44 protein-coding genes and 3 pseudogenes are annotated in these 42,556 nt (G+C 58.2%); 31 read left to right on the forward strand and 16 right to left on the reverse strand.

Features of this window, described 5'->3' with window-relative positions; translation table 11 throughout:
- Positions 1 to 286: 286 nt before the first annotated feature.
- Entirely contained in the window at positions 287 to 1,774 is a 1,488-nt protein-coding gene (locus AWB67_RS26155; protein ID WP_374729849.1) for a DHA2 family efflux MFS transporter permease subunit, read from the reverse strand.
- A 139-nt stretch (positions 1,775 to 1,913) separates the two neighbouring features.
- On the opposite strand from AWB67_RS26155, the gene AWB67_RS26160 reads away from it, so the two are divergent.
- Positions 1,914 to 2,366 carry a MarR family winged helix-turn-helix transcriptional regulator gene (locus AWB67_RS26160; RefSeq protein ID WP_087659122.1) on the forward strand — a complete coding sequence of 151 codons (453 nt, stop codon included), beginning with the start codon at positions 1,914 to 1,916 and terminating at the stop codon, positions 2,364 to 2,366.
- A 6-nt stretch (positions 2,367 to 2,372) separates the two neighbouring features.
- On the opposite strand, the pseudogene AWB67_RS26165 reads toward AWB67_RS26160, so the two are convergent.
- Positions 2,373 to 2,534 (reverse strand): annotated as a pseudogene (locus AWB67_RS26165) (aspartate 1-decarboxylase); the annotation flags it as partial.
- Between the two features lie 479 nt (positions 2,535 to 3,013).
- Here AWB67_RS26165 and AWB67_RS26170 point away from each other — a divergent pair.
- Positions 3,014 to 3,292, forward strand: a complete 279-nt coding sequence (locus tag AWB67_RS26170; RefSeq protein ID WP_087659123.1) for an HU family DNA-binding protein — start codon at positions 3,014 to 3,016, stop codon at positions 3,290 to 3,292.
- A gap of 415 nt (positions 3,293 to 3,707) precedes the next feature.
- On the opposite strand, the gene AWB67_RS26175 is transcribed toward AWB67_RS26170, so the two are convergent.
- From AWB67_RS26175 to AWB67_RS26185, 3 genes are read right to left on the reverse strand one after another with little or no spacing between them, the layout of a single operon-like run.
- A complete protein-coding gene (locus AWB67_RS26175; RefSeq protein WP_125477675.1) occupies positions 3,708 to 4,031 on the reverse strand; it encodes a hypothetical protein in 324 nt (107 codons plus the stop codon).
- 7 nt (positions 4,032 to 4,038) lie between these two features.
- Positions 4,039 to 4,437, reverse strand: coding sequence for a hypothetical protein (locus AWB67_RS26180; RefSeq protein WP_125477676.1), 399 nt, complete (start codon positions 4,435 to 4,437; stop codon positions 4,039 to 4,041).
- A 14-nt stretch (positions 4,438 to 4,451) separates the two neighbouring features.
- Positions 4,452 to 4,694 carry an H-NS histone family protein gene (locus tag AWB67_RS26185; RefSeq protein ID WP_235025320.1) on the reverse strand — a complete coding sequence of 81 codons (243 nt, stop codon included), beginning with the start codon at positions 4,692 to 4,694 and terminating at the stop codon, positions 4,452 to 4,454.
- A gap of 39 nt (positions 4,695 to 4,733) precedes the next feature.
- Here AWB67_RS26185 and AWB67_RS26190 point away from each other — a divergent pair, with 39 nt between their 5' ends.
- The 14 genes from AWB67_RS26190 to AWB67_RS26255 all read left to right on the forward strand — a co-directional run bounded on the left by AWB67_RS26190 (position 4,734) and on the right by AWB67_RS26255 (position 16,496).
- Complete coding sequence (locus tag AWB67_RS26190; RefSeq protein ID WP_159964939.1) at positions 4,734 to 5,468, forward strand: lytic transglycosylase domain-containing protein; 735 nt, start codon at positions 4,734 to 4,736, stop codon at positions 5,466 to 5,468.
- A 3-nt stretch (positions 5,469 to 5,471) separates the two neighbouring features.
- Positions 5,472 to 5,759 carry a KorA family transcriptional regulator gene (korA, locus tag AWB67_RS26195; protein WP_087659128.1) on the forward strand — a complete coding sequence of 96 codons (288 nt, stop codon included), beginning with the start codon at positions 5,472 to 5,474 and terminating at the stop codon, positions 5,757 to 5,759.
- Complete coding sequence (locus AWB67_RS26200) at positions 5,759 to 6,094, forward strand: TrbC/VirB2 family protein (protein ID WP_087659129.1); 336 nt, start codon at positions 5,759 to 5,761, stop codon at positions 6,092 to 6,094. The genes korA and AWB67_RS26200 overlap by 1 nt, the downstream gene beginning before the upstream one ends.
- Before the next feature lie 118 nt (positions 6,095 to 6,212).
- Positions 6,213 to 6,524, forward strand: coding sequence for a VirB3 family type IV secretion system protein (locus AWB67_RS26205; RefSeq protein ID WP_087659130.1), 312 nt, complete (start codon positions 6,213 to 6,215; stop codon positions 6,522 to 6,524).
- Positions 6,476 to 9,163: a VirB4 family type IV secretion/conjugal transfer ATPase gene (locus AWB67_RS26210; protein WP_235025321.1), complete on the forward strand. Its 2,688-nt coding sequence runs from the start codon at positions 6,476 to 6,478 to the stop codon at positions 9,161 to 9,163. The genes AWB67_RS26205 and AWB67_RS26210 overlap by 49 nt, the downstream gene beginning before the upstream one ends.
- Positions 9,164 to 9,184: 21 nt before the next feature.
- On the forward strand, positions 9,185 to 9,910 hold the full coding sequence (locus AWB67_RS26215) for a TrbJ/VirB5 family protein (protein WP_087659132.1): 726 nt from the start codon (positions 9,185 to 9,187) through the stop codon (positions 9,908 to 9,910).
- Positions 9,911 to 9,951: 41 nt separating this feature from the next.
- Positions 9,952 to 10,152, forward strand: coding sequence for an EexN family lipoprotein (locus AWB67_RS43415; protein ID WP_235025324.1), 201 nt, complete (start codon positions 9,952 to 9,954; stop codon positions 10,150 to 10,152).
- 11 nt (positions 10,153 to 10,163) lie between these two features.
- Positions 10,164 to 11,273, forward strand: coding sequence for a TrbL/VirB6 family protein (locus AWB67_RS26225; RefSeq protein WP_087659134.1), 1,110 nt, complete (start codon positions 10,164 to 10,166; stop codon positions 11,271 to 11,273).
- Between the two features lie 105 nt (positions 11,274 to 11,378).
- On the forward strand, positions 11,379 to 11,558 hold the full coding sequence (locus AWB67_RS43420; RefSeq protein WP_374729850.1) for a hypothetical protein: 180 nt from the start codon (positions 11,379 to 11,381) through the stop codon (positions 11,556 to 11,558).
- Positions 11,559 to 11,614: 56 nt separating this feature from the next.
- On the forward strand, positions 11,615 to 12,298 hold the full coding sequence (locus tag AWB67_RS26235; RefSeq protein WP_374729851.1) for a VirB8 family type IV secretion system protein: 684 nt from the start codon (positions 11,615 to 11,617) through the stop codon (positions 12,296 to 12,298).
- A 2-nt stretch (positions 12,299 to 12,300) separates the two neighbouring features.
- Positions 12,301 to 13,251 carry a TrbG/VirB9 family P-type conjugative transfer protein gene (locus tag AWB67_RS26240; protein ID WP_200822307.1) on the forward strand — a complete coding sequence of 317 codons (951 nt, stop codon included), beginning with the start codon at positions 12,301 to 12,303 and terminating at the stop codon, positions 13,249 to 13,251.
- Between the two features lie 128 nt (positions 13,252 to 13,379).
- Positions 13,380 to 14,426 carry a type IV secretion system protein VirB10 gene (virB10, locus tag AWB67_RS26245; protein ID WP_159964941.1) on the forward strand — a complete coding sequence of 349 codons (1,047 nt, stop codon included), beginning with the start codon at positions 13,380 to 13,382 and terminating at the stop codon, positions 14,424 to 14,426.
- Between the two features lie 37 nt (positions 14,427 to 14,463).
- Positions 14,464 to 15,432: a P-type DNA transfer ATPase VirB11 gene (virB11, locus tag AWB67_RS26250; protein WP_268808104.1), complete on the forward strand. Its 969-nt coding sequence runs from the start codon at positions 14,464 to 14,466 to the stop codon at positions 15,430 to 15,432.
- Between the two features lie 137 nt (positions 15,433 to 15,569).
- The gene (locus AWB67_RS26255; protein WP_087659139.1) at positions 15,570 to 16,496 is read left to right on the forward strand and encodes an HNH endonuclease; all 927 of its coding nucleotides are present in this window, start codon (positions 15,570 to 15,572) and stop codon (positions 16,494 to 16,496) included.
- Between the two features lie 303 nt (positions 16,497 to 16,799).
- Here AWB67_RS26255 and AWB67_RS26260 read toward each other — a convergent pair whose 3' ends face one another.
- Together AWB67_RS26260 and AWB67_RS26265 are read right to left on the reverse strand one after the other, a co-directional pair.
- The gene (locus tag AWB67_RS26260) at positions 16,800 to 17,006 is read right to left on the reverse strand and encodes a hypothetical protein (RefSeq protein ID WP_125477678.1); all 207 of its coding nucleotides are present in this window, start codon (positions 17,004 to 17,006) and stop codon (positions 16,800 to 16,802) included.
- An 11-nt stretch (positions 17,007 to 17,017) separates the two neighbouring features.
- Positions 17,018 to 17,617: a DUF29 domain-containing protein gene (locus AWB67_RS26265; protein ID WP_087659141.1), complete on the reverse strand. Its 600-nt coding sequence runs from the start codon at positions 17,615 to 17,617 to the stop codon at positions 17,018 to 17,020.
- Between the two features lie 192 nt (positions 17,618 to 17,809).
- Between AWB67_RS26265 and AWB67_RS26270 the strand changes: the two genes are divergently transcribed.
- The 6 genes and pseudogenes from AWB67_RS26270 to AWB67_RS26295 all read left to right on the forward strand — a co-directional run bounded on the left by AWB67_RS26270 (position 17,810) and on the right by AWB67_RS26295 (position 20,899).
- On the forward strand, positions 17,810 to 18,004 hold the full coding sequence (locus tag AWB67_RS26270) for a hypothetical protein (protein ID WP_087659142.1): 195 nt from the start codon (positions 17,810 to 17,812) through the stop codon (positions 18,002 to 18,004).
- 21 nt (positions 18,005 to 18,025) lie between these two features.
- The gene (locus AWB67_RS26275) at positions 18,026 to 18,304 is read left to right on the forward strand and encodes a hypothetical protein (protein ID WP_087659143.1); all 279 of its coding nucleotides are present in this window, start codon (positions 18,026 to 18,028) and stop codon (positions 18,302 to 18,304) included.
- Between the two features lie 27 nt (positions 18,305 to 18,331).
- Entirely contained in the window at positions 18,332 to 18,640 is a 309-nt protein-coding gene (locus AWB67_RS26280) for a hypothetical protein (protein ID WP_087659144.1), read from the forward strand.
- 46 nt (positions 18,641 to 18,686) lie between these two features.
- Positions 18,687 to 19,208 (forward strand): hypothetical protein, encoded by a 522-nt coding sequence (locus AWB67_RS26285; protein ID WP_087659145.1) that lies wholly within the window; start codon positions 18,687 to 18,689, stop codon positions 19,206 to 19,208.
- Positions 19,209 to 19,289: 81 nt separating this feature from the next.
- Positions 19,290 to 19,612: pseudogene (locus AWB67_RS26290) on the forward strand (transposase); the annotation flags it as partial.
- Between the two features lie 222 nt (positions 19,613 to 19,834).
- Positions 19,835 to 20,899: pseudogene (locus tag AWB67_RS26295) on the forward strand (IS630 family transposase).
- Positions 20,900 to 21,273: 374 nt separating this feature from the next.
- Here the strand turns inward: AWB67_RS26295 and AWB67_RS26300 are convergent.
- Together AWB67_RS26300 and AWB67_RS40895 are read right to left on the reverse strand one after the other, a co-directional pair.
- A complete protein-coding gene (locus tag AWB67_RS26300; RefSeq protein WP_087659146.1) occupies positions 21,274 to 23,364 on the reverse strand; it encodes a hypothetical protein in 2,091 nt (696 codons plus the stop codon).
- 60 nt (positions 23,365 to 23,424) lie between these two features.
- Positions 23,425 to 23,589, reverse strand: coding sequence for a hypothetical protein (locus AWB67_RS40895; RefSeq protein WP_159964943.1), 165 nt, complete (start codon positions 23,587 to 23,589; stop codon positions 23,425 to 23,427).
- Positions 23,590 to 24,300: 711 nt separating this feature from the next.
- Here AWB67_RS40895 and AWB67_RS26310 point away from each other — a divergent pair.
- Positions 24,301 to 27,045, forward strand: a complete 2,745-nt coding sequence (locus AWB67_RS26310; protein WP_087659148.1) for an ATP-dependent helicase — start codon at positions 24,301 to 24,303, stop codon at positions 27,043 to 27,045.
- 145 nt (positions 27,046 to 27,190) lie between these two features.
- A complete protein-coding gene (locus AWB67_RS26315; protein ID WP_087659149.1) occupies positions 27,191 to 27,397 on the forward strand; it encodes a hypothetical protein in 207 nt (68 codons plus the stop codon).
- Positions 27,398 to 27,687: 290 nt separating this feature from the next.
- Here AWB67_RS26315 and mobF read toward each other — a convergent pair whose 3' ends face one another.
- Genes mobF through AWB67_RS26330 form a run of 3 tightly spaced genes read right to left on the reverse strand, consistent with a single transcriptional unit; the run spans position 27,688 to position 32,541 of the window.
- Complete coding sequence (gene mobF, locus AWB67_RS26320) at positions 27,688 to 30,642, reverse strand: MobF family relaxase (protein ID WP_087659150.1); 2,955 nt, start codon at positions 30,640 to 30,642, stop codon at positions 27,688 to 27,690.
- The gene (locus AWB67_RS26325) at positions 30,642 to 32,198 is read right to left on the reverse strand and encodes a type IV secretion system DNA-binding domain-containing protein (RefSeq protein WP_087659151.1); all 1,557 of its coding nucleotides are present in this window, start codon (positions 32,196 to 32,198) and stop codon (positions 30,642 to 30,644) included. Before AWB67_RS26325 ends, mobF begins: the two co-directional genes overlap by 1 nt.
- Positions 32,191 to 32,541, reverse strand: a complete 351-nt coding sequence (locus AWB67_RS26330) for a hypothetical protein (protein WP_087659152.1) — start codon at positions 32,539 to 32,541, stop codon at positions 32,191 to 32,193. Before AWB67_RS26330 ends, AWB67_RS26325 begins: the two co-directional genes overlap by 8 nt.
- Before the next feature lie 453 nt (positions 32,542 to 32,994).
- On the opposite strand from AWB67_RS26330, the gene AWB67_RS26335 reads away from it, so the two are divergent.
- The 3 genes from AWB67_RS26335 to stbC are packed head-to-tail and all read left to right on the forward strand — an operon-like array spanning position 32,995 to position 34,527.
- Positions 32,995 to 33,435, forward strand: coding sequence for a hypothetical protein (locus AWB67_RS26335; RefSeq protein ID WP_125477679.1), 441 nt, complete (start codon positions 32,995 to 32,997; stop codon positions 33,433 to 33,435).
- A gap of 7 nt (positions 33,436 to 33,442) precedes the next feature.
- Positions 33,443 to 34,147, forward strand: coding sequence for a StbB family protein (gene stbB / locus AWB67_RS26340; RefSeq protein ID WP_087659154.1), 705 nt, complete (start codon positions 33,443 to 33,445; stop codon positions 34,145 to 34,147).
- A gap of 2 nt (positions 34,148 to 34,149) precedes the next feature.
- Positions 34,150 to 34,527 (forward strand): plasmid stabilization protein StbC, encoded by a 378-nt coding sequence (gene stbC, locus AWB67_RS26345; RefSeq protein ID WP_087659155.1) that lies wholly within the window; start codon positions 34,150 to 34,152, stop codon positions 34,525 to 34,527.
- A gap of 173 nt (positions 34,528 to 34,700) precedes the next feature.
- Here stbC and AWB67_RS26350 read toward each other — a convergent pair whose 3' ends face one another.
- On the reverse strand, positions 34,701 to 35,870 hold the full coding sequence (locus AWB67_RS26350) for an ArdC family protein (RefSeq protein WP_235025323.1): 1,170 nt from the start codon (positions 35,868 to 35,870) through the stop codon (positions 34,701 to 34,703).
- A gap of 1,109 nt (positions 35,871 to 36,979) precedes the next feature.
- On the opposite strand from AWB67_RS26350, the gene AWB67_RS40900 reads away from it, so the two are divergent.
- From AWB67_RS40900 to AWB67_RS26360, 4 genes are all read left to right on the forward strand, one after another.
- Positions 36,980 to 37,141 carry a hypothetical protein gene (locus AWB67_RS40900; protein ID WP_159964945.1) on the forward strand — a complete coding sequence of 54 codons (162 nt, stop codon included), beginning with the start codon at positions 36,980 to 36,982 and terminating at the stop codon, positions 37,139 to 37,141.
- Positions 37,142 to 37,492: 351 nt separating this feature from the next.
- Positions 37,493 to 37,645 carry a hypothetical protein gene (locus AWB67_RS40905; RefSeq protein ID WP_159964947.1) on the forward strand — a complete coding sequence of 51 codons (153 nt, stop codon included), beginning with the start codon at positions 37,493 to 37,495 and terminating at the stop codon, positions 37,643 to 37,645.
- Between the two features lie 474 nt (positions 37,646 to 38,119).
- Positions 38,120 to 38,854, forward strand: a complete 735-nt coding sequence (locus tag AWB67_RS26355) for a Crp/Fnr family transcriptional regulator (RefSeq protein ID WP_087659157.1) — start codon at positions 38,120 to 38,122, stop codon at positions 38,852 to 38,854.
- 390 nt (positions 38,855 to 39,244) lie between these two features.
- Positions 39,245 to 39,520, forward strand: coding sequence for a DUF1488 family protein (locus AWB67_RS26360; RefSeq protein ID WP_087659158.1), 276 nt, complete (start codon positions 39,245 to 39,247; stop codon positions 39,518 to 39,520).
- Positions 39,521 to 39,812: 292 nt separating this feature from the next.
- Here the strand turns inward: AWB67_RS26360 and AWB67_RS26365 are convergent, their stop codons facing one another.
- From AWB67_RS26365 to AWB67_RS26375, 3 genes are all read right to left on the reverse strand, one after another.
- Positions 39,813 to 40,868, reverse strand: coding sequence for an H-NS histone family protein (locus tag AWB67_RS26365; RefSeq protein WP_087659162.1), 1,056 nt, complete (start codon positions 40,866 to 40,868; stop codon positions 39,813 to 39,815).
- 101 nt (positions 40,869 to 40,969) lie between these two features.
- Complete coding sequence (locus tag AWB67_RS26370) at positions 40,970 to 42,010, reverse strand: DUF1839 family protein (RefSeq protein WP_087659159.1); 1,041 nt, start codon at positions 42,008 to 42,010, stop codon at positions 40,970 to 40,972.
- Positions 42,007 to 42,556: class-II aminoacyl-tRNA synthetase family protein (locus AWB67_RS26375; protein ID WP_510183505.1), on the reverse strand; the 550-nt coding region annotated here is incomplete at its 5' end. The genes AWB67_RS26370 and AWB67_RS26375, both read right to left, overlap by 4 nt.

The following is a 42,556-nucleotide window of genomic DNA, read 5'->3' on the forward strand; positions in this document are numbered from 1 at the left end:
GTCAAGCTCGTGCGACAAATGAGGAGCGAGTCAGCGGATTTCATCGGGGCCCGCAGCGTATGAGGCTGCAAACAGGCCGGATATAAAGCTGCAACCTATCCTGTCAAATCAGAGCACAAGAAGACCTGGCGCATCGGGGGCGTTCATATAAACTACGTTGACAACCGCCGTGAGCGCCAGTAGCTTCGCACGTGTCGGCTTACAGCGATCGTTGTCGTTCGACACCTTGGAACCTGGCCAAGTGGCGCCATGCGTTCTCTGCGCCTGCCTCTCATGGGGTCCCAACTCAGTCCATCGCGGCATGAACGAGATTCTCGTCCGGCACCTTCTGCGCTGGGCGGATCAGCAGGACGAGCGGCACGACCAGCAGCGTCGCGATGAACATGAGCTTGAAGTCGTTCAGGTATGCGATCATCGCGGCCTGCTGGTTGATCGACTGGTTGAGCACCGCCAGGTCGTAAGTCGAGCCGGTGGCGAGCATCGGCTGCATTGCAGGATTGAAGACGTTCACGTTGGCCGCGAGATCGGCGTGGGCAACCTGAGTGTTGCGCGTCATCAGCGTCTGCACGATCGAGATGCCGATACTGCTGCCGATATTACGCATTAGGCTGTAGATCGCGGTGCCGTCGGCGCGCAGTTCGGGCGCGAGCGTCGAGAAAGAGAGCGCGGAGAGCGGCACGAAAACGAGCCCAAGGCCGAAGCCTTGGACCACGCCGAGCCAGACGATGTCAGATGCCGACAGCACGATCGTGTAGTGCATCATCTGCCACAGCGCGAGCGCCGAGATCAGAAAGCCCGCGAGCAGCATCAGCCGCGCGTCGAAGCGCTTGAGCAGCCGTCCGGCGAACATCATTGCGATCATCGTGCCCGCGCCGCTCGGCGCCGTGACGAGGCCGGTGGTCGCGACGGGGTAGTTCATCAGGTTCTGCAGCATCGGCGGCAATAGCGCGCGGGTCGCGTACATGACCGCGCCGATGATGAAAATGAAGCACACGCCGGTCGCGAAGTTGCGATCCTTCAGCAATTCGTAGCGGAAGAACGATTTCGCGCCGGCCGTCGCGGTATGCGCAAGAAATAGCGCGAAGCTGATCGCGGCAAGCAGCGCCTCGATGCGGATCTCGAGCGAGCCGAACCAGTCGAGTTGTTCGCCGCGATCGAGCATCGCCTGGAACGCGCCGATCGCGAGACTCAAGGTGGCGAAGCCGAACCCGTCGAACTTTACGCCGTGCTTTGGCTCCGTCGCGGGCAGGAACGTCAACACACCGAAGAGCGCGAACGCGCCGATGGGCACGTTGATGAAGAACACCCAGCGCCAGTTGTAGCTGTCGGTGAGCCAGCCACCGAGCGTCGGTCCGAGGATCGGCCCGACCATCACGCCCATGCCCCACACGGCCATCGCCTGGCCCTGCTTTTCGCGCGGATTGATATCGAGCAGGATCGATTGCGAGAGCGGCACGAGCGATGCCCCGAAGATGCCTTGCAAAAGTCGCGAGCCAACGATCTGCCCGAGCGTCTCTGAAAGCCCGCAAAACGCCGACGCCACCGTGAATCCGGCAATCGATAACGCGAGCAGGCGTTTGACGCTCAGGCGGTCGGAGAGCCAGCCGGTGAGCGGCGTCGCGATCGCGGCCGCGACGATGTAGGAAGTCAGCACCCACGTGATCTCGTCCTGCGATGCCGAGAGCGTCCCCTGCATGTGCGGAAGCGCAACGTTGGCGATGGTGCTGTCGAGGGTCTGGATCAGCGTCGCGAGCATGATCGAGACGGTGAGCATGGGCCGGTTCAGCGGCGCGGCGCTCTTCGCCGTAACGGCTTCGGAAGACATGTGAAAGTGATTCGCCGGGTAGATGATAAGCATGCTTATTATAGTGCCGATAGCGGCGCTTACAGCGCGGGCTTTCTATAATCACGCGATGCAAACATCACTCGACAAACGTTTCGGCTTCCTCGTGTCCGACGTCGGCCGTCTGTGCGGCAAGCGGTTCGACGATCTCGCGAAGTCGTCTCTGGATCTCACGCGCGCGCAGTGCCGCGCGCTTGCTTACCTGTCGCACTACGGCGAAGTGAATCAGGCGCGACTCGCGGACCTGCTGGAGGTCGCGCCGATCTCGGCCGGGCGGCTGCTCGACCGCATGGAAGAGGGCGGCTGGATAGAGCGGTTTCAGAACGAGGATGACCGGCGCGTGCGGCAGGTGCGCATGACCGCGAAGGCGCACAAGGCTTTGGACAAGGCAAGGCGTGTCGGCGACAAGATCGCTTTAGAGGCGCTCGCTGGATTCAGTGCGGAGGAAAGCGAGCAGTTGATCGCGCTCCTTGCGCGCATCCGCTCGAATCTGGGACCGATCGTGGACCGATCGAACGAATAAGATCGCTTAGTTCCGTTGTGTGGGTGGCACGTGGTCGCGGCTGCCTTTAATGCGGTTCTTCTCATCGACGCGGTCCGGTTTCCACACCGTCTTCAATTCCGCTTCGCCTACCTGCGCGAACGCCGCGATGATCACCGGGTCTGCCAGTCGCACCCGGGGGGCTCCGCTTCACGCGCGTTCCCGGTAGGGCTGCCGCGGCGCCAGCGGCGACGCCGCAAGTCGGAGAGATGGATCAGAACCGCCTCGTAGCCCTCCCGACTGCAACGGAAAAGGCGCTCACCGACACGGCCAAATGGCCGCGACCTCGCCCACCGCCTTTTCTTGAGACGCTGCAGCAACTCGGCCATGCTCGCACTGGAGCGGCGTGCTGCAGGGCAAGATCCCTGCGCTTGAAACCGCGTACAGCACGCCGGCGCGACGAACTTAATGCGCTGCGGGAGGCGCAGTCAAGCCGCCGCAAGCCGCGTCGAAGGCACCGGGCTCACCGCTGCACAGCGCACGCCGAGCAGCACGGCAGTCAAAGCGGTGAGAGGAAGCCGGAGCGGGGCGGCCTAAGAAGGGCGCAATGCTTGCGCACGCTGGCTCAGGTAACATCTTGCCCTTTGCGACGTGCTCGATCGCTTATTAGAGGAAGAGGAGAAACCCGCATGAACAAGCAGGAATTGATCGATACGGTCGCCGCCGAAGCGGGCGTCGGCAAGCTCGCGGCCCAGGAACTGGTCGACGCGGTGATCCAGACCGTGACCGAGACCGTCGTCAACGACGAGACGGTTCAGTTGATCGGATTTGGAACCTTTGGCACCGGCAAGCGTGCGGCCCGCGCCGGACGCAATCCACAAACGGGCGAGACGCTGCAGATCGCCGCCGCGAAAACGGTGAAGTTCACTGCCGGTAAGGCGTTCAAAGACTCCGTCAACAAAGCGTAGGTCGCGGCTCGCCGCAGCTGGACGCGCATGCGTCGCGGGACTGGATCACAAGAGCTCGCCGTCAAGCCGTTCAAGGTTGACCTATTTCACCGCGGTTCGACGTTCGCGGCCGTCCGGATGGATGGAACGGATCATGACGGGTTGCCCGCGGGCCTCGCTCAGCACTCCAACGATTCTCTTGGCCGAAGCGCACGAGCGGCCCGCGCATCAGTTTGCGCTTGCGGTCGGTTGATGTTGAGCGAGGGTGGCAAGGTGGGGCCGTCCCGTGCCATCGACCCTTCTCTACACAAAGCTCGCCGCCTGCTACGAGTAGTGCGAGATCGACTTATTCAAACACTCAACTCCGCCAATCGGCGCGATCAAGTGGGAAGCCTACTTATTCGGAGGCGGCCGCTAGAGCTAGACGGCTAGACGCTCACAAAGTCGAATTTCCAAACTTCGAAATAACTGAGTCGACTGCTGACGCGTCGGCGGCCGCGCCAGGGCAGGAATTCAGATAGTCCCGGCGCGCCTTCGGTGTCGCGGTCAGATCCATATGGCCGTTGTGCGTTTCAATGATCGATAAGAAGTCGCCGATGCCTTGCGAGCAGCCGTCCTGACTGTTGCCGTTGCCATGAATGCCGCCTTGAACCTTGCCTGCCATGCAAATCAACGACTGGCATGGATCTTTTGCAAGTGCTGCAAAAGGCGCACATAGGGCAACCAACGCCGCAATATTTACAGTTAAATAACGGGTCATATCGTCCCTACCAGTATTTATTCCGTCGAATCGTAAGACAATTTATCAAGCTCTCGTAAAATCCCAGCGCCAGTATCAATATGATGATTGTGCCACCTGCAATCATCGAGAGATGCCGGTCGCGCCAGTGGTTCATCCCTTCCATCACCAAGACGAGAAGAAGTCCGATGATGCCGAGCTTGAATACCAATCTCGCGGGCCGTGCGAGAACGAGCAGCAGGGACAGCAGTAGGTCCACCAATCCATTCCACAACGCGCGCACCGAAACCAGCGCGACGTTCTTCATTGCGCGCGCCACGCGCCGAGAGACGGGCGTGCCCTGTCGTGCGGCCGCCTCCTGAGCCGCCGACCCCGAAGCTTGAGGACCGCGTTTTCGTCCGGCTGAAAGGGGAACGACTTTACCCATTGCTCAACCTCCTTTCAGATTACGAAGTCCGAGAGCTGCGCACCTTGTTCCAAATAGGCTCTTAACCAGTCCGGCCGCTTGCCGCGACCGCTCCAGGTGTTGAACGGATTAGCCGGATCACGATAGCGCGGTTCTCCCTTAGGGGGCTTTTCCGCCTGCGGGACGAATTGAACCTGATTCACCGCCCGCACTGTTTTTTTCTGCTGCCCGGGCTTTTTCGCGCCCTGCGTTGACACCGCTCGTTTTTTGTCTATCATAAGCATTAATCGTTATAGATGCAATTTCAAGGATTAACGATGCGAAGCTTGCTCGTTTGCTCGATCCTGCTTGCGGCGTCCCTGACGGGTGCGCCAGCGATCGCCGCGGCAGTCATGCCGGCAGAGATTGCGGCGCTCGCGAACGCGTGCTATCCGAACGTTCATCCAGTGACGATGGGCTCGATCGTGGCCCATGAATCGACCAACCGGCAATTCGCCATCAACGTCAACGGCAATTATCGCCTGCCTCGGCAGCCTGTTGATGCTGACGAGGCAGCAGCCACCATCGATTGGCTGCAGGCGAAGGGCATGAACTTCGACGTCGGCTTGGGCCAAGTGAACTCAGCCAACATTGCAGCACTCGGATTGACTGGCCGACAGTTGCTTGACCCCTGCACGAATCTGCGGGCGGCGACAACCGTGCTGACGGCCTGCTACGTCCGGGCGGTAAAAGATCATGGGGAAGGGCAAAAAGCCCTGTTGCACGCCCTTTCCTGCTACAACACGGGTTCGCAAACGCGTGGGTTGTCGAACGGCTATGTGAAGGCCGTTGTCGCGCAGGCGCGAGTTCTACAAATCCCTGCCTTGTCGAGTGACGCGAGGGCGGTGAGTGGAGCGCAACCCATGTCTGCCGCTGCGATCAGCAGCGACAAATCAGGCGGCAAGCGGCTGATCAAAGCCGTCGCCGCGACCGCTGACAGGGACGACGAAAGTCAAGGCGCGTTCGCTCACGGCGACCCCGGTGCATTCGGCTCGGAGAAGCCGGAGCCATGACGAATGCAGATTTTCTTGATCCCTCAGCGACAGCTGGAGGACGAAGCTAAACGCGGTCGCGTACAGGCGGTTTCGATTCAACGAGTCGCGATCAAGCAGTGGTTTCCGCTCTTTGAAATCGGCGACGACCGCGCAAACGTTGTCGTGTGTTCGATCCGCGTACAGGCAACCGAAGAGGTGCGCTACTGGGCCGACCTGAGATTGTTGATTGAATGGCTTCGCGAGAAATGCGGAGTTGAAAGCTGTTCGTTGTTGCTGTCGGATTGGAATCCCAAACCCGGAGAGCCTTGATGAACGTCGCAACAGTTCGCACCATTGCCCGTCCGGTCGCTAGCCTCGCCGCGACCCTCAATCGAGCCCTGCTGGTGACAGGGGCCTTCGTCCTTACCTTCCTCGCCTCGTCGAACGCATTTGCGGCTGGCATTGATACCGGCTCATCGTCCATGGCCTCATTGCAGGCCTGGATGATGGAGTGGATTCCGATCGGTGCGGCGCTCCTCATCATCGCCTGCGCTCTCGGTTGGATTGCACACTTGGTTCGCGCGGATTTCGCAGTGCGCTGCGTGGTGGGCCTCATTGTTGTCGGTTCGGCCTCGTACCTCGTCGGCCTGTTCGGTATCGCCTAGCCGGCCGCCGGCACACCGACTGGCCACCGGTTGGGCAATCGTTGGGCCACCGATTGGAAAGCGATAACAAGGCTGGTCTCAGGCGGGCTCCCAGGTCGATTCTCTGAGAGGTGCGACCATGAAAGCAGGAGAATTTCCTCTCTTCAAAGGCGCGACGCGCTTGCCTACGTATGCGGGCATACCGCGTACCCCGTTTCTGCTCATCTTCATGGTGTGCGGCGCGCTGTTCATGCTGATTCACTTCTGGACGTTCCTGCTGTTCGTCTTGCTGTGGTTTGTCTGCTTCTGCATCACCAAGCACGACGATCGCATGTTCCGAATTATTGGCCTCGCGTTCAGAACAAAAGTGGTGAATCGCATCGACTCGCCATTCACCAAGCGGTGGGGCGGTTCAAGCCATTCCACGGTGAACTACCAGGTGAAGAAATAATGGCTATTTCCGTTCGCCACGCGACGGCCGACACGGGCTACCGGAAAGAGCCATCGGCGGTGAAGTTCTTGCCGTACTCCTACCACGTCACTGACCACATCGTGAGCACGGTCACTAACGAATACTTGATAACCTTCCGCGTTCGCGGCCGCTCGCACGAGAGCGCCTCGGACTGGGAACACATCAACTGGCGTCGCGATTTGAATCAACTGTTCAAGACGGTGGGCAACGAGCACGTCAAATTTTGGGTGCACTTGCACCATCATCAGACCGACCGCTACCCGGTAAGCGAATTCGCATCGACATTCGCTCGCGAGCTCGACCGCAAGTATCGCAAGCGCTTTGAAGATGTGCCTTTGATGACCAACGACTGGTATCTGAGTGTTGTGTACAACCCGGTCGGCGACTTTACGCAGAAATTCCTCGCGCGCTTCGAGCGCCCGTCGCGAGAGGATCTCCTGGACCTCCAGGCCGAAGCCATTGCGAGCCTCGAAGATATCGCATCGCAAGTTACCGGCTCGATGCGCGCCTACGGCATCGAAACACTTGGTGTGTACTACCGCGATGAGCGTGGCAACCGTATCGCTGCAACTGAAACCGAGGAATCTGACGACGAGCCGGACCTCGACGACATTCTGGCGGACGCTAACGCCGCTGCCGACACCGCTGCCGACACCGATACTGCGGATAGCGCGGGTCCTGCGCGTGCACGGCGCGCCGTGCCGCCCGGTCGCCAGTTCGCTTTTTCGAGCGCGCTCGAGTTCGTGAGCTTCCTGGCCAACGACGAGTGGCAACCCGTGCCGGTCACGCGCGATCGAGCGCGCGAAAGCATGTTGTACAACCGCACCGTCAGCTCGCTTTTTGGCGATGTGATGCAGAGTCGCCGCATCGATGCGGACAAGTACATCGCCGGCGTCGAGGTGGTGGACTTCCCGGAAACAACCGAACCCGGCCAGCTCAACATTCTGATGGAAGCGGAGTTCGAGTTCGTGCTGTCGCAGCAGTATTGCTGCATGTCGAGCATGGCCGCCGGCGTGTTCCTGTCCAATCAGGAAAAGGCGATGCTCGAAACGCAGGACAAAAGCCGTTCGCAAATTGCGCAGATGGCCGATGCAGCGGATGACGTGGTTTCGCGTCGCGTCACGATGGGCCTGTACTACGGTTGCCTGCACGTCACGGCGGATACGCCAAAGCAAGCACAGCGTCGTGCGCGAGCGGCGCGCGTGATGCTGAACGCGTGCTCGGTGGTGGCTGGATCGGTCGGCCTCGCCTCAGACGCGGCATGGTGGTCGCGTCTGCCGGGAAACCATGCGCTGGCACCCCGTCCGGTGCCGATCAACAGCATGAACTATCTGTCGTTCGCGCCGTTCCATAATTTTATGGTCGGCAAGCCCGATGGCAACCCGTGGGGGCCCGCTGTCGCGCTGCTCAAGACCGTCACGGGCACGCCGTTGTTTTTCAACTGGCATTCGTCGCCGATCAATGACAACTCGCTCGGCCACCGCCCGCCTGGGCACGCGATCTTGCTCGGCAAGACGGGCTCCGGCAAGACGACGCTGCTCAACGCCTTGATCTCCTTTTCTACCAAGTTCAGGCCTCGCCAGTTCATCTATGACGTGGGGCTTGGCATGTATCCGCTTGTCGCTGCGCTCGGTGGCTTGTACACGGTGTTGCGCGACGGCGAGCCGACTGGCTGGCAACCCGCGCAGCTCGCGCCGACGACAGCGAACATCCGAATGGTGAAGCGCCTGGTGCGGATCTGTGCCGAGACGTCACTCGAAGGCCCGCTCACTCATGACGAAGTCAAGCAGACCAACGATGCCGTCGAGGCGGTCATGGGTGAGGAGTCGCTCTTCAAGCAGATTGAGACGCGGACCTTCACGGCGATCGTGCAGAACGTTCCGCGTCCGTATCAGGTGGGCGCCGGCGAGCGTCCATCGCTCGCATCGCTGCTGGAGCCGTGGTGCCGGGGTGGCGAGCACGGCTGGCTGTTCGACAATGATTCCGATGAACTCGATCTGAGTCAGCGCGACGTGTTCGGATTCGATCTGACGGACTTTATCGTCGGTCCAGGTCAAAAGGCGCCGATCGCGCGTACGCCGCTACTCATGTATCTGCTGTATCGCGTGCGTTCGTCCATCGACGGCAAGCGGCGCGTCATCCAAACGTTTGACGAGTTCGCCCAATACCTGGACGACCCGACCATAACCCTCGAAGTGAAGCGCGGCCTGAAAACCGACCGGAAGAAGGACTGCATCTACGTTTTCGCGACGCAGGAAGCCAATGATGCGCTTGATAGCACGATCGGCAAAACGATTGTGCAGGCGTGCGTGACCAAAGTCATGCTCTACAACCCGGAAGCCACGCCCGCCGATTACCTCGACTATCTCAAGCTCACCCAGGCCGAGTTGGACGCGATGCTGTCGATTCCGGAAGACAGCCGCCAGTTCGTCGTCAAACAGGGTAATCAATCGGCTCTTGCAGTGATGGACCTGACGGGCATGGACGACGAGATCGCCATCCTTTCCGGCACGCCCGACAACGCCGAGCGGTTGGACAGCGTGATGCGGCGTCTTGGGACGGACGACCCCGATAAGTGGATGCCCGCGTACTTCGATGCTGTTCGCCGCAAGGCATAACCAGGAGACAGGAGCCACACCATGCAGAAATCACGCGTTGCCGTTTCTGTCGCGCTTGCTGTGGTGCTCGTGCCGCTTTCGCCCCTTGGGAGTCGTGCCCAGGTGGTGGTCACCGATCCTCTCGGTCAAGTCCAATGGGTTCAGCAGGTGACGACGCTGAGCCAACAGCTCACGACCTTGAAAAACCAACTTCAGACGCAAGAAGCTCAATATCGATCACTCACGGGCAGCACCGGCATTGGCGGCCTGATTCCCCGCGACGCCTCGATGCTGCGCACCAATCTGCCATCGAACTGGTCGCAAGTGTACGGCGACGTGCTCAACGGCGGCAGCTCCGGCTACAACACGCGCACCACGCAAATCGTCAACGCCATCAAGTCGAAGATCGACGGGATGGGTCGCGGCGAGGCGCTCGACTATGCCAACAGCCAGATCGAAGCGAAGGGCGCGACCGATCGGGCGATGGGCGAGCAAGCCTACAACAATGAAATGGCCGAGCTCAACACCATTCAGTCGCTGACGAGCCAAATCGACGCGACCAGCACGCCCAAAGAGATTGCGGACCTACAGGCGCGTATTTCGACGGCGCGCGGCGCCATCGAAGCCGAACAGACCAAGCTCAACCTCATGGCGTCGCTTCAGCAATCACAGGACAAGATTCTGCAACAGCAGCAAATCCAAGCGGTGCGCCGCTATGGCATCGGCACAGCCACGGACGACAACACAGCTCCGACAATCACTCCCTAAGCTCACTACTGGACCTGTCACCCATGCAAAAAGCAGCCTTAATGCTCTTATCGCTCTCGATCCTTTCCGCTTGTGGGAAGGATGCTGACCATCCAGCGCAAACTAAGGATTGGTACCTACAACATGATAAGGAGCGCCTAGCTCGTGTGTCTGAGTGCAATAACGACGCGGCACAGAAGGTAACACCGGACTGTCAAAACGCCTTGGACGCAGAAGCGCAGGTTTTTGCGTTTGGAAAATAGGTCTATTCCTTATGGCGACCTACAACGCAACGTCGCAGATTTTCACGTACATGGACACCGTCGTATCTGAGTTCGTGGCAACGAATCTGTCGAATGTCGTGAGCTTTGTCGCGCCGATGGTCGCGCTGGGTCTGACGATGGCGCTAATGATCGAGGGGTTATTTCTCATGGGCCGACCGAATGGCGAGCCGCTCAGCTCGCTCGTCAATCGGTTCGTGAGATACGCCATCATCGTCAGCATAGCGAGCGCAGGCGGGTGGTATCAGACGACACTCGCCAACACGGCGATGCACATTCCCGACGAGTTGGCTTCAGTGTTTATCGTCAACGGGCAGTCCGGCGCAAATGCGCAATCGACGATCTCCAACTCGATCGATCAGGCGATGGACAACGGGCTGACCGTAGCAAAAAAGGCGTTCGAGCACGCGGGCGTATTAAGCGGCCCGCATCTCGCGAGCCTTGTCCTCGGGATCACAGTTCTCTTCGTTACGGCGATCATGTGCGGCATCGGCGCAGGCTTGATCCTGATGTCAAAGGTCATGCTCGGCATAACCGTTTGCTTTGGCCCGATCTTCATCTTCTTGTTGGTGTTCGAAAGCACGAAGTCACTCTTCACCCGGTGGATGGGGTCGGTCATCAACTACGGCTTAGTAACCGTGCTGTTTTCCGCCGTATTCGGCTTGTTGTTGTACTTCTTCAAGGCCGCAGTTGGGGCAGCAGCTGTGGACAACCCAACCTCGCCGGTCATGGTCTCCATCGTCACCTGCGTATTGGTGCTCGTCATTACCTGGTTCGTGCTGAAGGAAATCCCGCATATGGCTTCGTCCTGGGGGCAGGGCGTGTCAGCCGATATCTTCCGGCACATGCGGCAAAACCGGGGCGGTGGAAGCAGCAACAGTGGTGGCGCCGACAAAGGCAGCGGCGGGGGCAACGCCGGTCAATCCGGCGGCGCTGGTTCGCGCGGTGCCGCCAATGCAGCGGGGTCCGCGGGCTCAGCGGGGTCGGCGAGATCGGCCGGGTCAGCAGGGTCAGCCGGGTCAGCAGCCAACTCAGCATCTTCCGGGCAGGCCGCGCAGGCACCTACAAACGGTCTTGCACGAGGCTCGCGCCGCTCCACGTGACTAACGTCGTCGAACATTAGTCATTGAAAGCGCGGTTTCAAGGACGTACCATGGTTTTGCGTGATCAAACCTGAGAGGGTCGCGAGCATGAGATTCCCTTTTGCAATGGCTTGTTGCACGGTGCTCGCGCTTGGCGGATGCACGAGCACGCCCAAGCCTCCGCCGGAGCCGGACATGAGCCGCATGAGTCCGGTGAACAAGACCCTGCCAAGCGAGCTTGTCGGCAAAGCGGTCCTTCCATTGAAAACGCCCGTCCAGCAATGGAAGGCTGGGGATGCGAAGTGAAAAGCGATCCGCAGAACATCGCGCGGGCCGAGCGCAAAGCCGTCACGCGGGCTGAAATGGACGTCTACCGAAAGGAGCGCGGCAGCGCCGAAATCGATTTGCTCGATGAGGTCTTGCTGTCGCGCAAGCGTGCGTGGCAAGTCGCCGCGGGCTTTGCGGCATTTGCGCTACTCGCGTGGGGCGTCGCGGGCGGCACGATGTTGCGTTACGCACAACCCTTGCCGCAATACCTGCTCACGCTCAACAAGTCCACCGGCGAACTATCGCAAGTGTCGATCGTCACGCAGAGCATGGGCATGGACGAAGCGACGGACCAGTATTGGGTGTCGCAGTTCGTCATCCACCGCGAAGCCTACGACTTCAATGCGGGACAGACGGATTATGATTTTCTGCGCCTGACTGCGGCGGGGCAGGTGGCCGACGACTACTTACAGCAGTATCGCGGCGCAAAGCCGAAGGACAAGGTGCTTGGCGACTCGGAAAGTACCTCGGTGCATATCAATTCGGTCATTGTCGATACCAAGCACCGCGTCGCAACGGTTCGCTACACGACCACGAAGCGCTATCGCGACCGGCCGAATGCCGATCCACCGCAGTATTGGATTGCCACGCTCGCCTATGACTACGTGCGCCGCCCAATGAACGCTGCCGAGCGGTTTATCAACCCGGCTGGCTTCCAGGTCACCAGTTTTAGGCCCAACCCGGAAAGTCCGGCGAACGTGGGCAGGGTAGGGGGCTGACCATGAAGCGCATGAGACCCTTCCGAGCCTTTGGACCTATCGGACCCATCCGACCCATCCAACTTCTCGCACCCATTGGACTTGCAGCACTGGCGGCTGCTGTGGTGTTCGCGTCGTCGCCGGCCACGGCCGTGTCGCCAAAGAAGAACTCACCCTACGACTATCGCATCAAGTCAGTAATCTACAACCCGCTCGATACGGTCGAACTGAATGCTGTGCTCGGCATCCAGATTCATATCACGGTCAGCAAGGATGAAAAGTACGTCACGCACGCCTTTGGCGACACCAAGGCATGGCAGTTCACGCATAGCGGCAACAATTTCTTCGTCCGCCCGACAGCCGATCTGAGCGATACCAACCTCACGATCGTGACTGACAAACACACGTACAACATCCTGCTTCACTTCATCGGCCATTACACGAAGCAGGGCGCGGACGGTCAGCCGGTGCGGGCGTTCATCAATAACCCGTGGTCGATGAAACAGGCGACGATCGAGCTGAATTATCAGTACCCGAGCGAGGAGTCCGCGAAGGCCAGGGCTGCGATCTCCAAAGCGCAGTTGAAGCAGGCGATGGCTCGGACCGACCCGAATGCAACCTTTAACGTCGACTATCAAATGTCGGCCGATCCAGCGTCGGCGTCCATCGCGCCGGTCAACGTGTGGGATGACTTCCGCTTCACATACTTCAAATTCGCAGCCAACGCCGAGCTGCCTGAGATTTTTGTCATCAGTTCCGATGGCAAGGAAAGCACGGTGAACACGCACGTGGAAGGCGCAGACCACAACATCATCGTCGCCGAAACGACCGCCACGGCGTGGCGCGTGCGCTACGGCCAGAAGAAGGTGATCGGCATTGTCAATGGCGCGTTCGACCCGTCGCGTGGTGCGACGCCGAGCGGTACGGTTGTCCCGGGCTTCAGGCGGGTCATGAAAAGCGAGAACGAGCAATGAGCCGGCGCGAACAGAACATCGATGACCTGGTCGACGAAAACCCACCGATCGACGGCGGGCGCGACTCATTTGCGAGCGTCGTCGCGTCCCGTCACCGAATCCAGGGCATGCGCGCGTTCGTTGCGCTGATGGTCATCCTCGGCATCGGCCTGATCGGCTGGATCATGTACCGGAAGCTGCACCCACCCGGCGGCCCTGAAGTCCAGGCTAAACAGCAGGTTCCAAACATGCTGCCTAAGTATGACTTCTCGACCGACCCGAACGGTGCTGCATCGCCCCCGACGCCGGCGAGTGTGGCGGCGGTGGCGGCCGCGGCGGCGGCACCGCAACAGCCGCAACCGACACGCGCGCAGGCCGGAGGAAAGCGCGAACTGACGCCAGAAGAAAAGGCCTATCAGCGCCGGCTCGATGCTGACAGCTCGACCGTGCAAGAGACGCCGCAGGGTGCGGGCAGTACGGTACAACGAGTCGCGGCGCAAGGCGCGGGCTCAGAATCCGCACCCGCCAGTGCTGACAGCGTGGCACTTGCCTCAAGGATGCACGGTGTCGGCATCGGCCGCGTCATGGCAAGCACCTTCAAGCAGCCGAGCCTGACGGTGCCCGCTGGCACGATGATTCAGTGTGGCACGGCAACCGAGCTGGATACCACCGTGCCGGGACAGATCAAGTGCCACGTAAGCCAGGACGTGTATTCGTTCAATCACAAGGTCCGGCTGATCGACAAGGGCGCAACGGTCGTCGGCGAAGCGAGCGGCGGCATCAAGGGCGGTCAGGCCCGCGTGTTCGCGTTGTGGACTCGGCTCGTCAATTCGGACGGCGCGACGATCAGCCTCAACAGCCCCGGCACGAACTCGCTTGGCAGCGCTGGGATTCCCGGACAGGTCGATTCACACTTTTGGGAACGGTTTGGCCCCGCCATTCTCATTTCGATCATTTCGGACTTTGGCGACGCGGGCGTCCAGTACGCGGCGAACAAAGCGAGCAACGGCGGAACGAACATCAATTTCGATAACACGTCGCAAACGTCTGATTCACTTGCTCGTGAAGCCCTTGCCGCGACGATCAACATTCCGCCGACGCTGTACGACCAGCAGGGCGATCACGTAGCGATTTTTGTGCGGCAAGACCTCGATTTCAGCAACGTCTATGAGTTGAATGCCGATGCCACTCCATAAAGTCCAGTCGTTCATTGCCTCGGACCATGCGGTCAATATGACGTTGGCTCCGTTGCTCCGCTACCTTGAAGATCCAGACGTGTTCGAGGTTCGCGTCAACAAGTTCGGGCAGGTCGTCACCGCCCGAACTGATGGGCGCGAGCGGCACGACGAACCGGCGATCACGCCCGCCTACGTCAACAATCTGACGAACACGCTTCTGTCGTATAACGGCCTGGGACCATCGCCGATCATAGACGTGAAGCTGCCAAACGGCACGCGCGGCGTGATTGTGCGGCCTCCGGCTGTGCTCGAAGGCACCGTGCTCATCTGTTTTCGAAAGCATCTGCAGGTAAGCAAGGGACTGGAGCAGTTGCGCGACGAAGGGCGCTTCGACAACGCGAAGCGCCGCACGATCGAGGACATGCTCAAGCTCGATCCAGTCGAAGAAAGGTTGCTCGGTCTGCTCGATCGCGGCGATGTGGTCGAGTTCATGCGAGAAGTGGTGCGCAGCAAGAAAAACATCTGCGTGTCCGGCAAGACGGGGTCGGGCAAATCGACGCTCACGCGCACGCTGCTGGCTGAAGTTCCGCCAACTGAGCGCGTACTGTTGTTGGAAGACGTACATGAGGTCGAAGCCGATAATCAGCACGAAGTCGGCTACATGATGTACGGGAAGCAAGAGGGCCGAATATCGGCGAAAGAATGCCTGACGGCCGCCATGCGGCTGTCGCCCGACCGTATTTTTCTCACTGAGCTGCGCGACGATGCTGCGTGGGACTATCTGACGGGAGCGAACACGGGGCATCCGGGCGGGATTTTTTCGACGCACGCGGACAACGCGGCGACGACCTTTGCGCGGATCGCGACGCTTGTTAAAGCCTCCGAAGTCGGCCGCACGGTGGACTACGACGTGATTCTGAAAACCGTCATCACGACGGTCGACGTGGTTATCTACATGGCCGAACGTGAAGTAAAGGAGATTTACTATGATCCGGCGTATCGGCGTCGCCAGCTCATGAGCTGATGCGCTTATCGTGGCCGCTGCGTTTGCATTGTGCGCGCCCGCGCGCCAAGTCATGCAGCGACGCACTTATACTTCCCTCGGAACGGCAAGCGTTCGAAGCGCGCCGAATCACACTGAGAAAAGGAAGGGGGCGGGACGTGAAATATTGGTGGGTCAATCAAAACCAGACCTATAAGCACGAGGTGAGCGGCGGTTACCTATGGTCGCCGAAGAAAAAGAAGGACGGCAGCCAAAACTATTTTTACGACACGATGACGCAAGTGAAGGTCGGTGATTTGGTTTTGTCGTTCAGCGACACCCGGATAAAAGCACTCGGAGTTGTGACGTCGCCCGCCGTATCCGCGCCCAAGCCGACGGAATTTGGAAATGCCGGCAAGCAATGGTCGGATGAAGGTTGGTTTGTTGAGGTTGAATATCGAGAGTTAGAGAAGACTATCCGGCCCGCAGACCACATGGGGATCTTGGGCGCGTTGTTGCCCCAGCGCTATTCTCCGTTGCAGGCTAATGGAAACGGCAATCAGGGCGTGTACCTGACAGAATTGCCCGAGGCGATGGCCCAAGCGCTGGGTGTCCTCATTGGCGCCGAATACGCTTCATTGAAACAGAATGCGAAGAACGCTCCCCTTGAGACTCTCAACGACGAGGCAGAAGCGGAGGTCAAGAGGCGCATGGACATCCCTGAAACAGAGAAGATTCAACTTATCAAAGCGCGTCGTGGGCAGGGACTTTTTCGTTCCCGTGTGGAATTATTGGAAAAAGGCTGTCGGCTCACTGACGTAGTAGAACGTCAACATCTCCGCGCCAGCCATATCAAGCCGTGGTGTAAGTCGACGGACGAGGAAAAGCTCGATGGCAACAACGGATTATTGTTGTCACCGCACGTCGATCACCTTTTTGACCGCGGCTTTGTCTCTTTTTCGAGCACTGGGACGTTGCTGGTGGCGAAGCAGCTGGCATCCGGTCTTCTTGCATCATGGCATTTGGACAACACGATTGCGAAAGCTCTTCGACCAGAGCAAGACGAATTCATGGGCTACCACCGCAATAATGTTTTTCTCGGATAAAGCCTGATAGCCCGGGATTCCCTGACAACACCGCCCGGGCGACCAAGAGGGGCCGACTCCACCTGCTGCGCCATCCGACACAACAGGCGCTGCTCGACCCACTGCCGAAGGACGGGTAGTCGCGGCTCTAATGGCAGGTACCAGAGTGAAACGGCCATGCTGCGCCTTCATTTATGGGCTCGTCGTCGGCCATAGCCGACGCTCGCGATGCTTCCACTGTGCGGCTGCAGTTCGTCGCTTCGCTGTCGTTCGACTTCCTGCATGAATTTCAAGTGTCAGTTGCGCATTGCCAATTCATGAGAGTTATTTGGGATGCCGGCGCATCTTCTGCCGACGCATCCCGATCGCGATCGGTAAGGGCATCGCTTCCAGCTCGTTCGGCATGACGCCGTCCACGCGCTCCACCGCGATGACGTAACCATCTTCGGCCGGAACGGAGCAGAGTCCAGTCAGCGGCGGTTGCCGGTCGCCCACGAGCTTCACTTCGATGCGCCCTTGCGCGATGTTCATCTCTTCGTCGTTCACGGCAGTTCCCTCCATCCTTTTTCGTCCGGTAGATAGTAGCCTTCGATCGACAGTATCTGCTCCACGGTCCACGGACAGGTCTTGGGCATCAGGTCGAAGTTGAGACCTAGTGACTTGTGGACATCGAGCGTTGCGCTCAGCCACGAGTGTTCAATCAGCTCGGGGATTTCCGCGATCAAACTGGAGCTATCCTCAATCACGCTCACGATCCACGTTCGGTGCTCGCCAATCTTTTCCTGCCACTGCTGGTTGCGCAACCCCTCGAAGCAATGCCATCTGAGCATTGTCGGCAGAAGTGACTCCATATGCCATTCCAGCTCGCGGCTCATATGGTGCGGGATATCGCCCACCTCTTCGATAAGATTCTCCAGGTCCAGTTCGTGAAAGCGCTTTTCGCGCAGCAGTTTGGCCTGATGTGTCGCCCACGCCGCGAAGTCTTGCTTGTAGCCGGTAGTCATTGCTCTCTCCTTCATCACTTCGGGAAAAGGTCGTAGTTGCGCGAAGCCTTCGGCGGTCCGCTCCGGGTTGTCCGGGTCGGCGGCAATACCGCGCTGGATAGCGGCCTCTTCTTCATCGGTCGGGCGCCGAATCTTCATAACTATGACTCCCCTAGCTTGGGCACTGAACCATTCTACTGGCGGCAGTTGCTCGGCAAAACCGCTGTCGCCACAAACAGCAGTTGCGATACCATTTACCTAGCGGCGGAACCCGGGAGTGAGCCGCGAGATGCTTCGACCCGGCTAAGGTCGTGGTACTGGCGGGGCCGCTCTTCGCACATTGATCACACGATGAACGCCGCCGAACACATCGCAACAACTGGGGAAGTGATGCGGGCAGAGCGCCACAGATTTAAAGCCGAACGTCTGAAGCTCGAAGCCGAACGGCAGAAGCGAGACCGTGAAGACCGCTGGATGAGCATGGCCGCGATCATCATCAGTATCGCGACAACTGCGGATATCGCGATGCATATCTTTCACCGCTAACGGGGCATCGGGAGTTCGGACATGGGCGCCACGACTGAAGAGTTCAAGGCTGAATTAAGAGCGCAAGAAGCAGAGCGAGAAGCGAAGTGGGAGCAGCGGGAACGCGAGAGGCAGGCAGAACGCGAGCGTACGGAAGCAGAGTATCAGCGCAAGAATCGTCGGAGCTGGCGAATTCTCTGGACAATGCTTGCCGTCGAGTGTTCGTTCATCCTTTATCTGGCTGGCCCGACCATCATTCGTGTGCTGATCCGAGCGACCCGAGACTGGCAAGCGCTCTTTCACTCGTTTCCGAATCCATAACCGACCACTTCGGCGAGGAGGGCGACCATGCCGACCGATGAAGAGCGCATGCAGCGATCAGGCGATACCGTGGACGAGATTCACGAGACCGTGCAGCGCATGATCGAGGACAACAAGCGCTGGAACAAAGCGCGGGAAGCCGAACGCGAGGCCGAGTTGGTCTACAGAGAGAAGCACGGCGGAAAATCGAAGGATGAGGTTTGGTTCAAATGGATTGTCGGCGTGCCTGTCGCTCTGTTCGTGCTTGCGTTCCTCGTGTTTATGTACGCGATCCTGCCCATAATCATCAACATACTCATCAAAGCGACCGCGGAATGGCGCGCCCTGTTTCACTGACCAATCTTATCCACAGTTTTTGTGCATAAACCTGTGAGTAACCGACATGGACACGCTCAAATTTGCGCTTGCGCTGGAAGCCGAAGGGATGGAGCCGAAGCACGCCAGCATCATCGCTCATGAAATGTACGCAATCTACGCGCACTCGGTGCTGGGCGGAAAGTACAGAGAGATAGACTACGGGGACTTCGACGAGCTGAGCGCAAGGGCGAAAGCCGTGAGAGATAAGAAGCAAGCGATGGAAGACGCGTTGCGCAAGATGAACGACGAAATGGAGCAAGAGCGAGAAGCCCGAGAAGCCGAACAAGCTAAGTGGCGGCAGGAGCAACAGGCCCGAGAGGCAGAGAGCGCGGCAGCGCAGGAAAGCATTCGCGAGACAACAGCTTACCTGAAGGTGCGGCTAGAGCTGAACCAGGAGCAGAAACGACTCGACTTCGTGCTGGAGCACGGCTCGCCGATGGAGCGCGATGGTCAGTTCCGCTATCACGGCTGGCCGCACCTTGGCTGGTTCAAGACTCAGCGCGCAGCGATCGACGCGGCAGTCAAATACCCACCCGAAGGAGAGTAGGTGTGAAGCCCCATATGTTCCGTATGTCGTCATCACTCGGATGAGGCTTCACGAACGTCGCTTGGGGACGACGCTGCCGCTCCAAAACTGCGGCGCCGCCGTTACCCTGGACGCAAGCCGCTCGACAATCGTGCAGTGCTGACGGGCATCCTCTTCATCTTGCAGACGGGCCTACGGTTGGACCGACTATCGAGTGAGATGGGCTACGGGAGCGGTATGAGTTGCTGGTGCCGCCTGGGTCGCTGGCAGCAGGCGGGCGTCTGGGACCAGTCGCACGAGTTGCTGCTTGCGCGGTTACGTGCCGCCGACCGAATCGACTGGTCCCGCGTCATCGTCGACTCCTCTTCAATCCGTGCTGTCGGCTCAGGTCAAAAGCGGGACCGAATCCCACAGACCGCGTGCGTTTTAGCAGAAACGAAACTGCGTGCGAAACAGTGCCCCTATGCACGTATGCCTATGAACGTGGTTTTTGCAAGCACTTTCGCTTAGGTCGATGCGCTCGAATTCTGCGAGCAAACGGAAAACCGAAAAAAACAGCGGCGGTCACACGATTGGCTGTCTGTTTCCGTGGCCTCATGCCCGCTAGTTGCCCTGCATCATTGAATTGGCACCCCGAGTATGTTTAGATGCAGGTCATGGGAAAGATGAATCTGACCGAGACCGAACGCGACCAACTGCTGTCCGCGGCGCTCAGCCGAACAGTGCGTGCGGCGGACGTACGACGCGCGAAGTTGATCCTGATGCTCGAGGACGGCGAATCGCGCGACAGCATCATGCGCACTCTGGGTTGCGACTCGCGTTTCATCGCGCGCTGGTCGGGGCGCTTTCTTAGCGAGCGACTCGCCGGCATGTATGCGCGGCACCCCGGGCGGGCTCCCAAGCAGCCGCCAGCCAAGCTTGAGGCGCGGGTGCTCAATCGCACTCTCAAGCACAAACCCGCCGACGGCTCGACACACTGGAGCAGCTACAAGCTCGCGGCAGAGCTGGGCGACGTGTCGGTCTCGGCCGTGCAGCGCATTTGGCGCAAGCACGGCATCAAGCCGCAACAACTCGAGCGGCACATGGTCTCCAACGACCCGGACTTTGAGACCAAAGCGGCCGATGTGATCGGGCTTTACCTGAACCCGCCGGCGCACGCAGCGGTGTTCTGCGTGGACGAGAAGACCGCGATTCGAGCACTCGACCGCAAAGACCGGATGCTGCCGCTGTCGCCGGGGCGCGCCGAGAGTCACGGCTTCGAGTACAAGCGCAACGGCACGCTCAGCCTGTTCGCGGCGTTCAATACTGCGACAGGCGAAGTGCTGGGCAAAACGGCGGCGAGCCACACCAGCGAACAGCGTTGTCGCAGATGACATGGATTTCTCTGCGTTTGGGCTGGCTGGCCACGACGTCGGTTAGGAACGCCACAAACCGTCAGCAGCCACAAGACGCGGCGGGTCACCGACTTTCTCAACGCGCATCGCAACGTTCGTCTGCATTTCACGCCGACGTACTCGTCGTGGCTCAACCAAGTCGAAAACTGGTTCTCGCGCATCCAGCGTGATGTGATCGCCCGCGGCATCTTCACTTCAGTAAAAGATCTGGATCGCAAACTCATGCACTACATCCGCGAGCACAACAAAAATCCGAAGCCGATCAAGTGGAAGTATGACGATCCTTCACGTCGAATCCGCCCAGTGCCAAATCAATGACGCAGTCGACTAGACGGCATCACCCTCTTTGCCTTTGCAGACGTTGAGCGCCCTTATTCAGGCGACCGTTTCTCGGTCAAGTCACGCCTTTTGTAGCTAATCTGGTCAGATCGGCAAGCGTGGATTTCATCTCGCACCGTCAGTGATATTCCTATGCTTCTCATAGAAGGCGGAAGCAACTCGCTGAAGCCCTGTGCTTGGTCGAAGGATCCGCGCTTCGTTCACGGCCGTCTTGACGCGTGGAGAGCCCTTTTTTGCGGGCTGCCGAGCTAGAGGGTATTGCGTGGAATGAAAACGGAAGGCCCACCGTACTCTTTCCGAAAGCAAGAAGAAAAAACGGCCGTGGTCTTCGGTCTCGATGCGCCCCGGCGGCATCATCTCCGCGGCTCGATAGACAGATGATCTCGTGATGCGTGGAAAATTGACTGGAACCGCCGCAATGCATTTTGCAATAGCTCCGCCGTGTTCGTATAGTCGCCGCTGTATCGCCCGGACTTGGAATTGATGATCCAGCCCGACGACGTCCGCTTCAACTCGCCCGCTATCCGAGCCGGTTTGAACCCAGTAAGACATGGATGCCCCATCTTATCAATTTCTTCCCCTATCAGCAGCGTACCATTACGATCGATGGTCCATATCAGATACGAATTTTCATCATCTAAGCTGATCTGTGGAAACTTTGCTTCCAGCGACTCGTCTATCGATTCATAGAAGCGCTCCGCAGAACCATTGTTGAGGATTTGACCGTCGCGAATCTCGGATTCCTTAAGATAACGCGGCGCTCTCGGTTCGCCGTATGTTCTGTTGAGGTGGTCGAGAACCCCATCGTCGGAAGGTCGGAGGCGCCTCAGGAAAGAGCTGAAGAACGATTGACTAACGGCCTCTATCGCTTGCAGCGCCTTTGGGGAAGCAGCGTATTTGAGAAGTTCTAGAATGGCGTCGGCCTCAATCTTGTTCCTGATAAGGACAGCGGAAACGGCATGTCCTTGGGGGATATCCGTGGCATCTATGAGTATTGTGAAGGCGGGTCGCGCTTTATATCGGAAGTCTGCAATCCATTGAAATCGTGCGTAGCTACCGGTCAGGAAGCGCAGCTTTTCGGCCTGTCGCTCCGCTAGTTCGCCGGCAGAAACATTGATTTCGTTACCGTCTGTATCGACGAACACGCGCTCTGGCTTGAAGCCCATCAGTGATCGTTTGAAGTCCGAGATCTCCGTTAAACGCACCTCATAGGACAGCTGGTTTTGGAGGGCGGAGAAATCACGCGACCCGCTTTCTAGCCCGAGCCGCACCACCTCTTTCTCGTACACGTCGACGATGGTATTACAGGTGTTGAGCGCATATGATGGCGGCAGTCGCACTTTCTGATGTGTAGCAGATATTAGGAAGTTGGGAACTAAGACCTCATGAGGCTGCTTCCATTTTCCCTCGTCGTCTTTCTCTTGGAGGACTAAGCCCCACTCGTGCGTCACACCGGCCGGACAGGCGAAATCACTCAACGCGGCGATACGCGCACGCGCAAATGGGCCAAGTCGATCATCGTGGACATATAAGGCCTGTTCCGCCACACCTATCTTATAGCCTAGGATGGAAACCGCATGTCCCGCTTTTAGCGTCAGCGTGTTGTCGTCACTAACTCCGAAGACATCAGCGCCTAGGATCAGGGGCAATCCGCTGTCGATATAGCATTTCACTGTCTCGAACAACTCATCTTGCCTGACACGATGAAGGGACTCCGTATGGTGACGCAGGCCTTCAACATCCAGTGCGCGGAGGATTTGCTTATTTGACAGCTCTTTGTTTGGGAAGCTATTACTTGAGCCTTCTATGAAATTGATGGCATTCGTCGTGATTTCACTGCAAGAAGGAATGCTACGAATCGGACGCCACGCCAATGCATTAAGCGCTGACCAAATTGAGGTCGTCGCGCAGGCGGAGACCACCTTGTCCTGCTCCTGAAAAGCGATAGAGTCAATGTAAAGATCAATGCCGAACAGATTGACTTGATAACGCCGCGTCAGAGCTTTCTTCGCTGCGTTCTCGTTGATGCTGTCGTAATGCCTTAGACATGTCTTGCCGATGAATGTCCTAGGCAACGGCTTCACAATCATGAAGCCTAGATAACCCTGCTGAAGGCTTGTCAGTGATTCAGAGTCTCCTTCTGCGAGTAGGTCATCTATTCGTCGGTGGTCGAGCTCCCAATAGAAGAAGTGCAAGCGGGCGCACTTATGACCGATACTGCTAAACCGCTTCACATAGTACCTTGAATAATCCTCAAGATAGTCCTTATCAACATACTCGAATTCGAGCAACACTGAGTTCGCATTCAAGTCCGAGAGGTAACGAAAGATATAATCGACTTGCTTTTTTTTGAAGATATCGGGGAAGTCCGAGCCGAAGCATTCTTTGACTAGGTTACTTAGTGTCGACTTGCCAAACTCGCAAACAAGGAAAGGGCTGGTCATTTCGGGAAGACAAAAAAATAGCAGCCTTGCGGCTGCTACTTGCTAGGTGCAGAGGTCGACTCAGAGACTGTAAGTGCGCGACAGTGCTTCACCACTGACGAATTTGCGGCTAGCTTGGTCTTCGAAACGCTTTTCCGCTTCGGACACACACTTTCGCAGGTCGGCGATCTTGGTATCGTTGACAGTTGACCTTCGAGCAGCGGCGATCAATTCGACGACGGTCATTCGGCGACCTCCCTGAAAATTTTGCTGGAAAATGATCTTAATGCAACCTTGAGCGTTCTGCAAGTACCGAACGCGCGTCTCGCTATTCATATCGGTTCGACACTACCATGATTTCGGCAACAATGCGTGAAACTTGAGTCCACCGCGGTCGAGCAGCAACAATCGGTAATTCTTGCCAGCGAAGACGCTTGTCGGTGCCCAAATAGGTATGCCCGCTTGCTGCCTGTCTTCCAACCCCACGCCCCTACGGCGCAAGATCAGACGGGAGACGCTGGGTCCCAGGGTGAACGACTTTCCGCGAGGGCGCGCAACGGAGCTAGCCGCTGCCTTTCAAGCCCCAATTTGACGTTGTGGTGAGAAAGTGCGGGCGAAGAGATCGTCGGTGCGCCGCGCGACACACGCCAGCCGTTTAACAAGAACGAGGGCTGGCAAGCCGCTAGGCTGAAACGGGCGAATGCGAGCGGCACAGCCCCAGCTTGTCTTCGCACCGTCCGGTACGTGGAACAGCTCCAGTGTGCAAACGCGAAAGCAAGTGACCCCAAAATCATGAAAACAGCGAGCGCTGTCGCACCAAGCGCATTTTACTCCTTGCGTATGCTTAGCTTGAAGCAGTCGTTCAGGCTTCTCTTTTTGTTCACGAGCGAACCGCACTGTCTTCCATGTCGCATTTGAGTTTTGAAGAGACTAAAAAAAGCAAAGGCTGGAGGCCGCATGAATTTTACAGACGATCAACGCAGAGCTATAAATCACTCTGATGGGAATCTGCAGTTGATTGCCTGCGCAGGCTCGGGGAAAACTGAAGTCGTTGCCCAAAGAGTCTTGCAGCTTTTGACGCCCGGCGAGAAGTTTTCAGTTTCTCCTAGAAATATCGTCGCGTTCACCTTTACAGATAAGGCGGCGGCTGAACTTAAGGAGCGAATCTTCCAACGGTGCCGCGAAACGCTTGGCGACCTTGTTGGACTGTCCGAAATGTACGTTGGCACGATCCACGGCTTTTGTCTTGATTTGCTCAAGACTGAGGTGTTGAAGTACCTCAAATTCGAAGTTCTCAGCGATGTTCAGCAAGTCCTCTTTGTAGACCGGAATTCGACCAAGAGTGGACTAACAGCATGTAAAGACCTGCAAGGAAACTTATTGCGGCGCTATGTAGATACGCGCAACTACATAGACGCACTCAGCATTCTCAGGGAGTCGTCTCTAAATCGCCCTGCGCTTGAGGGCTGCTCGATTGTTTCGGGAGTGGCTTCGTATAGCCATTTGTTGGATGACAAAAGCTACTTCGACTACTCGTCCATCCTTGATTGCGCAGCAAAGGCGTTGCGTCACGACGCCAAACTGCGGTCAAGGTTGGCGGATCGAATCAAGCACGTGATCGTTGATGAGTATCAAGACGTAAATCCGATTCAAGAACACGTAGTCAGAGAGCTACACAGCTTGGGAGCGGCGCTATGCGTCGTCGGGGACGATGATCAGGTGCTATATCAGTGGCGTGGCAGCGAGGTGCAAAACATCCTTTCGTTTAAGGAGCGCTACGCTCCGGCGACGCAGATCAAGCTTGAGGAGAATTTTCGGTCCAACGAGGGAATCGTTGAGACATCTAGATTATTCATTGAGCAAAATGCCGAACGCCTACCGAAGCACATGAAGCCGGTTGGCGGTCAAGAGTACGAACCGGGCGATTTGGTTGCCTTAAGCTTCGACGATCCCGAACAGGAAGCGGCTTACATAGTGAAAACGTGTCGTTCTCTCCTTGGCGTGGCAATCAAAGAAGCGGAGGGCGCGCGCCGCGGAATCGCATGGTCCGACATGGCGATCCTGCTGCGTAGCGTTTCCAAAAATGCTGAGCCAATCACGCGCGCACTTCGCGCCGCCGGCATTCCATATCTCGTTGTTGGCATGAACGACTTGTTTGCGACTCCTGAAGCGAATGCTGCACGCGACTTGTTCTACTTTATGGCAGGTCGGCTTGATGAGAAGTCAGTCCTTGAATCGTGGAAAGTTGCGGACACCGGAGCCACACTGTCCTCATTGAAGAAGGCGATTGCCAGTGCTAAGCAGAGCCGAAAAGACATGGTGGCGGGCGAGGAACGTCATGCGGTTTACTCGCCCCAGCGCGTCTTCAGAGATTTCCTAGAGAATGCAAATGTTCGCGAAGAAACTGTCCCCGGTGAGGGCGGGCGCGGTGAGATCCTGTTCTACAATCTCGGAAAGTTCAGCCAGTTGATCTCAGATTTTGAAGCGATTCACTTCCTCTCTGCGCCAAAGGAAAAATACGAAACATTCGCAAGCTTCCTTGAACACAGGGCTGCCGGGTCCTATCCAGAGGGGTGGCAAGCAAACCAATATGCGAATCCGAACGCTGTTCGCATCATGACCGTCCACCAAGCTAAAGGCATGCAGTGGCCGGCGGTCTTCGTTCCCGCACTTCTCAAGAACCGGTTCCCCTCAAAAAAACAGGGCGGTCGAAACGTATGGCATCTCATCCCGAAAAGTGCTGTCGAGGGGCAGGCCCGCTTCGAAGGTAGCCTCGAAGACGAGCGCCGGCTCTTTTACGTGGCAATGACGAGAGCGCAAAAATTTCTGCACATGACCTGGGCGCCGATACCGGGAAATCGCTTATACCAGCTTAAGTCCGAATTTTGGGACAACGTTCTTGCTTCAAAGTATGTAAAGCGTCAACAGCAGGACTATTCGATGCGCAAGCGCTTGCAGGCTACCCCAAAGGCTGGCATCGCGAATGTGACGTTGACCTTTTCGGACATGAAATATTTTTTCGAATGCCCTTATCAGTTCAAGCTGCGCATTCTTTATGGCTTCAATGCGTCAATCGACGAAGCACTCGGATACGGGAAGTCGCTTCACGACGCTTTGGCCGACGTTCATGCACGAGTAATTCGCGGCGAGCAAGTCAGCGAGAGTGACGTGCCGTCGTTGATTGACACGCACTTGCGTGCCCCCTTTGCGTACAAGGCACTCCGCGAAAAGCTTGAGGCGGCGGCAACCAAAGTGCTGACCGACTATATATCCGACAATAAACACGACTTTGGGAACATTGAGTACTCGGAGAAGCTTATCGAAGTGAATATGGGCGACGGCGTTTCGGTGGTTGGTCGAATAGATCTTGTCCGCCGGAAAGACACTGACGAGACGAGTATCGTAGATCTTAAGTCGACGAAGCGAGCGCAACAGGAAGACGTTACTGAAACACAGCTACATATATACGCTCTTGGATACAAGGAGCTGACCGGGCGGAATGCTGACTACGTCGAAACCTACAATCTTGATGAGCGCAAGCGGAATCCCCGTTCCGTTGACGAGGATTTCTTGCAATCGGTTAAGGCGAGAGTGACGCAAGCGGCGAGTGTGCTGCGCGGCGGAACACTTCTACCAACCCCGACAGCTAAGAAGTGTGGAACCTGTGACTACTTTAAAATGTGCGGATCCGCAAAAAAATAACGCAGGTGCTAAGGCGCCGACGTTTTGACGGGAGTTTCAAGCTGGAAAACGCGGGACAAAAAAAGCATCGGCCTTCGGCAGCGCTCGGGTTGCGGCAGCCACAGTACTAGACACCGTGGAAGAACTGTGCGGAAGCGTGCAGCGCATGATCAAGGTCAACAAGCGATTCGTCGAAGCACGCGGAGCCGAGCGTGCGGCCGACCGGGCCTATCGCAAGAAGCACGGCGACAAATCGAAGGACGACGTGATCATGAAGTGGGTCGTCGGCGTGCCCATCGTGCTGTCTGTTTTCACGTTCCTCGTGTTATGCACGCGATGCTGCCAGCCGCTCCAAATTGCACAATCACAGTGAACTATTCGAAACCCTTCTATGAAAATGTGTTGGACAGAAGCACCGGCCGAGCCGCGGGGCTTCTGAATTCAGCCGTCTTCATAGACGGTCGATGTAAGCCCGTGAGCAGACGTTCGAACGACGACGTTTCATTGTCCGCAAAGGCCGAGAAGGAGCGCTCGTCTTTGATGGACGGATGGCCGCTTACGGGGCTGAACTGACGCGTGAATGTCCGACCGACGTGGGAGGACCGTTTGTGGCCGCCGATGCTCGTAAGCTAGCTGCGCAGCATTTAGCACTTCGCGCGCCAGTTACCCTCCGATCGACATCTCCGCACCGCTTCGGCCTTTATCCTTCGATTGACCGCTGTCATGCGTCGGGCCGTCTTTGGCGCGTTCCTTTTCTGCGTGCCGCTGAAGCTGGCTAATTTCGAGAGCAGCTGTCTTGTCGGCCTCGCGGGATACTGCGGCCGGAAGGCGCTTTCCGTCGTCCGTAAAAATCTCCGCTTCATACCGGGCGCGCGACACGGCAACGTAGTACACGTCCTTGGCCGTCGTCAAAGAGCGGGTTTCAAGGTTGATGAGAACCTTGTCGCTCGTCAGTCCTTGCGCGCTGTGAACGGTCGATGCGTACGCGAGCGCGGCATACATCGCCTGTGCGGCATCGAGCGTGATTTGCCGCCCGCCGCCGCCTTCCGCGATGATTTCCTGCTCCCGGATTTCTTTCACAGTGAACCGGTCGCCGCTCGCCAAGTCGCGGTCCTTGTCGTTCCGCGTAATCTTGATCTGGTCGCCCACGGCCAGCTCCGTACGCTCAGGCGTGTACACGGAAAGCTGGGTCGTCTGTGCCGGGGAGAACGAGAGAACAGCGCCGTCCTCGCCACCTACGGTCAAGCGGTTGCCGGGCCCGGTATCGAGCACGGTGTACCGCTCGCCACGCCGTAGGCCGCTGCGGTAATCCCGCTCGGGAATGATGATCGCGCCCTTCTCGTAGTATTTGCTATGCCGCCGTTCAGCCTGCGTCGTATCGAGCCGATCCAACAGCGTGTATTGAAGGCCCGTGCCCTTCAAGCCTAGCGCCTGCTGTATGCCGTCATTGATTTCCTTTCGACTATGGTTCGTGCCAGTGATCACAAGCGTTTCGGCGCGCTGCGCCGGCGTCAGTGCCGCGTAAGCTCGCACAATCGCGCCGTATCGGTCCTTCGACGCTTTGACCTCGCGGACGTGCGTAATGTGCGCGAGCGAATCCGCGGCTTTGCCCGCTGCAGCGAGTTCGACTGCCTTCAAGAGCTCTGGGTCCTTCTGGCGCTGGATGGTGCGAATCTCAGTCGATTGCATGCCAGCATCGAGAAGCTGCTCAAAGGGCTTGCCCGCCTCAATGGCTTTGGTCTGCGCTGTGTCGCCGAGAAAAACCGCCCGAGCGCCGGTCGCCTCGATGATTTTCATCGTTTCGAGCATCTGACGCGCCGGGATGACGCCCGCCTCGTCGATGAAAACGACGGTGTTGCCGTCGAGCTTCTTGTTCTTCGCCTTCAAGAACGATTGCAGCGTGCGCGCCTCGATGCCAACACTCTCGAGCGCCTTTTTTTGACTGCCGTAGGGGGCGAGCGCGGTCACGCGATATCCGTGTTCCTCGAGCAGCTCCTTCGCGGAATGGGTCATGTAGCTCTTGCCCACGCCAGCGAAGCCCGGAACGGCCATGAACTGGTTGGTGGTGTCGGCGATGCGCGCGACCGCACGCGCCTGCTCGGCGTTGAGCCCTTGCCGCTCGGCGGTGCGGGTTCGGGTGGCCAGATAAGCTTCGATCTGCTGCGCGGTCATATGCGGCTCAATCTTGCTGCGTCCGGCGCGCTCGAGCGCGAGAATGTCACGCTCCCGGCGCTGCGCGATGTGGGTCGTGTACCGGGTGCCCGAATCCTGCAATCGCCCCTTGACAATGCCGCTGTCGACAATCGCCTTCGCCTGCTCGCGGGTGCGACTACCTGTCGCCAGCTCGGCAATCCATTGCTCGCGCGTGAGCGCCGGACCTTGCGGTGCGACATTGGCCTTGGCGTCCGTTGCCGGTTTTCGAGCCGGGTTCATGGACCGATACCGTGTGTTTTCTTTGATCAGGTGGCCGCCGGCCTTCGCGCGGTCGATCGCGGTGCGGATGTCGGCCGCCGACAAGCGCCCATAACCATGCTTCAAGGCAACGGCCAGCAACTCCTCGCCGGTCACGATCGCCTGCCGCTCGGTCAAGCGCTTGATGGCAAAGCGCACCGTTTGATCGGCGTGAAATTCGAGCGGTTTTTCGATCTGCGGGGTGCGAGTGCGCGTCCCCTTACCACCGTCCTTACCGAGACCATCCTTATTGAGACCGTCATTACCGACGCCGGCCCATTCGCGGCTATAGAAGTCGATGCCGAGCTCTTTCGCGCGTGCCTGCCATGCTGCGCGCACGTCATCGCGGTCGATTTCGGTCTTGCGCTCGCGCGTTTGCATCGCCGCGCGGTCGCGCTGCTCAGCGGTGGCCGTCTCCCGGTTGAGCCCCCACGCTGCCAGTTTGGCGTCGATCCGGTTTCGTCGTCCGCTAAATTCGTCGATCTGGTGCTCGGTGAAATGCGCGAGATCGAAGGTGCCGTTTCTGTCATAGCGCAGCGTGAAGCCCTGCCGCTCAAGCTCCTTTGCGAGCTCCGCCTTATAGACGTTGCCCAGGTGACTCAGCGAATTGACGATGCCGTCGTTGACGAGCGCCCGCCACTCGCCGTTGCGCTTCTGCGTCATGTTGAGCACGAATGCGTGCGTGTGCAGGTCGGGATCGACTTCGCGCGACGTTTCGTGCCGAAAGGTCGCGGCAACGATCTTGTCGGTGCGCTCGATGCTGGTCTTGCCATTCACCGTGGAACGCACGGCCGCGAGCATTTCGGCCTCGCGGAGAGCGGCGGCCACGGCCTTGTCATGAGCGGCGATGATTCTCTCGTCGCCGTGGACAAGCGCCTGCAACGACACGCCTTTGGGAGCCGAGAACGTGAGGTCGTAACCCAGACGCTCTTTGCGGGCCTCTGACGGCGTGGTACGGCGAAGTTGAGTATGTTCGTCGATCCGACCGTCGAGAAGCTCGGCAAAGCGGCGCTGGTCGACCGTGCCGGACAGGCCCAGCGCCTGCGCGCCCTGGCCGTGCCACTGCATGGCGCTGCCGTCCTTAGCGTAGTAGTCGTCTGCGCTGTCGGTGTAATAGTTCACCACCTTGCCGACGTTCTGGCGCTTGATCGTCGTGATATTCAGCATTAGGACGCCCCCATGATTTCACCATCGAGTGAGATCATTCCCGGCACGCGGTTCTTGCGGGTGTAAGTGACGGGCTCCGTCTTGAACTTCGCAATCGGCAGGTCGCCGGGAAAGGCAAGATAACCTTCGAGATTCGGCATGCGCATCAGCTCGGACGGAAGCACGACCAGCTCCGGCTTGATTTCGTCGTTCTGGCTGCTGGTGCCCGATCCGCCGAACGTCTTGCGACTGCGGCCCGAGCGATGCCGCATCACTTCGTGCTGGCCAAGCGCACGCGCCATCTTCTCGGCCGTCTTTTCACCCATGCGCCCGATGGGAAGCGCAACCATTGTCCGATGGTTGCCGAGCATGGTTTCAGCGAGATTCTCGCCATAGACATCGACTAACTGCGTGTATGTCTGATAGCCCGAGACAACGCGCAGCCCCTTCTTGCGCCCCTTCGTGAGCGCGTCGCCCAAGCTCGGCAGTCGCGCCAGCGATTCGAGCTCGTCCAGATAGACCCAAATGCGCCGGTTCGGATCGGTGCTCATGCCGAGCACGCTGCTGAAAAGGGTGTCCACAAAACAGGAAATCAGTGGGACCAAGGCGGCACGCGTATTCTCCGTCCAGGTGATATACAGATTCCCGCCGTTCGGGTCCGCGATCCAATCACGCAACGAGAAACTGCCTTGCGGCATTTCAAGATGCGGTGGGATTTTGTTACTGAGCACAAAACGCGCACTGCCTGACGCTCTGCTGTTTCCCGTGAAAAGCGCCTGCGCATTCGTCCCTTCAACGAATTCTTCGAGTTCTTCTAAAGTCTTGCGATTGGTCCAGTCGAAAACTTGATCCATGGTCGGATTGCGCTCGGTGGAATACACTTTCCGCGCAACCTCGGCGAATAGCAGTCTCCCGTAGTCGTTCCATTCTTCTGACTCTGCGCTGCCCGAGCGTTGGATAATCGACGCAGAATAACGCTTAAAATCGTAGTCGGCGCGGATTTCATTGAAAAACGACCAACCTTCCGAACGCGCATCATACGGATTTAAAATCTTGTCGCCTTTTCGATAGAAATTCGACAAAAACTCACCGTCTGGATCGAGCACAACCATCCGATCGCCGCGCGCGAGACAGCACACCATCATTTCTTTAAAAACTGTTGATTTCCCCGTCCCGGTCGATCCGCCAATGGAAACGTGGGTATTTTCCGCTTCAGTGGGAATAGGGACCCCGGCAATCGTAATCTGCTTTTTTCCTTTCTCGGCTGTTTTTCTGGCGAGATCGGAAGCCGAGACGATTTGCGTGCCTCGATAAAATTTTGAGAACGACGCGCCCTTGAAGGGTTTCTTATCAGCTTTGACCGCAAACACGATTCCGGCAATGGCAATCACTTCGCCCACAATCAACGCCGTCCACAAAGGCCAAAGCTTGAACGTGTTGTGGATTAAAAGTGGCATCACACTGCGAACCGTTTGAGGCGACAATCCATAAACCGTTTTAGCCGTGATAAACCAGGCGAAGAGCGGCAGAATGAGCAGGGCGGCGAGACCGGCTTGTCGCTTTTGAATGTCATCCACGACGATTCTCCTGGGGCGGCTCCCACGATTCGATTTTTAAACGATCGAGTTCTGCGCGGGCGGCTCGTAACTTCTCAGGCGAAAGAGACATGCGCAGCAGGATGAGCGCTTCGGCAAGCATGATCGTTGACGGCTCCGACTGAACCGGCTTGCCTCCGCTTTGCAGCCCGGCGACACTGGCGACCAGTTCATCCAATACGTCCAGGCGATCTAACACTTCACGGTTGCGTTTTCCGAAAAGGGAGTCTTTGATGTACTCGGAGACGTTGCCATCGAAGCGGGCCGAACGCTCTTCCAATTCGACTTTTTGAGGCTCCGTGACGCGGATGCAGATCGTGGGCACGTCTTGGCCTCCAAGGTATTACGCGTGTTTTACACAGTAGGTCGATCCTTCATACGTTTCAAGGCCTATCGTAAAACCTTGGTTTTACCGGCAACGGATGCGCATCATAAAATACGTAGCATTTTCAATGGTTTAGGCAGTGCGGAGCACTGCGTATGGTGTATGGCCTTTTAAGGGACCAAATCACCCGGCGCGATAAGCTCGACGCAGGCCTTTTCCTCCCGATTGACCGTCAAAAAAAAACGTTGCACATGCTCCCTCGCGCTGTGCGCGAGGGTCAACTGAGCAACGATCAGCGACGGGATCATTTCAGGATCATTTCGGGATCAAATTGGAATCTAAAAAGGTCGACGAACCTAGCAAAAACCTATTTGACTGATGAAAAGGGATCACCTAGAGTTCAGAAAAGGATCAACTAGGATCGATATCGCACAGTTGGCGGACTGCTCGCTCATGACGATTTTTGACTTCACGCCGCGAAGCGATGCGGCGCTTGTGCGTAACCTGTTGCGCGACATAGAGGCAGCTCAAGAAGCCGGTGCAAGTCGCCAGGCGCTCTGGCAAAACCTCCGTGACCATCACAACCTGAGCTTGTCGTTTGATGCCTTTTGCGTCGCACTCAAGCGCGCGAGGGCAAAGCACCGAAGTAAGGCGAACGCGACGGCGACAACGCCGGAAGCGGCGTCGACGTCGACGTCGACTTTAGAAATGCCTGGACCTGGGGCCGAGGGTAATCGATCGCGCGTCGTTCAGCAGCAGGAACACCAGCATCGCAAACACAAACCGGAAAAAAGTGAACCAAGCGTGCCGCGAAAAAATCGCATTAAGACGTCCAAGGATTTCGCAGACGTTCACAAAATAGATTTCAACGAGTTTGACGACAAATTCAAGTGAGGTGCACATGAAGATCGCCGTCCTCAACTATAGCGGAAGCGTCGGGAAAACCGTTGCGGCGCATCACTTGTTAAAACCACGCATGCCGGATGCAGCTTTCTTCTCTGTGGAAACGATCAACCAGTCAGCCAGCGATCTGGGCGCCTCAGAGGTTTCGCAATTACAAGGAAAAAAATTCGGCGAACTCCTCGAAGCTCTAGTGCTTGAGGATGATGCAATCATCGACGTCGGCGCCTCCAATATTGAGCCCTTCTTCGAGGCGATGTCGCGATTTTCCGACGCTGAACAGGAATTTGATCTGTACGTAATTCCGGTCACGCCGGATCAAAAAGCGTGGCAAGAAAGCTTAAAGACGGTCGAAGCACTCACCAACATCGGAGTCGCGTCAGAAAAAATCCGCTTGTTGCCCAATCGGATCGCTGCCAACCCCGTCGACGAGATTCCGGCGATATTCAACTACGCGAAGAAGACAAGAAAGGCATGGGTCAATGCAGACGCTTACCTTTTCGAGAGTGAAATCTACGCGTATCTTGCGGCAAAGCGTATCGGTTTTAATGAGCTTATCGACGATAGCGTCGATTATCGTGCGCTGGCAAAGGCGGAGACCGATCCAGGAAAGGCGAGGGATTACGCGCGCATGTATCGCTGGAAGAAACTAGCCATTCCCGTTCGCAATAATTTGGATGATGCTTTCACGGCGCTGGTGGGCTAGAAATGGAGCCGCCGCCGACCAAGGAGGAGGTACTTTTCGAGTGGTTCCTGGGCGACTCAAAAGAGATCGTTGCCGACTTGAAGTCAGCCCTCGCGGACGCGACGAGCGTTCGCGAGGGGATCATCAAAGCGAAAGGCGAGTTGGACGCAACGGTGCAGGCCGCGACGCGCGAGTTGATCACGGCGCATCGAGAGTTGACTCAGGCGATTCGAGATGCCAAGGCAGCGAACATCGATGCCGCGCAGAGGGTTGCGGCAACCAGCAAGCGAGCTGCCGCTGCGGGAGTGCACCAAGCACTTCCCGCGCTAGGAATCTGCTGTGGCATGAGCGCGCTCATAGGCGCGGCGATCGCTGTGGTTCTGGTCCGGCTGTTCGTGTAGTCACGATAGGCGACACTGCTGCGGGCACATGAGCGGACAGACATCTCGTGCAGGGCCGCAGCACAACTCCGAGTTCGCAGTGGGTGAGAAGGTTCGGGAAGCTGGCTGCGTGAATGCGTAGTCAGATGCGAAGCCCGGACGCTCGGGTCCGGGCTCGGCGGGGTGCGATGCCCTTAGTTCGTCACACGCTCAGCGACGAGAGTTTCGTCCGTCGGTTTCGCGTCCTGCAGCGCGAACAGATAGTCGCAGGCGCGCTGTGCGTGGCTCGCGGCCGTGAAAATTGCCTTCTTGTCGGCCTTCAGAATCTTGAGCCAGTGATCGAGATAGGAAGCGTGATCGGCGCGGGTCTCGGGGCTGATACCGAGCTGCGAGCACAGGAAGGCGGCGCCCATTTCGGCGATCAGTTCTTCGGCCGCGTACGCTTCGTCGCCGAAACGCTTCCCGAGCTGGCGGTTCAGGCGCGTGTAATTCGAAGTCCAGTGAACAATTTCATGGGCTTTGGTCGATTCGTATCCTTCTACATCGTGGAATGCTTCCGCGGGCGGCAGTTGCACAACGTCGAGCCCAGGCGCATAAAAAGCTTGATTGCCGCCGTGACAGATGGTCGCGCCTGTCTTCGCGAAAAAAGTCTCGGCGTATTCGATGAGTGGCAAGGGCGCGCCGCTCGGGTAGGCATCGGCTATCGGCTCGTGTCGGTACCCGTCTGGCAAATTGTCGATCTGCTCGACGTTGAAAACGGTGTAGCCCTTCATAAAAGCGATCTCGTGCTCGGTCACTTCGCCGCCGTCTTTCTCCTCTTCTTTCGTGATCTTGCTCGCGTACACGACCAGTGATCCGTGTTCACCTTTGCGGACGTTCGCACCCAGCTCGAGCGCTTGTTTGAACGTCATCCAGCGATTCGACTGATAGCCCTTCTCGAGTGCCTCGCCCCATAGCAGCAATATATTGATGCCGCGGTACGGGACGCCCTTGGCGCGCACCGGCAAAGTGATCCGTGTGCTCGCATGGCCGCCCCGCCAGGGCTTGGCCCAAGGCCGCGCGCCGTGTTCGAGGTCGGCGATGATTTTATCGGTCACGCGGGTGTAGATGTCGGCTTGGGTCTTCATGGTGTGCTCCTTGTAGGGCCGGGGGTGTTCGCGGGTTTGGTGCGCGAATACCCCTGCCCGTCGGGCGCAGACCGGGGAGGCAAGGTGCAAGGGCTGGACGGGGGGAGGGGGATCACCCACCCCGATGGGGCGGCCGCAGGCCGTCTTGCAGCTTGCGAAGGATGGGGAGACCGCCCGGCCAGGGCGAAGCCATTTCCCTTGCAGCGCGCCAGGGGCAGCGCCCCATAGCGCGTTCATCTGGATGAGCTTTGGAATCTGCGGAAGGGATCGTTACCGAATGGCCGGGACGTCAGGCCCGGTGAGCGCAGCGAGTAGAGCCCGGTCCGCCGACAGGCGGAATCGCCCTAAAGCTTCTGCTGGACATGGATTGGCGATGAGGGAAAGCGAATAAAAGCCGCCAGAACAATTTGTTTTTTGTAGCTCGGTTGGCAAAGCTGAATACGCGACTAACGGTCTCCTTCAAAATAAAACAGATAACCGCCGCTGCGCGCCGGGAAGCATCCAACCAACTTATAGAAAGCTTCGCTAAATCATCGACCGGTATGATCCGGAGCGCCGGACAGTTACTGGGAATGCCCCCGTTTCCCGACCGAGCAAGGCAAGGCAAGGCAAGGCTGCATAATCCCTCAGTAAATGGATTCGTCAAACAAGGGCAGCGTCAACCCTCGATTCGAGATTCTACAAAAGACGCTCATCTGCGAACCGGGCCTAAAAGCCAAAAATCGATGCGATTCAGGTGACCGCCAAGGCGGCGCAACACCGTCAGTTGATGCCCGCAATCAACAATGAGCTTGCTTAAGGCGCGCGCGGCACGCAGATCGTGGAGATCTTGAAGCAACGCGGGCTCGAGATCACGAGCAGGATGTTCAGAAACGGCAGTTTGCAAGTCGGCGGGGCTGAATTTTGAAACGGCAATCGACCGACGAGCACGGGCGCAAGCTCACCGACACCGGACAACATGCGGCCGCATCGATTGGCAATTTAGATCAATGCCTGTAAAGCGCGGTTCGTCGGCGCGAACACAGCTCGAGCGCAGTATTCGCCGGGTGGTTCTGCTGCTGATCAACTGCGCGTTGGTGGCGCGTGCCATCGGAGGCAGGATTGGCGTCCGATTGACTGGCGCATAACACGGGGCGCGTCGGCGAGGACGACGACGGCGCGCCCCATAGACCCTGACTTTTGGACATTCGAGGCGTCGCCCCCGTCTTTTCTCGAACTCGTCGCGCAAAAGCGCAAAAGCGCCTGGGCCGCCCGCCGGACGACAACCCGAAGGAGCAGGTGAACGTGCACTAAGACGCCGACATCCTTGCCGCATTTCGCGCGACAGGGAGGGCTGGCAGACCCGCATGAACGACGCGCTGCGCACCTATTTCGCCGAACATCCGCTCGAGGAAGCACAGGACGCTGACACTAATGCACACGCCGAGCGCCTTGCCGGCATGCAGCGTCTCATTGATCCTAAGCGCCAGGAGGCCGAGCGCTTGCAGAGCCCGCGGCGAGGGTGCTAGCGGTTGGCGCGCTCGCCACAATGGTTGTCGGCGGCCTGCTGGAGTTCGTCCGACGTCTAACTTAGCCCACTGCTCTCCTCGCGCCCCTTGGAGACGGCATCGCGCGGGCGCTCGTATGTTGGCGCAAACGTCCGCCTATCGCGCCAGCGCGTCGCCCAGCAAGGCGGCCGGCATTCACGAGAGCAAGCGCAGTGGGCGTCCTGTAGCGCGCGGCATCGGCATTCAGATAGAACGATAGAACCTCTTGCTCGATGTCCGACCGAACTCACCGAATTCGACCTCGCGACGATTGAATCCCTGCACTGCAGTTTTAAATAGCACCGGTTGCGGCCTAATCGTGAAGGAGCGACCGTGCTGGAAGTCACCGGCTGGGGCAAAGCACTGCGTTTCTCAAATGCAACGTTTTCTATTTCCGTTCCGAAGCGGTCTGGTCAATTGGCGCAGAGATATGAAAGCGCCCAATGCTCGTCGCAGTGGGCTTGGACAGATATCGACGACGGCTAAAGTTTCGCCGTGCCCGTTCGCACATCCGCCAGACCTTCGCATCTGCAACATTTTAAGTAGCTTGTTCATACGGTGGAAAAAATAGGGCGTTCGCGCGAATACAAGCCTGCATATAAAAGGCTCGCAAACGTTAAAGCCGATTTTCTGACGCAGCGATTAAACTAAAATCGGCAGACCGCAACATCATTTTGTCTGTTCAAATCTGAATCAGATCGATTCGACCCGCAGGCGTTCGTTTCGGCACATCCCGGCCCCTTTCTTACTGGTGGGCACTTTCGCTATCGCTGGCACGTCTTTCGCTTATGTCTGACAAAGCACAAACGATAGCCGCCAACCTATTCGAACAGACGGCAATAACGGTGCTACGGGGCTGGTCGCAAAAGTTTCGATGAACGCCACACAGATGCGCTCACGAATTCCGATGCAGGCCAGAGAAATACAGCGCAAAGCGCACAGACCAGACGAATAAAAATCATGTTGACTCTTCAATCCGACCTGCACGGCAATCATCTGTTGGGCGCACTTCCGGCGCATGAATGGCAATCCATCGCGCCTCATCTCGAACTCGTTCAGTTGCGCACCGAGCAGTTGCTGTGCGATTCGGGACAACGCATTCATCACGTGTATTTCCCGACGACCGCCATCATCACGCTGCTGCACACGATGGAAGACGGCGGTTCGGTTGAAGTGGCGGCGGTGGGCCGTGAAGGGATGACGGGCGTGCCGGTGCTGACTGGCGGCGACACGATGCCCACTCGCGTACAGGTGCAGGGCGCGGGCTTCGCGTATCGGATGAGCGCGAGCGCGCTGCGCGAACATTTCGGTCGCTCGGATTTTGTGCGTCGCCTGATGCTGCTGTATATGCAGGCTCTCCTCACGCAGGTGGCGCAGACGGCCGCATGCAATCGTCACCATTCGCTGAGCAAGCAGTTGTGTCGCTGGCTGCTGATCCAGGCGGATCGCTCTTCGTCGGACCAGATGCGCGTGACGCAGCAGATGATCGCCGACATGCTGGGCGTGCGTCGGGAAGGCGTGACGGAAGCGGCGGGCAAGCTGCATGACGCGGGACTCATCCATCACAGCCGCGGTTGCATCACGGTGCTCGATCGTGCAGGACTCGAAGCGCGTGCATGTGAATGCTACGGCATCGTCAAGCGCGAATTCGACCGGATGCTACCTCGCGCGCGTCAGGCTGAGGCCGTTGCTTAGAGATCAGGAAGCCGCCGGTGCCGCCGGCCAAGAGCGCGAACTGTGCGCGCGGGCATGGGGGCGCTAGGCCGGCTTGATTGGCTTGCAGCAATCTAGTGAACACGAACGGCGGCGCCGGTAAGCCGAGGTGTCGCCGACTGGTTTTGTCCATTGTCAGCGGCCTGAGTTCCAAAACGGCGCCCAGACAGTCCGACTCGGCACAAAAGGGCTTACTTCGTCTTCCTTTCTCGTCCGCATTTTTCGGAGCTTCGAGTATTGGAACTTGCACCGTTGACGCGCGGGCGAAGCCGGTCGGAGATCAATTTTTCTCGCCGTCTGCGCGCGTAGCCGTCGTAAAAACGCATGGCCTATGCCACAATCTTTACAGCGTCAGCAATGCATTGAGCCCACATGGAAACACTCGACCTTGAACCCAGGATAGCTGCGGATCATCGCAGCGTCGTGTTCGTCATAACGCACAAAACGCGCGCTATTGAATGCGTGGTTGCGCGCGCGGCGCTTGAGACGCATTTTTGGCTCACGCCAGATGCGAACGACACAAAGACGCTGAAAACCTTCCACGACGGATACCGCCGCATTCAGGCTGTCGCCCAACGAAAGCTACTTGCGCATCCGACCGCGCGCTTGGAACTAACGGCTGCCGATTTCGTTCGAAGCGAAAAATAAGATGAGTGGCGACGGGCAAAGCACTTAGGCTGGCAGGACGTGTGCGGTAGCTGTCGCTACAAGCCGACCAGATTGAGTCTGAGCTTTACAGCTTCGGCAAGGACCCATTCTGGCGAGGACAAGTGGATTCGCCGCCAAGTCCGCATCGGTGCGTATAGAAGCACGACCGCTGACGAAGTTGAAAGACGCGGCGCTATAACTCACACACCGGAAAGACAAAACGCCCCTTGCAACGATTCGGAGGGACGTTTTGCCATTGACGCCGGTACGGACGTCCGGTGACAGCGTCCGACTACACCGTTGCGGGTTCGCTCGGCGCGTCCGAGGCGGGAGATGACGCAGGGGCCGCCATCAGTTCACTCGGCGGGACGGTGGTTTCTACAGCTTCCGGTTTGCGACCCACCGCCTTACGGGGCGCGACTTTTTTGGCCGCTTTCGGTGCGGTTTTCTTCACTACCGGCGCCGCCGCTTTTGGGCTCGCCGCTCGCTTCTTCGCCGAAACGGCGAACTTGCTGGCTGTCCTTTTTGCAGTGGCTTTCTTCGCGCTCGCAGTGCCGGCCGTCGATGCAGCTTTCTTTGCAACGGGCTTGCGGGTTGCGGCTTTGGTCGTTGCGGTCTTTGTCGTTGCCGCCTTCTTTGTTGCTGTTTTCGTCGCAGCAGCGCTTTTCGTCGTCGTCTTTTTCGCCGAAGTATTCCTCGCCGCGGTCTCCTTTGTGGCCGCCGTCTTAGCGGCCTTTTTCGGCGGCGTCGTCGTCGCGGTGGCGGGCTGATCCGCTACCTCGGCACCGTCAATCAGGAACTTCGTTCGGTCGCGTGCTTTTGCGATCCACGCCGGGGTTCGTGCATGTCCGCTCCAGGTCGCGCCGGTTTTCGGATGGCGATACTTGGGGGGCAGTTTCGCCTGGCCCTGCGTCTTGCTTGCAGCGGCTCTTGCTATAGACGAGTTTTTCTTGATCGCGGTCTTTGACTTGGGCTGGCTTACACCATTCGTATCACTCTCAGCGCCCGCTCCATCGATCAAAAATTTCGTGCGGTCGCGTACCTTCGCAATCCAGGCGGGCGGTCGGGCATGTCCGCTCCAGGTCGCACCAGTCTTCGGGTGACGGTACTTGGGCGGCAGCTTTCCCTTCGTCGACGCTGGCGTAGTCGCCGAAGTTTGGGCGCCGGCAGGACGGCCAACGCGCCGCTTAGTGTCTGAGTGCGCGTCGATGTCGGCCGCGGTCAATCCGTGCTGCTCCATCAGCTTTCGAATGTCGGCAAGGACGGACTTCGACTGCTTGGCCACGAGCACATCGGCCTGTGCTTGAAGTTGTTTCATTTTTGTTTGAATTTGTTTGAGGGTTGCCATATTGACCTCCTTCACCCGCAAGACCTCGTCGTCTTCGTCAGCGGAACGAGCGCTGGGCTCAACCGGAAAGCATCCGGCTGGCAGCTGAAGGACCATGATGTTCACGAGAAGAAAGCGGCAAGCGGCGTCATCACGCGTTCATACGACACTTCGAGTCCATCGAGGCAATCGTCGCAGAAGTCGGGACGTCCTCGCACGCGGGCCCGTGCCAGCCTAAACTGCGTCACCATCGATTCACGCGCGATGTGCTGCGCGTCCTTTGCAACGCTTTCGGGCAAGTCATAGCCGTGTTCGCGCAGCCACAGCACATACTTCGAGAGCATCTCGAAGTTCGCGCCCAACTGGCGCATGACGTTGAACGAATACTGATGAAAGTAATCGATGTCGCGATTGAGCACTGCATGGACGTGCTCTGCGAAAGCCGCGCGCCATTCGGTGATCGGATTGCTGGTCGGACGCCGCGAGAGATGCGTCGCAAGCGTGCTCACCGATGCCTGCACGAGCTCCGTACCCGACAACGCAGGCCGATTGCGCTTGGCGAATTCCACGTACGGAAAGAGCAGGTTGGGATTGCCCGCCAGTTCCGGTGCAAGACTAAACACGCCGTCATAGTCGTCGCCGCCGAGCGTGTAATAGCCCGCGTTGTGGAAGTACTCGAGCTGCCGCGCGCTGGTGTCGACACGCTTGATGCCGATGGTGGTCTTCGAATGCGACTGATGGTAATTCGTCGCACGCGTGTCGGGCAGATAGAACGCATCGACCTCGACGATCACCACATGGCCGCGCCGCGTCTGTTCGAGCACGTGCCGCTCCAGCGTGTCATAGATCGCGAGCTCCTGAGCCTGCAGGCCATAGAGCCGCGCGATATCGTCCAGCGAAAACTTCGGGAACGTGAACTGGTCACCCTCGAACGCTTGCAGCACGGTGAAGCCGAGCGCCGCGCGCGGATCGAATCCGAAGTCGTGCAACAACTCGATCCACAGATCGACGTAGCAATTGGTTTCGAGCCACACGCGATCGCCCTGATGCAGCGGGTGACGATCCGCTTCGCGAAGCATCTGCCTCGCGAAAGCGGTTTGCTGCGGCGCCGCCGCCACGGCGCTATCCGCATTCGCGGCCTCAGCGGACGGGAGCGAGCTCATGCGGTCGTGCCCGTGCGTGCCAGTGCATCGGCGATCATCGGCGCGGCATCGCCCCACAGGAACGTGCGTACGGCTTCGGGCCATTTCGTGACGTCGAGGCCGTGATGGCGGAAGAGCGCGAGCGTGGTGCGCTCCATGCCGAAGCCGACACACGCCGTGTGCGCGAGGCTGTCGTCGGCTTGCTGGATGTTCCAGATTTCGCCGAAGTGTTCCATGTGATAGTTGAACGACAGGCACGCGGTCAGCTTGTTCGGGGTCGCGACCGGCACGAGCAGTTCGAACTTGAGTTGCTGTTCGCGCTGGCTGTCGGCGACGATCTTCCCGCCGCGTCCGAAGAACGGATCGTTGGCGAGATCGATTTCGAACGGCAGTTGCAACAGGCGCACGAGCGCCGAGCCGCGCTCGATCCATTTCTGGCGGAACGCCATCACCTGAGCCGGGCTGCCGACGCGAATGTATTCGCGCATGGGGAACATCTGCATGCGGCCCGGATCGATGGAGGGCTCGTGGCGGAAGCAGTAAGCGAACACGTCGACGATCGCACCT

This window comes from Caballeronia terrestris, assembly GCF_001544515.1.
In the GTDB taxonomy this organism is placed as follows: Bacteria; Pseudomonadota; Gammaproteobacteria; order Burkholderiales; family Burkholderiaceae; genus Caballeronia; species Caballeronia terrestris.

Coding starts and splice junctions, on each gene's coding strand:
- AWB67_RS26155 (WP_374729849.1), bottom strand. CDS start 1,774: ATGCTCACCGTCTCGATCATGCTCGCGACGCTGATCCAGACCCTCGAC.
- AWB67_RS26160 (WP_087659122.1), top strand. CDS start 1,914: ATGCAAACATCACTCGACAAACGTTTCGGCTTCCTCGTGTCCGACGTC.
- AWB67_RS26170 (WP_087659123.1), top strand. CDS start 3,014: ATGAACAAGCAGGAATTGATCGATACGGTCGCCGCCGAAGCGGGCGTC.
- AWB67_RS26175 (WP_125477675.1), bottom strand. CDS start 4,031: ATGACCCGTTATTTAACTGTAAATATTGCGGCGTTGGTTGCCCTATGT.
- AWB67_RS26180 (WP_125477676.1), bottom strand. CDS start 4,437: ATGGGTAAAGTCGTTCCCCTTTCAGCCGGACGAAAACGCGGTCCTCAA.
- AWB67_RS26185 (WP_235025320.1), bottom strand. CDS start 4,694: ATGATAGACAAAAAACGAGCGGTGTCAACGCAGGGCGCGAAAAAGCCC.
- AWB67_RS26190 (WP_159964939.1), top strand. CDS start 4,734: ATGCGAAGCTTGCTCGTTTGCTCGATCCTGCTTGCGGCGTCCCTGACG.
- korA (WP_087659128.1), top strand. CDS start 5,472: ATGCAGATTTTCTTGATCCCTCAGCGACAGCTGGAGGACGAAGCTAAA.
- AWB67_RS26200 (WP_087659129.1), top strand. CDS start 5,759: ATGAACGTCGCAACAGTTCGCACCATTGCCCGTCCGGTCGCTAGCCTC.
- AWB67_RS26205 (WP_087659130.1), top strand. CDS start 6,213: ATGAAAGCAGGAGAATTTCCTCTCTTCAAAGGCGCGACGCGCTTGCCT.
- AWB67_RS26215 (WP_087659132.1), top strand. CDS start 9,185: ATGCAGAAATCACGCGTTGCCGTTTCTGTCGCGCTTGCTGTGGTGCTC.
- AWB67_RS43415 (WP_235025324.1), top strand. CDS start 9,952: ATGCTCTTATCGCTCTCGATCCTTTCCGCTTGTGGGAAGGATGCTGAC.
- AWB67_RS26225 (WP_087659134.1), top strand. CDS start 10,164: ATGGCGACCTACAACGCAACGTCGCAGATTTTCACGTACATGGACACC.
- AWB67_RS43420 (WP_374729850.1), top strand. CDS start 11,379: ATGGCTTGTTGCACGGTGCTCGCGCTTGGCGGATGCACGAGCACGCCC.
- AWB67_RS26235 (WP_374729851.1), top strand. CDS start 11,615: ATGGACGTCTACCGAAAGGAGCGCGGCAGCGCCGAAATCGATTTGCTC.
- AWB67_RS26240 (WP_200822307.1), top strand. CDS start 12,301: ATGAAGCGCATGAGACCCTTCCGAGCCTTTGGACCTATCGGACCCATC.
- virB10 (WP_159964941.1), top strand. CDS start 13,380: ATGGTCATCCTCGGCATCGGCCTGATCGGCTGGATCATGTACCGGAAG.
- virB11 (WP_268808104.1), top strand. CDS start 14,464: ATGACGTTGGCTCCGTTGCTCCGCTACCTTGAAGATCCAGACGTGTTC.
- AWB67_RS26260 (WP_125477678.1), bottom strand. CDS start 17,006: ATGAACATCGCGCAAGGGCGCATCGAAGTGAAGCTCGTGGGCGACCGG.
- AWB67_RS26265 (WP_087659141.1), bottom strand. CDS start 17,617: ATGAAGATTCGGCGCCCGACCGATGAAGAAGAGGCCGCTATCCAGCGC.
- AWB67_RS26270 (WP_087659142.1), top strand. CDS start 17,810: ATGAACGCCGCCGAACACATCGCAACAACTGGGGAAGTGATGCGGGCA.
- AWB67_RS26275 (WP_087659143.1), top strand. CDS start 18,026: ATGGGCGCCACGACTGAAGAGTTCAAGGCTGAATTAAGAGCGCAAGAA.
- AWB67_RS26280 (WP_087659144.1), top strand. CDS start 18,332: ATGCCGACCGATGAAGAGCGCATGCAGCGATCAGGCGATACCGTGGAC.
- AWB67_RS26285 (WP_087659145.1), top strand. CDS start 18,687: ATGGACACGCTCAAATTTGCGCTTGCGCTGGAAGCCGAAGGGATGGAG.
- AWB67_RS26300 (WP_087659146.1), bottom strand. CDS start 23,364: ATGACCAGCCCTTTCCTTGTTTGCGAGTTTGGCAAGTCGACACTAAGT.
- AWB67_RS40895 (WP_159964943.1), bottom strand. CDS start 23,589: ATGACCGTCGTCGAATTGATCGCCGCTGCTCGAAGGTCAACTGTCAAC.
- AWB67_RS26310 (WP_087659148.1), top strand. CDS start 24,301: ATGAATTTTACAGACGATCAACGCAGAGCTATAAATCACTCTGATGGG.
- AWB67_RS26315 (WP_087659149.1), top strand. CDS start 27,191: ATGATCAAGGTCAACAAGCGATTCGTCGAAGCACGCGGAGCCGAGCGT.
- mobF (WP_087659150.1), bottom strand. CDS start 30,642: ATGCTGAATATCACGACGATCAAGCGCCAGAACGTCGGCAAGGTGGTG.
- AWB67_RS26335 (WP_125477679.1), top strand. CDS start 32,995: ATGACGATTTTTGACTTCACGCCGCGAAGCGATGCGGCGCTTGTGCGT.
- stbB (WP_087659154.1), top strand. CDS start 33,443: ATGAAGATCGCCGTCCTCAACTATAGCGGAAGCGTCGGGAAAACCGTT.
- stbC (WP_087659155.1), top strand. CDS start 34,150: ATGGAGCCGCCGCCGACCAAGGAGGAGGTACTTTTCGAGTGGTTCCTG.
- AWB67_RS26350 (WP_235025323.1), bottom strand. CDS start 35,870: ATGAACGCGCTATGGGGCGCTGCCCCTGGCGCGCTGCAAGGGAAATGG.
- AWB67_RS40900 (WP_159964945.1), top strand. CDS start 36,980: ATGAACGACGCGCTGCGCACCTATTTCGCCGAACATCCGCTCGAGGAA.
- AWB67_RS26355 (WP_087659157.1), top strand. CDS start 38,120: ATGTTGACTCTTCAATCCGACCTGCACGGCAATCATCTGTTGGGCGCA.
- AWB67_RS26360 (WP_087659158.1), top strand. CDS start 39,245: ATGGAAACACTCGACCTTGAACCCAGGATAGCTGCGGATCATCGCAGC.
- AWB67_RS26365 (WP_087659162.1), bottom strand. CDS start 40,868: ATGGCAACCCTCAAACAAATTCAAACAAAAATGAAACAACTTCAAGCA.
- AWB67_RS26370 (WP_087659159.1), bottom strand. CDS start 42,010: ATGAGCTCGCTCCCGTCCGCTGAGGCCGCGAATGCGGATAGCGCCGTG.